The organism is Pseudomonas sp. m6p (assembly GCF_055760375.1).
Map to the genome: position 1 here is coordinate 3,483,959 of NZ_CM147084.1, position 57,671 is coordinate 3,541,629.

Below are 57,671 nucleotides of genomic sequence, written 5' to 3' on the forward strand. Positions count from 1 at the left end.
TGTCCTAGGCCACTAGACGAAGGGGACACAAACCCTTCTATACAGCTGATCAGTGCTGAGATCTGATCTGATTCAAGGCCGGTGTGGCCAGACCTTGAACTGTAAAATTGGTGGAGCTAAGCGGGATCGAACCGCTGACCTCCTGCATGCCATGCAGGCGCTCTCCCAGCTGAGCTATAGCCCCGGATTTTTCGCCTCGCGGCGGAGCGACATCTTGCAACATCGCTTCTGTAAAACTGGCGTCCCCTAGGGGACTCGAACCCCTGTTACCGCCGTGAAAGGGCGGTGTCCTAGGCCACTAGACGAAGGGGACGCAAACCCTTCCATACAACTGATCAACGCTGAGTGTTGATCGCTTCGGAGCCGGTGTGGCCAGGCTTCGAAGTGTAAATTGGTGGAGCTAGACGGGATCGAACCGTCGACCTCTTGCATGCCATGCAAGCGCTCTCCCAGCTGAGCTATAGCCCCTCATCGTTGATGTCATCGCTGAGGACGGGGCGAATCTTAAGGGCGTATCGAAAGCCTGTCAAACTTATTTTTGAAAAATTTCAAAGTTTTTTGTCGGCATAACAATCACTTACCACCCTCCCCCCGAAAATCCGGGAGGTTTACGCACACCGCCGACCTTCAGGAGCTGGCGCAGACTGCGGTCTTTTGCCGTTGGTCTTTAGAAGCAAGAGCAAAAGATCGCAGCCTTCGGCAGCTCCTACACAAGCCGCAAGCGCTTAGGCGATAGCGCCCAGCAGCTTTTCCCACTCTTTGTTTTCTTTCTTCGACACGCCACCCAGCAGGTCGATAGCCTGGCGCAGACGGAAACGGGTCAGGTCCGGGCCGAGGATTTCCATCGCATCGAGTACCGATACCGAGCTTGCCTGCCCGGTGATCGCGGCAAACATCAGCGGCATTGCGTCACGCAGCTTCAGCTCAAGGGATTCGACCACCGCCTGAATCGTTGCGGTGATGCTGTCCTTCTCCCACTGACGCAGGCTTTCCAGCTTCCACAGGATCAACTGCATCAACTGACGCACCTGATCACCGGAAAGCTTTTTCGATTCGAACAGCTTGGCATCCGGGTTCACGCCACCGGCAAAGAAGAACCCGGCCAGCGGTGCAACCTGGCTGAAGGTTTCCACGCGGCCCTGAACCAGCGGCGCGATCTTCATCATGTACTCGGAATTGAACGCCCACTTCTGCACGCGCGCGGCGAATTCTTCCACCGGCAGGTCACGCAGCCACTGGCCGTTGAGCCACGACAGCTTCTCAATGTCGAAGATCGGCCCGCCGAGGGACACACGCTTGAGGTCGAAGTTGTCGACCATTTCCTGCAGCGAGAACTTCTCGCGCTCGTCGGGCATCGACCAGCCCATGCGACCGAGGTAGTTGAGCATCGCTTCGGGCATGAAGCCCATGCGCTCATAGAACGTCACCGAGGTCGGGTTCTTGCGCTTGGACAGTTTGCTCTTGTCCGGGTTACGCAGCAGCGGCATGTAGCACAGCTCCGGTTGCTCCCAGCCGAAGTATTCGTACAGCAGAATCAGTTTCGGTGCCGATGGCAGCCATTCTTCGCCGCGCAGCACATGAGTGATGCCCATCAGGTGGTCGTCGACCACGTTGGCGAGGAAGTACGTCGGCAGGCCGTCGGTCTTCATCAGCACTTGCATGTCCATGCGATCCCACGGGATCTCGACATCGCCACGCAGCATGTCCGGCACTACGCAAACGCCTTCGGTCGGCACTTTCATGCGGATCACGTGCGGCTCGCCAGCGGCCAGACGCGCCGCGACCTCTTCCTTGGACAGCAGCAGCGCGCGGCCGTCGTAACGCGGGGTTTCGCCGCGCGCCATTTGCTCGGCGCGCATCTGGTCCAGTTCTTCAGCGGTGCAGAAGCATGGGAATGCATGGCCCATGTCCACCAGTTGCTGGCAATACTTCTGATAGATATCGCCACGCTCGCTCTGCCGGTACGGGCCGTGCGGGCCGCCGACGTCCGGGCCTTCGCTCCAGTCGATCCCCAGCCAGCGCAGGGCGTCGAAGATCTGCTGCTCGGACTCGCGGGTCGAGCGCAACTGGTCGGTGTCTTCGATGCGCAGGATGAACTCACCGCCATGCTGCTTGGCAAAGCAGTAGTTGAACAATGCGATGTAAGCGGTACCTACGTGGGGGTCCCCGGTAGGCGATGGCGCGATGCGAGTGCGGACGGTGGTCATGGCATGTCTCGAAAAGAATGAAAAGCAAAACAATCAAGCGGCGAATGGTAACAGGCGACACCCGCCCCGCTCCAGCGGGCAGGGCATTTAAGCCAAGTTTGCGGCTGGAACGCCCATAGAGCGTGGCGAATGGCCGAATATCGGTCGACGGCATTTACCGTTTATCGGCTTCGTGCCAGATTCACCCCCTGATAACTTTCCTTACAATTCCTCGACTACAGTTTGCCCATGCCTGCCCAACTCAAGCGTCGCCTGTTCGTTTTCCTGCTGCTGGTTCTGTTGATTGCCGGGGGCTTCTTCGCCCATTGGTTTTTCAAGGGACGCTTTTATGAAAGCACCGACAATGCCTATGTCCAGGGCGAGATCACCCGCGTCTCCAGCCAGTTGAGCGCGCGCATCGACGAAGTGCTGGTGCAGGACAACCAGCACGTGGAAAAAGGCCAGTTGCTGGTGCGCCTCGAACCCAATGATTTCCGCCTGGCGGTCGATCGCGCCAATGCCGCCCTCGCCACCCGCGAAGCCGAGCGCTTGCAGGCGCAAAGCAAACTGACTCAGCAATCGAGCCTGATCGCCGCCAGCGACGCGCAAGTGGCCGCCTCCCAGGCATCGCTGGGTCGCTCGCAGATAGATCTGTCTCGCGCTGAAGCCTTGCGCAAGCCTGGTTTTGTGTCCGAGGAACGGGTCACCACCCTCTCCGCCGACAATCACATTGCCCGCTCGCAAGTGGCCAAGGCTCAGGCCGATGCGCAGAGCCAGCGCCAGCAGGTCAACGCACTGACCGCCGAGATCAAACGCCTCGACGCGCAGATCGCCAACGCCCGCGCCGATCTGGCGCAAGCCGAACTCAACCTGACTCGCAGCGACATTCACGCGCCGATCAGCGGCATGGTCGGCCAGCGTGCCGCGCGCAACGGCCAAGTGGTGCAGGCCGGCGCGTACCTGCTGTCGATCGTCCCGGACGAAGACATCTGGGTGCAGGCCAACTTCAAGGAAACGCAGATCGGCCACATGGTCCCCGGCCAAAAAGCCGAACTGACTTTCGACGCCTACAGCGACACGCCGATCGAGGCGCGTGTCGACAGTCTGTTCGCCGCCTCGGGTGCACAGTTCAGCCTGTTGCCGCCGGATAACGCCACCGGCAACTTCACCAAAGTCGTGCAGCGGATTCCGGTGAAATTGACGTTCAAGGCTGACAATCCGTTGCATGGCAAGATCCGTCCGGGCATGTCGGTCACCGCCACCGTGAACATCAAAGACGCCCCAGACAATGGCCGGTGATCAACTGATCCGCCCGGTCGGCGAACCGACCCGGCGGGACTGGATCGCGGTGATGAGCGTGATGCTTGGCGCCTTCATGGCAGTGCTCGACATTCAGATCACCAACTCCTCGCTCAAGGACATTCAGGGCGCGCTGTCGGCGACACTGGAAGAAGGCTCGTGGATTTCCACCTCCTATCTGGTGGCGGAAATCATCATGATTCCGCTGACCGCGTGGCTGGTGCAGTTGCTCTCGGCACGACGGCTGGCGGTGTGGGTGTCGCTGGGGTTTCTGGTGTCATCGTTGCTGTGCTCGATGGCCTGGAGCCTTGAAAGCATGATCGTCTTTCGCGCCATGCAGGGCTTCACCGGTGGTGCACTGATCCCGCTGGCATTCACCCTGACCCTGATCAAACTCCCCGAACACCATCGCGCCAAAGGCATGGCGATGTTCGCCATGACCGCGACCTTCGCCCCGTCCATCGGACCGACCCTCGGCGGCTGGCTCACGGAAAACTGGGGCTGGGAATACATCTTCTACATCAACATCCCGCCGGGGCTGATCATGATCGCCGGACTGATGTACGGGCTGGAGAAGAAAGAAGCGCACTGGGAGCTGCTGAAAAGCACCGACTACACCGGGATTCTCACGCTGGGTGTCGGCCTCGGCTGCCTGCAAGTCTTTCTCGAAGAAGGCCACCGCAAGGACTGGCTGGAATCGAACCTGATCGTGACCCTCGGCAGCATCGCCCTCCTCAGCCTGATCACCTTCGTCATCGTGCAGATCTCCAAACCCAGCCCGCTGATCAACCTCGGCATCCTGCGCAATCGCAACTTCGGCCTATCGAGCATTTCCAGCCTGGGCATGGGTGTCGGCTTGTATGGCTCGATTTATCTGCTGCCGCTGTACCTGGCGCAGATCCAGAACTACAACGCCCTGCAAATCGGCGAAGTGATCATGTGGATGGGCGTGCCGCAGCTGTTCCTGATTCCGCTGGTGCCGAAACTGATGAAGTTCGTTTCACCGAAGTGGCTGTGCACCCTGGGCTTCGGACTGTTCGGGCTGGCGAGTTTTTCGTCGGGGGTGCTCAACCCGGATTTCGCCGGGCCGCAGTTCAATCAGATCCAGATCATCCGCGCGCTGGGTCAACCGCTGATCATGGTCACCATTTCGCTGATCGCTACGGCGTACATCCTGCCGCAGGACGCGGGGTCGGCATCGAGCCTGTTCAACATCCTGCGCAACCTCGGCGGCGCGATCGGCATCGCCCTGCTCGCCACGCTATTGGATGCACGCACCAAAACCTACTTCGATTATTTGCGTGAAGCGGTGGTGCCGACCAATCCGCAAGTGGCCGAGCGGCTGGCGTCGATGACCGACCGTTTTGGCAGTGACACGGCGGCGTTGGGCAAGTTGAGCGAGATCGTGCATCAGCAGGCGCTGATCATGGCTTACAACGATGCGTTTCACTTTGTCGGGATTGCGCTGGGAGTCAGCATGTTGGCGATTTTGTTGACCAAAAAATTGCCAGAGGGGCTGAAGGCTGGGGAAGCGCATTAAACTGAACACAACCCTGTAGGAGCTGCCGAAGGCTGCGATCTTTTGCTTTTGATTGTAAAAAACAAGATAAAAAGATCGCAGCCTCCGGCAGCTCCTACAGGTTTAGCATCAGGCTTCAAACCGCCAAAAGCCGCTCACGCAGTTTGGCAATCTCATCGCGCATCTGCGCCGCCGCCTCAAATTCCAGATCCCGCGCCAGCTGATACATCTTCTCTTCCAGCGCGCGAATGCGTTTGGTGATTTCGCTCGGCGAGCGCAGTTCGGCTTCGTACTTGGCGTTTTCTTCGGCAGCCTTGGCCATACCCTTGCGCTTCTTGCTGCGCGAGCCGGGCACGGTGGCGCCTTCCATGATGTCGGCGACGTCCTTGAACACCCCTTTGGGCGTGATGCCGTTGGCGAGGTTGAAGGCAATCTGCTTGTCGCGACGACGCTCGGTCTCGCCAATCGCCCGCTCCATCGAGCCGGTGATGCGGTCGGCGTAGAGAATCGCCCGGCCATTGAGGTTGCGCGCAGCCCGGCCGATGGTCTGGATCAGCGAGCGCTCGGAACGCAGGAAGCCTTCCTTGTCGGCGTCAAGAATCGCTACCAGCGACACTTCCGGCATGTCCAGACCTTCACGCAGCAGGTTGATCCCCACCAGCACATCGAAGGTGCCCAAGCGCAGATCGCGGATGATCTCGACCCGCTCGACGGTGTCGATGTCCGAGTGCAGATAACGCACGCGCACGCCGTGGTCGGCGAGATAATCAGTGAGGTCTTCGGCCATGCGTTTGGTCAGCGTGGTGACCAGCACCCGCTCCTCGACCGCCACGCGCTTGGTGATTTCCGAGAGCAAGTCGTCAACCTGGGTCAGCGCCGGGCGCACTTCAACCTGCGGGTCGACCAGACCGGTCGGACGCACCACTTGCTCGACCACGCGCCCGGCATGCTCGGCCTCGTAGTTGCCCGGCGTTGCCGAGACAAAAATCGTCTGCGGGCTGACCCCTTCCCACTCGTCAAAACGCATTGGCCGGTTGTCCAGCGCCGACGGCAAGCGGAAGCCATATTCCACCAGGGTTTCTTTACGCGAACGGTCGCCCTTATACATCGCGCCGACTTGCGGCACGCTGACGTGGGATTCGTCGATCACCAGCAAGGCGTCGGCCGGCAGGTAGTCATAGAGCGTTGGCGGCGCGGCACCGGCAGGACGCCCGGACAGGTAGCGCGAGTAGTTTTCGATGCCGTTGCAGTAACCCAGTTCGAGGATCATTTCCAGGTCGAATCGGGTGCGCTGCTCCAGGCGCTGGGCTTCCACCAGTTTGTTACTGCTGCGCAGGTATTCGAGACGTTCCTGCAGCTCGACCTTGATCCCCTCGATGGCGTCGAGCAGGGTTTCGCGCGGCGTCACGTAGTGACTCTTCGGATAGAAGGTGAAGCGCGGCATCTTGCGGATGACTTCGCCGGTCAGCGGGTCGAACGCGGAGATGCTCTCGACCTCGTCATCGAACAGCTCGATGCGGATCGCTTCCAGATCGGATTCAGCCGGGTAAATGTCGATCACGTCGCCACGCACGCGGAATGTCGCGCGGGCAAAATCCATGTCGTTGCGGGTGTATTGCAGGTCGGCCAGACGTCGCAGCAACGCGCGCTGATCCAGTTTGTCGCCGCGATCGACGTGCAGCACCATCTTCAGATAGGTTTCCGGACTACCGAGACCGTAGATGCACGAGACCGTGGTGACGATGATCGCGTCCTTGCGCTCGAGCAACGCCTTGGTCGCGGACAGACGCATCTGCTCGATGTGGTCGTTGATCGACGCGTCCTTCTCGATGAAGGTGTCGGACGACGGCACATAGGCTTCGGGCTGGTAGTAGTCGTAGTAGGAAACGAAGTATTCGACGGCGTTGTTCGGGAAGAACGCCTTGAACTCGCCATACAGTTGCGCGGCGAGGGTTTTGTTCGGTGCCAGCACCAGCGTCGGGCGCTGTACCTGCGAGATGACATTGGCGATGCTGAAGGTCTTGCCCGAGCCGGTCACACCGAGCAGCGTCTGGTGCGCCAGCCCGGCTTCGATGCCCTCGACCAATTGGCGAATCGCTTCTGGCTGATCGCCGGCAGGCTCGAAGCGGGTGACTAGCTGGAATTCGGACATACACACCTCTGGGATCGCGGCTCGCGCAGAAAACAGCCGAGCCGCGGGGATGACCGCAAACGACCGTTGTCGCCCAAGGAAAAACGAAGATTGTGCTCAATGTGGAGCCGATTGCCTCGCCTTTCAAGGCAAACGTCCTACATCCGGTAAAGTCTCTGACAGAGCCAATCGACTAACGGTCAAGAAATAATCGGAAAAACTTGCCGGAAAAGCTGAATCGCCTGTCGCCATTGCTCAGTAATGGCCTCTATACTAGCTCCCCGTTTGTGCACCGCTCTAGTGCATTCGGCTGGAGCGCGACACGTCCCTCCACTCTCCATTCAGAGCCGCCGTAATAATGAGCCTGTTCTCCGCTGTCGAAATGGCACCCCGCGATCCAATCCTGGGCCTCAACGAAGCATTCAACGCCGATACCCGGACCACCAAGGTCAACCTGGGTGTAGGTGTTTACTGCAACGAAGAGGGGCGAATTCCCCTGCTGCGCGCGGTGATCGAAGCCGAAACCATTCGCGCTGCTCAGCACGCCTCTCGTGGCTACCTGCCGATCGACGGCATCGCCGCCTACGACCAGGCGGTGCAAAAGCTGCTGTTCGGTAACGATTCGCCGCTGATCGCTGCCGGTCGCATTGTCACCACTCAGGCTGTCGGCGGTACCGGCGCGCTGAAAATCGGTGCCGACTTCCTCAAGCAACTGCTGCCGAACGCCGTCGTGGCCATCAGCGACCCGAGCTGGGAAAACCACCGTGCGCTGTTCGAAACCGCTGGCTTCCCGGTGCAGAACTACCGTTACTACGACGCCGCCACCCACGACGTGAACCGTGCCGGCATGCTCGACGACCTCAATGCCCTGCCGAACGGCTCGATCGTTGTGCTGCACGCCTGCTGCCACAACCCGACCGGCGTCGACCTGACCCCGGCCGACTGGAAGAATGTGCTGGACGTGGTCAAGGCCAAAGGTCACGTGCCGTTCCTCGACATGGCTTACCAGGGTTTCGGCGACGGCATCGACGAGGACGCCGCAGCGGTGCGTCTGTTCGCTGAATCGGGCCTGACTTTCTTCGTTTCGAGCTCGTTCTCCAAGTCGTTCTCGCTGTACGGCGAGCGCGTGGGCGCCCTGTCGATCGTCAGCGAATCGAAAGAAGAAAGCGCGCGCGTGCTGTCGCAGGTCAAGCGCGTGATCCGCACCAACTACTCCAACCCGCCGACTCACGGTGCCAGCGTTGTCGCCGCCGTGTTGAACAGCCCGGAACTGCGCGCCCAGTGGGAAGCCGAACTGGCAGAAATGCGCCTGCGCATTCGCGGCATGCGCGAGCAGATGGTCGCCCTGCTGGCCGAGAAAGCCCCGCAGCGTGACTTCAGCTTCGTCGGCCGTCAGCGCGGCATGTTCTCCTACTCCGGCCTGACCACCGAACAGGTGCATCGCCTGCGTAACGAGTTCGGCATCTACGCCCTGGACACCGGCCGCATCTGCGTCGCGGCACTGAACCAGAGCAACATCAAAGCGGTCACGGATGCGATCGTTCAGGTCATCTGATTCGCCTGGCAATGAAAAACGGGAAGCCTTGGGGCTTCCCGTTTTTTATTTGTCCGAAGGAATGCAACATTCCCTCTAAACTGCATACAAATCTGAGCTGTGGGAGCGAGCCTGCTCGCGAAATCGGTGTATCAGCCAAAGATCATGGCGACTGATCCGATGCTTTCGCGAGCAGGCTCGCTCCCACAGGTTTCGTATATATCCAGGAATAACCCACATGAAAAACGACAACCTGCGCGCCGACCGAGACGACCTGGATGACTTCATCCCCCGCGCCCCGGCCAAACGCGACAAAAACCTAGTGCTGCAAGTGGCGGCCGGGGTATTCCTTGGCGGCCTGGCGCTGTGGCTGGTGCAACTGGCGGCCACGGCGTTGTACGCAAAGCTGCTGATGGGCACCCTTACATTCGGCGGCTGACAGCCGTTCGGCAAAAAAAGAATCGGCAAAGCTTGACTAGTCTTTTTAAATCAGTAACATACGCACCAATTCCGCAATAGCTCAGTTGGTAGAGCAAATGACTGTTAATCATTGGGTCCCTGGTTCGAGTCCAGGTCGTGGAGCCATACAAGGTTCCAGAGAAGGCTTCTAAAATCTCTGAAACCCCCGAAAAACCCGCCTTATGGCGGGTTTTTTCGTTTTGGCGTTCCGTCGGACTCGGGTGAATTCTGGTGGATTCCAACTGTTTTAAGGGTAGAGTTTGGGGTAAAGGTCAATTCGATAAAAGGGAGTACCCTTATGTCGCGCACCACTGCTCCACTCTCCGATTCCGCTTGCCGTTCGGCCAAGCCCACAGACCGCGCCTACAAGCTTTTCGACGGCGACGGCCTTTACCTTCTAGTCCAACCCAATGGCCGCAAAGGCTGGCGGCTCAGATACGTCAAACCTGATGGACGCGAAGGACTGACCTCATTCGGTAACTACCCTGTCGTTGGCCTTGCCGATGTGCGCCGCAAGCGCTTGGAGGTCAAGCGAATGCTGGCGGATGGCATTGATCCCATAGGAGCCAAGAACCAAGCCAAGACGGAAGCCCTGATCAAAGGCCGCACCTTTGAAAGCGTTGCGCTGGACTGGCACACGGAAATGTCAGCCAAGTGGGCACCAGACTATTCCAAGACAGTGATGAGTCGCCTCAAAACCCACCTCTTCCCGCTGATCGGTGCCCGCGCCATTGTCGACCTAGACACCCACGACCTTATGCAGCCCTTGGAAGCGATCAAGAAGCGAGGAACGATAGACGTTGCTTTAAGGGTACAAAACTACCTGCAGAGCATCATGCGCAAGGCAAAGCGCCTCCGGCTTATCACCGTAAACCCTGCTTACGACCTCGAAGGCTCGATCAAAGCCCCGCGGGTCGTCCACCGCCCCGCTTTACCCTTATCGCGCTTGCCTGAATTGCAAGAACGGATCGACACCTATAACGGCCGCGCACTTACCCGGCTGACGGTCATGCTATCTCTGCATGTGTTTGTACGCTCCAGCGAACTGCGCTTCGCCCGCTGGAGCGAGTTCGACCTCAAGCGTGGCGCCTGGGAAATACCCGACACGCGGCCAGCGCTGGAAGGCGTACCCTTTTCCACAAGGGGTACGAAGATGGCAGGTGATATCCATCTTGTACCCTTATCGCCGCAAGCCGCAGCCCTGCTCGAACAGATCCATGTCCTCACAGGCAAATTTGACTTGGTCTTCGCAGGCGACACCAATTCTTGGAAACCGATGTCCGAAAACACTGTGAACAGCGCGCTTCGGAAGATGGGGTACGACACCAAAACAGAGATCTGCGGGCATGGCTTTCGTTCGATGGCCTGCAGCGCACTGATTGAGTCGGGCTTGTGGACGGATGCAGCCATCGAGCGGCAGATGAGCCACAAGGAACGCAACAACGTCCGAGCGGCCTACATCCACAAGGCCGAGTTCATCGAGGAGCGCAGGCTGATCATGAACTGGTGGAGTCGGTACCTTGAGGCTAATCAGCAGGAGCATGTCAGCCCACGCGAATTCGCCAATCAGACGGGTGCGAACGTCACTCGACTAAAAGCAAAACATGGCGCAACTGAGTAAGCGCTCGGTCTTCATATCTCGGTGATCCGCTTGTCCACGCGGGTCCCTCCAAGCAGGGCTGCAACGCCGCCCTGCTTGGAGGGACCTCACTTAAAAAATCTGAAAGCCCACGCAACCGTCTGCAGAAAACCACGGACTTCCAGAGGTGGATAATTTCATCCGCAGCCGCAGAGCTCTCGAAAATTCGAGCCTTGACCCTACCTATCCGCAGGCGTAGAAAAGATCGTGCAAGCGCTGTCGTTGACAGCAACCCAGGTAGCCAGAACCTTTAAGGCTACGCCACACCGTGGTGGTTCTCCCCCAAGTGCGATTAGCGTCCGGCAGCTCGCACGGTCACTACCCATGTGATGGATGCCTACTTCTTCGCTTTGCCTACCTGCGGAAAAACCCACCCTACCCAGCTGTCTTGCAGCAACCTATACGCTTGGCCATTTCACTGCGCCAACCTGCGCCCGTCTCTTTCCCCGGAAAGAGACGGGCGCTCTTACCGCTGCTGCAGCCCACCTCGTACAAGGCTTTGCGGCATTCCCCCTCGTGACAATCGGCGTGACAAACCGAAGTCACCAGCAACAGCGATGCAGATGATGGTGCCGCAGCCCACGGAATGGACTGCACCTGACTGACAGTCAGGCATGCCCCGGTCATCGCTTCACTGCCTTCACCCGACTCAGGATCTCGCGGCATTGGTCTCGTCAGCCAATGCGGCCTCCACCCGCCCACTTCTTCGGAAGTGTTCAGGAGGCCAGATCATGAGATGCCCAAGCTCCCGGTCGTAAGGAGTCGTCAGTCCCGCGTTAGTGGACACCCCTCACAGGTCGCAGGGGCCTTGATCCCTGATAACACTCAGCATTCTTGGCGGGATGACGTGAGGAAGGTTTTAAAAGTTTTGGCTTCGAGAGGAGTTCGATCATGGCATTGGTCGGTAGACGGGATGGGCGCAATTTTGGCTATGGCCGGCAATTGAGCTATGCCGGGCCGCAAGCGCTGAAAGATCTGTTTGGCGGAGGGCATTACGGGACGGTCATAGCGCACAGTGATCGCTGGCAGGCGTTTGTTCAGTGGTGTCGGTCGGAGGATGGACCAGGATTTAACGATGCGCGGAAGATTAATTGGCAGACCTTGCTGGACTACGCCGGACATCTGCGCCAACAAGTTGAACGAGGTGAGCTGGCCATCGCGACTGCGCAAAACCGGTTGTCCAGTGTAAATCGGACCATGGCCGCGCTTCGCGGTGATCAGTATGTGAAAGCGCCGAGCCCGAGTAAGGCGCTGGGACTGCAGCGCACCAGTGTTCGTCGCTCGATGCCGCAAGGCCAAGACCGCGAACACGTGAAGCGGGTCGTAGACGTGCTCACCGGACATCAGCAGTCGCGTGCGGCGGCCATCGCGCAGTTGGCACGCGCCTGCGCGAGGCGATCCTGGCTGACCTGCCACGCCTAAAACGCGAAGCTCAACACCAAGAACTGGCTGTGTAATGGACTGAAAAACAAAACCCCGGAGGTTGGCCCTGCCGGGGTTTTTATAGATGCCTGACATTGGATAAAGGTAAGAAAGCTCCCCCTAGTGCTGGCTATGAAAGGCCGAATCCGACTGCGTAAGACGATAAAGTCCAGACTTATTTCTGGCCAGCGGTGGCAAGGTAGTCGAGGCACGTGTCTACCGTTTCCACATCGGCAAACTTGGCGTCGATGTCAAACAGGTTCCAGGCCACGGCACCCGGTACACGGTCACCAATGCATTCTTTTACCGCGATGGTGCGGAACCCTTCCGCCAGGCCGTCGCACAATGTTGTCCGAACACAAGCCGAAGCGGTCACACCGGTGACCAGGATAGTGTCGACACCGGCCGAACGCAGATAGCCAGCCAGCGAGGTACCGCTGAAAGAGCTGGCGCGCTTTTTCAGCAGGACGAATTCGCCATCGATCGGCGCGATGCGCGAGTCGATGGCCCAGAGATTCTCATCACTCTGATTAACCACATCCACCGGGATCTTGTTGTGCCATTGGCCCATGTCGGTGTTGGGGTCATTGCGATCGGTATTCTGGTAGCAGGTGGTCACATGCACGATTGGAAACTTGTTGGCGCGGAACGCTTTCATCAGGCGCTGCACGCCAGGGATGATTTCGTCGTCGATTTTGTCACAGGTGAACGGGTTACCCGGACGGGTCCATGCGTTTGCCAGATCGACGTTGATCAGTGCCGGGCGTTTGCCAAAACCGATACGGCGCTGAAAGCCTCTCTCCTTGTACAGCTTGGTGGATTCTTCAAAAGCGCGCTCAAGCATGGCCATCAGTTCTTGCGACATAGTAAGTCTCTCCGCTGCTCTGGGAAAAGGTCGGCATCTAAGGTTTGCCTTGACCTGGGACTCACGATAATCTGCGGTATAAATTACATCCAATTCATTATCTGGCATTATTGATACCAATATGAGCATTAATGTCCGTTTCGATCTTAAGCAGATGAAAGCCTTCGTAGCGGTCGCGGAACACCTGCATTTCAAACGTGCGGCGGACGTGTTGTTCATCACTCAACCGGCGTTGAGCCGCCTGATCAAAGGGCTGGAAGAAGAGTTGGGCGCGGAGTTGTTCAAACGCACCACCCGGCAGGTAGCGCTGACAGAAGCGGGTCGTCTGTTCCTGCAGGAATGCAATCAGGCGTTCCGGCATATCGAGCGTGGTGTCGATTTAGCACGCAGCGCAGCGGCCGGTGACATTGGCCATCTGACAGTCGCCTACAACGATTTTGCAATCAATGGCGCTTTACCCGGCATTCTTGAGCGCTTCAAGGAGCTGCATCCGGACGTCACCGTAGAGTTGCTCTACATGCCGTCCCACGAGCAGTACAAAGCCATAAATGACTTACTGATCGACGTCGGTTTCCTGTTGGGCCCGGTGTCCGTGGCAGGGATTGACTCGCTGCCCGTGGCCGAAGAAAGAATGGTGGTCATTCTTCCTGCACGGCACCCGTTGGCCGGACACGCCAGCCTGCGGGTCGAACAACTCAAGGACGAGCGTTTTATTTTCGGTGCGCAAAGCGGCTGGAGCCTGTTCCGCGAACAGTCATTCCAACTGTGCCAGCGCTTTGGATTTACGCCGAACATCATCCAGGAAGCGACCACCAGCATCGGCATCTTTGGCCTGGTCGCCGCCAACATGGGAGTGTCCATTTACTCGGAATGCGCCTACAAGATCCAGCGCGAAGGCGTGATCATCGTCCCGTTGGCGAATGACCACCCGCGGGTGCAAACCATCGCAGCCTGGAACGAGGATTACGAAACCCCGACGGCACGACGGTTCAAGGCATTACTGCGAGACTTGACCGCCTAGGCGGCTGGACTTTGCGATGCCGGCACGCCGGTCTCAGTCGGGGTTGTTGACCGCCGTGCGGTGAAAGCTGTCGGTGTGCCGATCATAGTTCCAGTTCATTCCGACGCTGGTCGCCAGCAGTTCATCACTGTCGGGGCTGAGCAATTCGAGTTGCGGATAGCGCTTGACCACCCAGTACTTCATTAACACGGCGTAAGTCACCAAGCCGCCGATAAAGCCAGTCACAAACGCCCAATCCCCGGAAAAAAACGCCAATGCGCTGGAAATGCTCCATGCCAGCAACCCTGCCGGATTGAAGCCGCGCCAGTAGAAAAACTGCCCCTGCACTTCATAGAGTGCAGGAACGTTCAGGCGCCTGCGTCTCAGCAAATAGTAGTCAGCGATCATGATGCCACCGATCGCCGACAGAAATGATCCATAGGAAAACAGGAAGGCAAACAGATTATCTAGGATGGCCCAAGGCATGGACAGCGTGCCAATGATGCCGGCGATCACCACGGCCACGGGGTATTTTACATACGGCGCGCCCGCGTTGACGAAGGTCAGTGCCGCCGGAATCAGATTGGCCGCCGTGTTGGTTGACCACTGTGCCAAAACGACCAGCAGCATCAGTACGATCAGACTGATACCCGTGCTTTGCGCCTGGATAACATTGATCGGGTTCCAGTCGCCAGCCGCGATGAACGATACCGCGCCGATCAGGGCAATCCAGGTCTGGGTCAATGGCAACGCGAGCAACTGGGCGAGCAGCACATGTTTATTGCGCTTGAAAAAACGCCGGGAATCCAGGGGTGTCTTGAGATAGCGCGTGATGTTCGGAATATCGATGGCCAGGGTTGACCAGAACGCCACGTTAGCCAGAAACAGCGTGGTCAATGTCAGTTGCCTGTCACCGACAAAGGTCCAGATATTCAAACCCTTGGTGGACGCGAGTACATCAAGGGTCAGGTACATCCATACCGAGATGGCGATGATCGCAGGCGCCGCAATCGAGGAAAGAAACTCCACTGCCTTGATACCCATCGCCGTGTTGATGATCTGCACCGTGGCAAAGATCACATACCAGAGAGGCCAATTGTCGAACCCCGTCAGGTATTCGATGATGCCGCTCAAGGCCAGCGCGCCGAGATAGGTCTGGATCCCGAACCAGATCGCCGCAATCACCCCTCTAAACAGCGAAGGGATATGCGTGCCATAGATGCCGAAGGGTGCGCGCAGGTAAACCGCAAAGGACAGGCCATGCTCGGTGCCGATATCTGCCGTCAGCGTCATGAGCAAGGCCAGCATGAAGTTGGCCAGCAGAATGACCAGCACCACCTGGATCAGCGAGAGGCCGGAAACTCCAGTGGCGCCTAACTGAAAGGTCGCGATCATGAATGCGATGCCGATCCATATCCAGGTAAACCCCAGCGTTCCGATCGAGCGTTGTTGCCGTTTGATCGGCAGAATCGCCGGCTCCAACAGATTTTTGCGGGACACAGCAGCATGGCTGATCGGTGATGCCAAACCAGCCGCGGTTTCAGTTGCATTGGCGGTCATTGAAACTACCTCTCCGTGAGTTCTAGGCGCACAGCGGTGCTGGCCTCGTCGAAAGAGGCCAGGCCGTGCAGGGGGTCTTCAGGGAAAACAGCGCTGGGTCAGTTCGACCTCGCCCGGGCCAACCGGTTACCGGGCGAGTCGGGCTCTAGCGCCTCAAGCCGTGCGAGCCATCAGCTGTGCGCGTCGCTGTAGCGTGGCGTCGAGATCCAGTTGCACGTGCTGGTCGAGCACCACTCCGTAGACTTCATAGGCCTGTTCCAAGCTGCAGAAGTCGTCCAGCACGTCTTCCACCACTTGGTGTGCGCTGCGCTCGAGCGGGTTGCCATAGCCGCCGCCGCAGGGCGAGTAGTACGCCATGACGTCACCCGCCCGTGAGGTATGGCCGGAAAATTTCGAGGGCATCGAGACAATGTGGTCCGGGGTCGCGACATTATAAATTTCGGTCTTCCCGACCACCCCATCGCAGCCGCCAAAAATCCCCCAGGGCACGTCGAAATGGCGTTCGCTTTCGTGGGTGATAAAGCCGTCGGTCAGCACCCGCTGAGCTTTCACCACGCCGATGCCACCACGGTATTTACCGGCGCCGGGCATGACGTCATCGCGCAACTCGTAGCGGTCGCAGATCATCGGCAAGTGCATACCCAAGTCTTCAATCGGATTGTTGCGCGTGTTGGCCATCAGGTTGTCGATGGCATCCGGGCCATCGGATTTCGGCCGCCCCCCATAAGCCCCTTCGTTAACCTCCAGAAACACCCAGTAATCGCCTCCGGGCTTGATACCGGAGTACGCGGCAAACGATATCGACGCCGAACTGCCCGCGATAATTCGTTCTGGCAGTACCGGTGCCAATGCCTTGATGATCAGGTCGATCATGCGGTTGCACTGGGTAAAACGCGCCTCTGCCGCCGCCGGAAAAATCGGGTTGAATATGCTGCCTAGCGGTGCGACGACGCTAATCGGGCGGAATGAACCTTCGTTAGACGGAACCGGACTTTGCGTCGTGTAGGCATCAAGCAGAATCTTGCGAAACGCGGCAAACGCCGCCACTTTGCACGAGCCTTCGAACGGTACGTTGTAGGCGGTCAGCGTCTGCGGCGCCGAGCCCGTCAGGTCAACGATGACCGAGTCGCCTTGCACCTTGACCGTCACCACCACTGGCAAGCGTTGATCACGATGGCGACCGTCGTCATCGAGAAAACCCTCGGCGCTATATTCGCCGTCCGGAATCTCCTGGATCTTCTGACGCATGATCGTTTCGGAGTAATCAATCAACTGGTTGATCGCGTCAAAGCTGAAATCCTTGCCATAACGCTGGAGCAATTCCTTGAACCGTTTTACCCCCAGTTGCGCCGACGCGACCTGGGCTTCGATATCACGAATCAACTGCGTGGAGGCGCGGCTGTTGTACTTGAACATCTGCACCAGCGCTTCGTTGCGAACGCCCTTCTCGTACAGTTTCAGGCCCGCCATCAGCATGCCCTCGGCGTAGACATCGCCGACATCGATGATCAGGCCCGGCGTCGCTGCGCCAATATCGATGTGGTGCGCGGTATTACCGGAAAAGCCCACCAGTTCACCGTCATGGAAGATCGGAATGATGATGGCCAGGTCAGGGCTGTGGCTGGAGCCGTGATAGGGATGGTTGTGCACGACCACATCGCCTTCATGCCAGGCGCTGCCCTGCAGCGTGGCTTCGATACCGCGCAAGTACGCGGGGATCGAGCCGATGTGCATCGGCGTCGACTCGGATTCGCAGATGGTCTGGTAACGGGTATCGAACAAACCAGCCCCCATGTCCTGGGACTCGCGAATGATCGATGAAAAGGACATGCGGTACAGCACGTGACCCATCTCTTCGGCGATGGTTTTCAACGCACCATTGATAACTTGCAGGGTAATGGGGTCAACCTTTTGCTGGCTCATGGCTTGCTCCTCAATGATTACGAACGGGAAATGATCAGGTTGCCGTATGCACTCACTTTGGCGATCCAGCCGGGGGGCACCAAGGACGTAGAGTCGTGCTGCATCAGCATCGCCGGACCTTCGATGTATTGCCCCGCGCGCAACTTGCTGCGGTCATAGCGTGGCGTCGGCAGACGCTGGCCGTCATCGAAACACGTCGTGCGCTCATAGAGGAAAGCCTGCCGGGTGTCGCTGTCCTGCGCCTGCGGCAACGGTTGCCACTCCAGTTTTCGCGAATGCGAATGGCCTATCACCCGCAAGCTGACGACCTCGACCGTGGCGTCTTTAAAGCAGTAGCCGTAGTCTTTTTCGTGCTCGCGATGGAACTGCGCCATGACCTCCTCGATCGCCCCACGGTCGACAGCGCCGCTGGGTACCCGCGAGCGCAACTCGAAGCCTTGCCCGTCATAACGGCACTCGGCGATGCGTATCAGCTGCATGTCGGACTCGTTGACGCCATCGTTTTCCAGCTGCTTGCGAATGTCGGTTTCAAGCCCCTGAAACGCCTTATCGATGTGGCCCATGTTCAGCTCGCTGATGTCGTTCAGGTTGCACAGCAGCGACCTTAGCGCCTCGTATTGCAGATCGGTGGTCAGCAGCCCCGCGGCGGCGGTGATGCCTGGCGCCGGAGGAATCAGTACCGACTTGGCATTGACCTCGTCGGCCAGCGCCGGGCCATGCACGGGACCGGCGCCACCGAAAGGCATCAACACGAAATCACGCGGGTCGATCCCTTTGGCTACCGAGTTGGAACGTATTGCCAGGGCCATGTTGTTGTTAACTATCTTGAGGATCCCCAGCGCGGCCTGGTACACGTCCATCCCCAGCGGCTTGGCGATTTTTTCTTCAATGGCCTTGTAGGAAAGCGCGGAATCGACCTGCAGGTCGCCGCCGAGCATCTGGTCGGAATCAAGCCGTCCGAGGACGATGTTAGCGTCGGTGACCGTCGGCTCCACGCCGCCACGGTTGTAACACGCAGGCCCCGGATTGGAGCCCGCCGAGCGCGGGCCGACCTGAAAGCCGCCGGCGGCATCGATGAACGCCACCGATCCGCCGCCGGCACCGATGGTGATGAGGTCGATCATCGGCACCAGCACCGGGTGCCCGGAGACGTAGGAGTCGCGGGGGTTCATGATTTTGATCTGGCCATCGACCAGCGTCGAAATGTCCGCCGAGGTTCCGCCGATGTCGACGGTGATGATATTGCGTTCGCCATCGAGGCTGGCGAAGTAGTGACCGCCCATGACCCCGCCGGCAGGGCCGGACATCAGGATATTGACCGGCCGTTCGCAACAGCTTTCCACGGTGGCCACGCCGCCATTGGATTGCATGATGCGCAGATCCGCGTGGATACCGTTTTCGCGCAACTGAGTCGACAAGTGGGTCAGGTAACTCGACGTCCGGGGTCCCACGTAAGCGTTCATCGCCGTGGTGGAAAAGCGCTCGTACTCGCGCATGACATCCACCACTTCGCTGGAGCAGCTGACGAACGCTCCTGGCATGACCTCCTGAACGATGGCCTTGGCCCGTAGCTCGTGGCTACGGTCGAGAAACGAGTACATGAAACCGATGATCACCGCTTCGACACCACGGACCTTGAGCGTCAATGCTGCGTTGCGCACTTCCTCGTCGTCCAGTGGGGTCTGGATCTCGCCATGGGGTGGAAGCACCCGTTCATTGATCGCGATGCGGTTGCGCCGACGCACCAGCGGTGCACTCTGCCAAGGAACATCGAAGTGCAGGGAAAAGTTGAACGGTCGCTTGTGCCGTCCAATGTGCAGAATGTCGCGAAATCCCTTGGTCGTCAGCATCCCGACATTCGCACCATTGTGCTCGATGGAAATATTGGTCGCGACCGTGGTGCCATGAACGATTTGCTTGATCTCATCAGTACCAATATTTGCCTTGGCGCACAGTTCCAGGATTCCGCGCATCACGGCGATCGATTGATCCTCGACCGTCGTCGGGACTTTATGGGAGAAAATTTTCCGGCCGATCGAGTCTTGCTCGGTGGTCTCCAGAATCAAGTCTGTGTTGGTGCCGCCGACATCTACGCCAATGCGTGCCATACCCTGCTGCTCCTGCCTTATCGCGAGTGCTTCGAGCGTAGCGCCCGTTGCTGGTTCGCCAGTTGGTTTTTTTATGTCGCAAGTTCTTCGATGAGGTGCCGTTCAGTGCGCTGGCTTGAATCGGGCCCGTTGCTGCGTGGCATTCTCTTGCAGTGAACACCCGCAGGTTTCCGGCAGGGCAAGACCACCGGCCAAGGCGAAGATCGCAATACCGGCCAGGTAAAAAGCCGGTGCCATGGGGTTGCCGGACAGTTCGATCAGCCAGGTCGCCATGAACGGTGCCGTACCGCCAAACAGCGTGTAAGCCATGTTGTACGTGACGGCCGAGGCCGTGTAGCGGGCGTGCGTCGGGAACACTTCGGACAACAGCACGGCCGTGACGACACCGCACAACACCGCGCCTACCGCCAACAGCAATGCACCCGCCAGCGCCGACACAAAGAACCTTGAACCGGCGAGCAGGAAGGCTGGATAGATCGTCACCAGCAGCCATACGGCGGCAGTCAGCATGGTGCGGCGGCGGCCGACGCGATCAGAATAGGCACCGGCGAACGGACACAGCGCAGCGGCGAATATCAGCGTGAGCACCGAAATCAACAGCGCTGTCGGCCGTGGCAGGCCGCCTTGCAGTTGCAGATAAGTGACGAAGTACGTGGTGCAAATATAGAAGGACAGCGCCGTCAGCGAGATGAACGCCCCCAGGCAGCCCATGGCGCCCGCCTGCTGGCGCAGCGTTTCTTTCAACGGTGCATGAGCGCCGCGCTCGGTGGCGGCAATGGCCTTGAAGGCAGGGGTTTCGTCGAGTTGCCAGCGCAGGTACAGGCCCACCAGACCCAGTGGTGCAGCGATCAGAAAAGGAAGCCGCCAGCCCCAGCTCGCCATTTCTTCAGCGCTTAACAAGGTATTGAGCGCATAGGTGACGATAGCGGCCGCCGCAAAAGAGGCAAAGGTCGACACTAGCGCCGCGCTGCCGTATTTAGCACGTTTGTCGGCGGGTGCGTGTTCGATCAGGTAAATGCATGCACCGGCATACTCTCCCCCGGCAGAAAAACCCTGTACGCAACGAATCAGGGTCAACAGCACCGGCGCCAATAAGCCAATGCTGGCGTAGGTAGGCAACAGGCCGATCAGGGTCGTCGCGCCCGCCATCAGCAAGATCGTCAATGACAACACTCGCCGCCGCCCAAGCCGGTCGCCCAGCATGCCGAAGACCAGGCCACCCAATGGCCGGAAGGCGAAGGCCACGGCGAACACCGCGAAGGTCTTTAACAGCGCGGTTGTGCTATCGCCACTGGGGAAAAACACTTGCGCAATCGTGGTGGCGAGAAAGCCGTAGATTGCGAAGTCAAACCATTCGACAAAGTTGCCGATCGACGCGGCCCACACCACTTTTTTCAATGCCACCGGCGGCTGCGGCGCACAGGTATTAGTTGTCATATCCACCTCACTGTCAGTTGTCTAAACAAGCGATCGGCAGTTGCTAACTAAACAAAAAAGAGCTGGGCAAAGTCGGCCTCTGGCGGGCCGTAGTTGCCTTCAATCGGTGACGTAAAGCAACTGCACGCGACGCTTTTCGTCCGGACCGGGTACGAACCAGGTCAAACCGGTGACGTGTCGAGCGCACGCTTGCTGAAAATCAGGCTGGCGTTTGCTCCGCCAAAGCCAAAACTGTTACTCATGACGCAGTTCACTGGCTGGTTCAAGCGCGTGTGGCGGATGATCGGCAATGCCTCGACTTCAGGGTCGAGGTGCTCAATGTTATGAGAGGCCGCCATAAACCCGTGCTGTATCATCAACAGCGAGTAAATGGCCTCATGCACACCCGCCGCACCGAGCGCATGCCCGGTCAACGACTTGGTCGAACTGAACGCAGGCAAGTGTCCATGGAAAGCAAGCGCAGCGGCACGCAGTTCGACCAGGTCTCCCGCCTGGGTGCTTGTCCCGTGGGTGTTGAGGTAATCGACCGACTCCGCGCAGGTGCTCAGCGCCGCCTGCATTGCCCTGAGCGCGCCGTCACCGCTGGGGGAAACCATGTCCTGACCATCGGATGCCGTGCCATAGCCAATCACTTCGGCGTAGATCGTCGCCCCTCGTTCGAGCGCATGCTCGAATTCTTCGAGGACCAGCACGCCGCCACCGCCGCTGATAACAAAGCCATCGCGCGCGACATCGTAAGGGCGGCTGGCCTGGGTCGGTACATTGTTGTAGCTCGTGGAAAAAGCCCCCATCGCATCGAACATGCAACTCTGGCTGACATGCTCGGCCTCGGCCCCGCCGGCAAACACGACGTCCTGTTTGCCAAACTGAATCTGCTCAAACGCATGGCCGATGCAATGGGCGCTGGTTGCGCAGGCCGATGCGATGGAATAGTTGAGACCCTTGATCGCAAAGAAACTGGCCATGCACGCCGAGACGGTACTGGTCATGGTGCGAGGCACCCGGTAAGGGCCGACTTTGCGAATGCTTTGGCCAAGCAGTTGGTTGGCTTCGACGATGTCCTGGCTGGACCCTCCTCCCGATCCCATCACACAACCCGTCCGAGGATTTGACACCTGCGAGGCGTCCAGCCCTGCGTCGGCAATGGCATCGCGCATCGCCAGGTAGGCGTAAGCAGCGGCATCACCCATGAAGCGGCGCTGGCGACGGTCTATCTGCTCCAAATCCACGTCCAATCGGCCACTGACATGGCTGCGCAGACCCGCTTGCGCATAGTCTGGATTGAAGCCGATCCCGGAGCGTCCTTCGCGCAACGCTTGCAAAACGTCCACCTGAGAGTTTCCCAGGCAGGAAACGATACCCATCCCGGTCACTACGACCCGACGTAACCCTGTGGTGTGCCTGGAGGCTTTATCAATCTGCAAGGCGTATCTCCCTTCTCTTTTCACCGCGTGAACAACGCTGTGATGTGCCCGAGTCTAATCGTGATGTTTAATTCTGATAATTCGTATGTCTGACAGCTTTATTACCAAAATAAGTATCAATATAACTTCGCTACCGCCCCGCTGCTGACAGCCTTGAACATCAGCGCTCGGGCATTGCCGATAGCAGTGCACGGGCATGGAAAGGGGGCCGCATGGCCCCCTCGAAAAACTTAATGTGGCCTGTTGCGCGTTGGCTTAACCGACAAACCGCTCCACACGCGCAGGACTGCGCTGCATCAGCACTTTGCCGTCTCGGATCGACATTAATACCTGGCCCTGGCTACGAATCATCTCGTAGTCGTCCGGCGCTGAAAGAATCAGCAAGTTGGCCGGGCGCCCTACTTCCAGACCGTAGCGCTCGCCCAGGTGCAAGGTTCGGGCGCTGTTGTCCGTAATCAGGTCGAGGGAACGCTTGAGGTCGTCGTAGCCGAGCATGTGACAAATGTGCAGGCCGGCCTCGAGGATGCGCAGGATATTGCCATTACCCAGTGGATACCAAGGGTCGACGATGGAATCCTGACCGAAGCAGATGTTCATCCCCGCCCGGTCGATTTCAGCGACTCGGGTCAAGCCCCGGCGCTTGGGATAGCCGTCGAAACGACCTTGCAAATGAATGCTTTCAGTCGGGCACGAAATGAAATTGATCCGCGACCGTTTGAGTAGGCGGAACAGCTTGTAGCAATAGGCGTTGTCGTACGAACCCATGGCCACGGTATGGCTGGCGGTGACCCGTTCGCCCATGTCGCGCACCCGCGCTTCTTCGGCAAGCACTTCGAGAAAGCGCGACTGCGGGTCATCGGTTTCGTCGCAATGCACGTCCACCAGGCAGCCCGTTCGTTCGGCCAGGTCCATCAGAAACTTCACCGAGGACTCGCCCTGCTCCCGGGTGTTCTCAAAGTGCGGAATGCCGCCCACGACGTCGGCACCCATGGCCACCGCCTCGGTCATCAAGGCGCGGCCGTCCTTGAAGGATTCAATGCCCTCCTGGGGAAAGGCGACAATCTGCAAGTCGATCAGGTGCCGGGTTTCCTCGCGAACCTCCAACATGGACTTGAGCGCCGCCAGGGTCGGGTCGGTGATGTCGACATGGGTACGCACGTGCTGAATACCGTTATCGACCAGCATGTCGATGGTTTTGCGCGCACGAACCTTGGTGTCTTCGTGGGTGACCAACGCCTTGCGCTCGGCCCAGCGCTCAATGCCTTCGAACAGCGTGCCGCTCAGGTTCCAGTTCGGCTCGCCGGCCGTGAGCGCGGCATCCAGGTGAATGTGCGGTTCAACGAAGGGCGCCGTCACCAGATTCTGCCCCGCGTCCAGATCCGTCGCATGGGTGGCTTGCACCACCTGCGTCTGGGCGACGATTGCCGCAATCTTCGGGCCATTGAGTTCGATGTGATACAAGCCGGTTTTACCGCGCAGACGCGCGTTGATGATGTTCATGTTGACTCCTTGCTGTGGACTTCGGTCATGCGCCATACCAGCAGCGCAACCGATGCATTCATTCGAAAAAGGGGATCGTCCAGCGACTGTCCGCTCTGCTGCTCGATACGCTGGATACGTTGATTGATGGTGTTGCGATGGATGGCCAGGCGATTGGCTGCCCTGAGGGCATTGCCGTTTTCCTGGAGCAGCGCGTCGAGGGTTTCCAGCAGCGTGAAGGGCTGCTTGCGGGACGGCTCGATCAAGGAGCCGAGCGTTTGCGTCACAAAGTGATCGATCACCGAACGGTCGCCGATGCCTTGCAACAGGAGCAACACCCCCAGCTCGCTGAAATCGCAAAAACCGCTCGCCGGGTGCAGGCTTTCCGCGACGTCCAAGGCCTGCCGTGCTTCATTCAAGGCCTGGCGGTAGTGCCCGCAATGCTCCACGCGGTTTGCCATACCCATGTACAACGTCATGTCGCCGATCATTGCGGTGAGTTCCCGGTACAGCCCCTGGAGATCGGCACGCAGGGTTTCCTGATCAGGCAACAGCATGATGAACAGGTCGCCCTGAAGGATCACCGGTAGCCTTTCTGACCTGATACGGCTCCATGCCTCCAGGTGGTCCTGACAGGCTTGGCGAGTGTGCTGTAACAGACGCTCAGCTTCGATCGGCGGATGGCGCTCGAACAACACGCTCACCGAAGACAGGCGCAGGGCTACTAGACGCCGCGGTCCATCGATCGGCAGTTGAACATGCTCGGCGCGCTGCTGCGCGATGGCCAGGCTGGGGTAGTCGCCGGTGAGCAACTGGCTGAGGATATCGTGACGTGTACGCCTGGCCTGCGCTATATGCACCAGCGCCGTACCGATGGCATGGGTGACGATGACCATCTTCAGCAGGTAAGGCTGCTCGATCAACGGCAAGCCGTGGTGCTCTGCCCGTTCGATAACGGTCTGGGGGATGCGCTGGATGAACGCCCCCCCGGTAAGGATCACCAGACCGGCAATCCCCATGGCAATACCGTCCTCAATGACGCTCAGCAAGTTGGCCTCATCTCGCGCGTGATTGACGCCAGTGACAAACACCAGTTCGCCGCCCATGACCCACTCGGCGATACCCTCGTTCTCCGCCACGTATGGCCAGCGCACGGTGCGTTGCAGGTGCAGGTGACCGGCACGCACAATCAGTCCTTCCAGGCCCGGCAGCTTGAGGACTTCTCCGACCGTCAGACTCACAGTTCCCCCGGCGTGGTGCTGACCGCAGCGCGGCGACCGCTGAATTGAAGCAAACCGACATAGCAAACGGCGGACACGACGATTCCCACCAGTGGGGCAACCCAGGGCGAGCAATAGGCAACCACCGCGCCGATGGCATAGGCCGAAAGACCGACGAAGTTGTAGCGCGGCAACCTGGCGCTGGCGAGCAGCGGGTATTGGCCACGATGGCGATACCAGAAATCGGCCATGATCACGCCGCCGACGGGAGGGATGATAGAGCCCAGCAGCACCAGAAATGGGATCAGCATCTCGTACATGCCACCGATGGCAAGCAGCACCCCGACGCCGGCAGCAGCCAGCGTCATCGTCCGGCGGCGCTCACTGCGCAGTAAGTGACACGTGGCAGCGGAGACGTTGTAGATCGTCGGCCCCTGAATCGTCCAGAGGTTCAGGCAGAGCATGATCACCGCTGCGAACGACAGGCCTTGCAGGATCATCACTTCGACGATATCGGCCTGTTGATAGACGATCGCACACCAGGCGCCCGCAACCACCATCAAGCCGTTGCCGAGCAAAAAGCTGACCACGCTCGCGATAATTGCCACACGGCCGGTACGCGATAGTCGTGTCCAGTTGGTGGCCTGAGTGGCACCGCTGGCGAAGGTACCAAACACCATCGTCACCGCCGCCGAAAACGTCATGGTTTCATGGGGGATGACGGCCGCGAGCGCCTGAAACCCGCCCACATCATGGGTGGCGATGTACATGGAGATCACCAGCAGGACGAACATCAACGGCACGGAAATCCGCGAGAGCAGGTCCAGGCCTTTGAAGCCGATGATGGCGGTGAGGCTGAATCCAAAGCCGAACAGGATCATCAGCGGAATCGTCAGTCCGCCTGCCAGACCGAGCATCTTCACCAGCACGATCGCCACTGTTGCCGTCCCCCAGGCATACCAGCCCAGTTCGGCGAACCCCAATAGAAAATCGGAAAGTCGGCTGCCCACTTCGCCAAAGCAGAACCGTCCCATTAGCACGGTATTGAGGCCGCTACGGGAGGCGATAAAGGCAAGCGCCGCGGCGTAGAGTGCCAGCAAGCTGTTGCCGATGGCGGCGATCGATAACATGTCGACGAAGTTGAAAGCCAGCCCCAGCTTGCCACCGGCAAACATGGTGCCGGTGAAAAAAGTAAAACTGAACAGCACCATGGAAATGGACAATAACCCCTTGCGCGCTTCGCGCGGGGCTTCGGTCAACGGATAGTCGCCAGTTGCACTCATATGTTTTTCTCCAAATCGATAGCGGGTTGGCTAGGCTCACTTGTGTCAGAGCAATTACCAGGCCCGTTTTGGCGCCGCTTTGAAATGAAGAAAAAAGGGTGCGCGAACGACATAGGAGTATGTGCAGTAAGCACATTTTTATAGAGCATCTGGAGGATTTTGTGTGCCAATCGCCCTATTCTGTGGCGCCTGTGCACTATTCAGGTACGTAGATTAGGGGGACGTTGGGCGCTCGCTTGGACGTCAATGGCTGTCGTGCCGGAAGGGATACAGTCTGTTGCTGTCAACTGCCTATGCCCGCCTTCGTTAGAATTGGGTCTGGCAGCATTCGGCTGCTGTAGTGCTCATAGGGTATCGAAAGAATTTGCATAAAATACGGGCTTTATTAGGGATAATCGTAGGGATATAAATTTTAGACATCAGCATGATTTCATTATAAAACAGGCGCTTACTTTTCTATTCGAGTCCAGGTTGTGGAGCCAAATAGCAAAGCCCCTGAATCGAAAGATTCAGGGGCTTTTTTGAGGGCGCTCGAAAGTCCAAAAGATCAAAGGATCGCAGCCTTCGGCAGGTCCTACATTTGGAATGCGCTCCCCCTGTAGGAGCTGCCGCAGGCTGCGATCTTTTGCTCTTCAAACCAAAAAGGCCGATCTGTCTCACAACAGATCGGCCTTTTTCATCCAGTCAGCGATCAGACATGCTCGCCGCTCTTCATCTGGGTCTTCGGCGCCCCATGCCCATGATCGTGGTCATCAGGCTCGACTACCGGCACTTCTTTGCCATCGCAATCGTGCAGCTTGCCGTCGCTGAAGTAGTCACCCTCACGCAGCGCCGCCAGGTCGCGATAACGCAGAGTGCGCTCTTCCGCAGCCGCAAACACCGACTGCTGGTCCGAGTTGCCGGCAGTGAAGTGGTTGAAGGTCAGGTTCAGCACGATCGCCATGATCGCCGACGAGCTGATGCCCGAGTGGAAAATGGTCGCGAACCAGCTCGGGAAATGATCGTAGAAGTTCGGTGCGGCAATCGGGATCATGCCGAAGCCGATCGAGGTCGCGACGATGATCAGGTTGACGTTATTGCGGTAATCGACCTTCGACAGCGTACGGATGCCGCTCGCCGCCACCGTACCGAACAGCACGATACCGGCGCCGCCCAGCACCGACGTCGGCACCGCAGCGATCACCCGCCCCATGAACGGCAGCAGGCCGAGGATCACCAGGAAGATACCGCCGGTGGCCACCACATAACGACTCTTGATCCCGGTCACCGCCACCAGCCCGACGTTCTGCGCGAAGGCGCTTTGGGTGAACGATCCGAAGATTGGCGCAAACATGCTCGACAGCATGTCCGCCCGCAAGCCGTTGCCCAGGCGTTTGGAGTCGACCTTGGTGCCGATGATCTCACCGACCGCCAGAATGTCCGCCGAGGTTTCCACCAGGGTCACCATGACCACGATGCACATCGACAGGATCGCGGCGAAGTGGAAAGTCGGCATGCCGAAGTGGAACGGTGTCGGGAAGCCGAACATCGGCCCTTGAGCGACACCGGAAAAATCCGCCATGCCGAGGAACACCGCCAGCACCGTGCCGATCACCATGGCCAACAGGATCGACAGACGCGAGATGGTCGAACTGCCGACCTTGCTCAGCAACAACACCAGCACCAGCGTGACCGCCGCCAGCCCGATGTTCTGCATGCTGCCGAAGTCCAGCGCATGGCTGTTGCCACCCATGGCCCAGCGCGCCGCCACCGGCATCAGCGTCAGACCAATGGTAGTGATCACGATACCGGTGACCAGCGGGGGGAAAAACTTGGTGATTCGCGAGAACACCGGGGTGATCAGCAAGCCGATCAATGACGCGGCAATCACCGCGCCCAGCACCGACTGGAAGCCGCCCTCCCCGCCACTGCTGACGATCGCGACCATGGTCGCCACACCGGAGAACGACACGCCCTGCACCAACGGCAACTGACAGCCAAAAAACGGTAGACCCAGGGTTTGCAGCAGTGTCGCCAGCCCCCCCGCAAACAATGAAGCAGCAATCAACAAACCAATGTCCGCCGGCGACAGCCCGGCCGCCTGGCCAATGATCAGTGGCACCGCAACGATACCGCCGTACATGGTCAGAACATGTTGCAGGCCGTAAGCCATATTCGCGCCGACCCCGAGATTTTCGTCCTCGGGCCGTTGGTGTGAAACATGGGGCGTTTTCATGTGGGGGGGGTTCCCTGGTTTTTGTTATGCGCACACTGTATTCAATACTCGGGACAAATGTCCATAGAGTTGTATACAACTTATCGGTCACATAATGGATAGGTAGCCACCCAAGCTTCTATCCCGCCACCTCTAGCTCCCACAAATCCGGCAACACATCCCCTCCTGCCCCCCGGTTTTATCGCACTAGGCTGAAGTGTTCATGGCGACCAGCGGTGCATTGGCGCCTTTTTTATACATATAAAGTATGCATAATGAAGTCATTCGAAATTCAGTACGACAAAAGCAAGAACGCAGCCAACAAACTCAAGCACAGGGGTGTCAGCCTTGCCGAGACCGAGCCGGTCTTTCACGACGAGCGCGCGCTGACGATCGAGGACAACGACCATGACGAACAGCGCTGGATCACCCTCGGCCTTGATGGCAAAGGGCGTTTGCTGGTGGTTGCGTACAGTTATCGCGAAGCCAACGTCGTACGAATCATTTCTGCACGCGTCGCCACACCGAGCGAGCGTTGCGCTTACTTTCTGGAGGCTTGAACAATGAAAGACGAATACGACTTCTCGCAGGGCAAACGCGGTGCCTTGGCGCCCGCCAAGGGCAAGACCCGCATCACCATCATGCTCGATGACGCGGTCATCGAAGCCGCCCGCAACGTGGCGGAAAACGAAGGCTTCGGTTATCAGACGGTGATCAACAACACCCTGCGCCATGCCCTGCTGGAGGCTGGCAGCAAAACGCAGGAGGCCGAGCCGCCCCACTCCGGGCAATTAAAGAAAGGCATCACCGCCGCCGACCTCAAGAGCCTGGAAAAAAAGCTCTCGGCGGCGGTCGGTGAAATCCGCCGGGTACTGGAACCGGAGGCCAAGCCTTGAGATCAGGCCGGTACGAGCATCCGCGCCAGCGACTGACGCACATGCGGCTGGTCAGGCAGGCGCAGGCCGAACTCCTGTTCCAGCAGCTCGATCAACTCATCGACATCCGCCACCTCGCGCCGCTCGCTGTCGGCGCCCATGTGATGAACCGCGAAGCTGCCGTTGTTCAGAGTCCGTCGCCAGCCATCGCCGGTACGCGCAACCATCAGCCGTTTGGCGAACGGTGACTCGGGATGGGTCGAGACGTACCAGTTGCCGAGGGTGTAATCGATGTCTTCCTGGCGTTGCAGATCAAACAGGTACATCGCACGCCACTCGCCTGCGACACTGGCGCGCAGCATGTAGCCGTCGGCCTGTTTCTCGACGCGATAGGACTCGTGCGGCGTCGGCTGTTCAGCCTCGGTATCGAGCAACAGCGGCGCAGTCGGCACCATGCCGCCAAAGCCGACATCGGTGATGTAGCGCTCGCCATCGATGATCACCAGGCTCAAGCGATGGGTGCGCGCCGTCCATGTGCCCTCGGGTTGCGCCAGTACCACGCGCCCGGAGATGCCACGGGCCTCGAAGCCCAATTCCTGCAGCAACGCCAGAAACAGATTGTTCAATTCGTAGCAGTAACCACCCCGGCCACCGTGGAGAACTTTCTGCTCGACCGACGGCAGATCGATCAGCACCGGTGCGCCCGTGATCGTCGACAGGTTCTCGAAGGGGAAGACCCCGGTATGGCGTAACTGCAACTGCCGCAGAGTTTCCAGGGTCGGCGCCGGTGGGGCATCGAACCCCAGGCGTTGCAGGTACAACGTCGGATTCGCCAGACGTGGCTCGCTCATTGCTCAGTCCTTTTGCATGTGGCCGCGGCTCACTGTGCCGCTGGCCGACAGGTATACGGGATTGGGCCCCGACTCCGACAATTGATTTCGCCAATCAGCGCTACCGCCGCTTGCGCGAACCGATGCGAATCCAGGTCGGCGCATGGTCGCTGGCGTGCGGTTCGTTGCGCACCCAGGCATCGACCCCGGCCTCGTGCAGGTACGGACTGAGTGCCGGATTGAGCAGCAGATGATCAATGCGCAGACCGGAGTTGGTTTGCCAATGCTGGCGGAAGTAATCCCAGAACGTGTAGAGGCGATCCTCGGGATACAGATGACGCAGCGAATCCGTCCAGCCCTGATCGAGCAGCCGTTGATAACACTCGCGGCTTTCGGGCTGCAGCAGCGCATCCTTGAGCCAGGAACGCGTGTTATAGATGTCCATATCGGTGGGCACCACGTTGTAATCGCCGGCCAGCACCACCGGATGATCGCTGCTTTGCAGATCCTTGGCGTAGCGGATCAGGCGTTCGAACCAGGCCAGTTTGTAATCGAACTTCGGCCCCGGCTGCGGATTGCCGTTGGGCAAGTACAGGCAACCGACCAGCACGCCGTGCACCGCCGCCTCCAGATAACGACTGTGCTTGTCGTCGGGATCGCCCGGCAGACCACGACGGCTTTCCAACGGCTGCGCATCGCGAGCGAGGATCGCCACGCCGTTCCATGACGCCTGACCGTGCCAGATCGCGCCGTAACCCGCCGCTTCGAGTTCGGCAGCCGGAAATGCACTGTCCACCGACTTGAGTTCCTGCAGGCAGGCAATGTCCGGCTGCTCGCGCTTGAGCCATTGCAGCAGGTTCGGTAACCGCGCACGCAAACCGTTGACGTTGAAGGTGGCGATCCGCAGGTTTTTCATCGTCCAGGCTCCGGCGAACAAGGTATGACCATTGTGACCCGGTGGCGGCGCCGCTGGTTGCATTGAATCAACCGGCTGCCGCGCAACAGGCGCTCACCTCTGGGCTGATTGCCGCGACCTGGCGCATGCTCAGTAAAGCTCAAGGTCGCAACCGCTCGTCAGCCAGGTGGCACCAACGTTCAGGGCCGTCAGACCAAAGTCAGGTAACCGACCCTCTCTGGAGACGTACCATGACATCGCGCAAACTGACTTCCCTGTTGCTCGCCGGTCTGTTGACATCCGCGTCGCTCGGCGCCTTTGCCGCCAATGACGGGGCAGATGCCTCAGGTACCCAATCCGGTGCGACAAGTGGCACCAACATGCCACCCAACACCAATCCCGGAGCACCGAAAAACGGCGACAGGACCGATGGCGCCGGCAAGGGCACGGGGACTAACAGTGGCACCATGGGTTCTGGTTCGGGGGCGGGTGGCGGCACCGGTTCGGCCGGCGGTGGCACCGGCAGCTGAACGAACAAGCGTGACCGCTGGTGATCCGGCATAAAGCCAACAATCTGTGGCGCGGGAACCGGGTTCCTCGCCACAGATCCGGGGCGGGCCTTTAGCGATCCGAACGCATCAACTCGGCAACCTCCGACTCCAGCGACAACACCGCCGCGCGATTACGCCCGGCGTTTTTCGCCTGATACAACGCCGCGTCGGCACGCTGGATAAATTCTTCCAGGCTGTCGTTTCCGCTGGGCACAAACGCGTAGCAACCCAGGCTCACTGTCAGGTAGCCGGTCGGCGAACCGCTGTGGGTGATGCGCTTGTCCATCACGCTGCGGCGGATCTGCCCGGCAATCGCCAGCGTGCCGTTGATGTCAGTGTCCGGCAGCAGCACCGCGAACTCTTCGCCGCCGTAACGTACTGCCAGGTCAGCCTTGCGCTGGCAACTGTTCTTCAGCACTTGGGCCACCTGGGTCAGGCAATGATCCCCCGCCACATGGCCGTAGGCATCGTTGTAGCGTTTGAAGAAATCGATATCGAGCATGATCAGGCCGACCGGACTCGACTGCCGTGCACCGCGGGCGAATTCGATGTCCAGCGATTGCTCGAACAGCCGCCGGTTCGCCAGCCCGGTCAGGCTGTCATGAGTCGCAATCTGCTCCAGTGCGCGCTGCGCCCTGCGCAAGTTTTTCTCGATACGCTCACCGTCACGCACCTGATGAATGAACACCCAGCCGAACAGGCCGACGCCGAGAATCACCAGCGCCACAATCACGCTTGACTGAAAGGCCCGCTCGGACCAACCCTTGAGAATCGTGTCGCGCGAAGAGGCGGACGCGACCACCAGCGGGTAAGCCGTCAGCTGCCGGTAGCCGTATAAACGCACCACGCCGTCGACCACCGATCTGATCATCGCCGTACCGGCCGGCGCTTCAGGCAGCAGCTTCTGATAGATCTTGCCCCGCGCCAGCGACGAGCCGATCAGGCTCTCGTCGAACGGCCGCCGCGCCAGCAAGGTGCCGTCCTTGAGGCCGAGAAACATGATGCCGCTATCATCGAGGCTGAAGCTTTTGAAGAAGCGGTCGAAGTACGCCATCTTGATCCCGGCCATCAGCACGCCCTGAAAGTTGCCGGCGCGGTCATTAATGCGCTTCGAGATCGGAATGATCCACTCTCCATTTTCCCGACTGCGGATCGCCGGGCCGATGTGCGCCACGGTAGAAACATTCTGTTGGTGAAACTTGAAGTACTCGCGGTCGGCCACCCCGTTGCCACGAGGCAAGTCCGGGAACGAGGTGATCACCCACTGCCCCTCGCGGTCGAACAGGAACATGCCGTGCAGCTGTTCCAGTTGCTGCACCCGACGGGCGAAGGTCTGCTGCAGGCGTGGTCGTTGCGCGGCGCCATATCCGTCGTCCTCGACCCAGTCGGCGAGACTGGTGAGCACCAGATCGGCAGCCAGAAACGTGTCTTCGGCCTGCTGCGCCATGGCTCGGGTCAAGTTGGTGGAGGCGATCTGCGCGTTCGCCAGATCCTGACGCCGCGTCTGCTCCAGCTGCAAATAAAGCAAGCCGGACAGGCACAGGCACACCGCAACGATGAACAGCGCTGCCGCCTTGCGCAACGGCAGGCGTTTAAGCGTGCCGGGAGTTTGATGCGGTTCGTGAATGGGGATTGGCAAAAACGTGTCCTGGGCAGGTACGACAGGGGCCGCAGCCCGAAACCCTTACTTTTTGTGAGCGTAGCCCACCGGGATGCGCACGGCAAACCCGCCGCGCCAACACACGCCCGCCCCGTTGTATCGGCGCGCGAGGGATTTGGATGAACGCCGCGCCGCGATTTATTTTCAGAGGTCGTTTTGCAGGTGATCGCCCTCGCGTATCTGCGCAGGGCACCGATGACGGCTATCGGGGTTTGTTGATTTCCCGCAGCAGATCCGCGACCGGCAGGTTCATGGTGTTTGAATAGTAGGGTTTATAGCCGTACGCGGTGACGACGACTTTGCAGGGGATTTGTTGTTTGTTGGCGAGGAGTTGATTCAGCTCTGCCACCGAGAGATTTCTTTCAGAACTCCGGTTGCTTGAAGTTTCACTCAAGAATGCGCGAGTGAGATAGGAAAACTTGGCCTTGTTGTTTTCATTTTTCTCCGAGCGTATCAAACCGGTGGCGGAAAACTGTATGGCTTTGCCTACTGAGAAATCATGATCATCCGCCAATGCGCAATGAAGCATACCCGAAATCACCCCAACTCGCTCTCCGCGATCAAAAAGATCCAACACATCAACGTCCGACTGATACCGGATGACGTATAGCAGCGACTTTTCTCTTTCCACAGACTCGAAGCTCAGGTTTGCCGGAGGCTTTGTGTGATCCTTCGCACAACCAGAGCAGAAAGCGAGCAAGCCGCAAAGTAGTAACCTGTACATCATGGAAAATCCTTCATGATTGAGTCAAAAAGCATATCGGCTGCTGATTTGCTCCCTGCGATATGGGCAGTAAACAACCCCCATGCATTTGCATGATTAGTGTCTACATTGACGTTCAATGAAGGGCCACATGAGATAAGCCACTTTTCACCAAAATCAGCGACTCCATCTGACGAATCTCTTTTAGTTGGCATTGCTTTGATATTGATCCAATCGGCAGCAATTGGATCAGGACGCTCGCGATAAATATCAGAACCCAACCAGACCAGGGCCCCTTCACCCACGGGATCAAGGGTAATCAGCATCTGAATCCGGTAACCCCATTCCGACATGATCTTTGTCAGATGCGCACCATTCCAACCGCCGAGGCTATGACCCACGATATAGACAGGACAGCTCTTGTAGGGAATCAGACTCAGGACATGACGCTGAATATCCTGTTTTCCTCTGACTTCGTTGTAGCCCAGCCACTCAGACTTGTATTTACCCTCCTTAGCCAAGCTTGTCGTGCGCTCATCAAAATCCTTCCGTGCCTCTTGGATGTTTCCATAAGGCCCCGAAAAATAATAACGTTCCTTATCCCCGGCGCCTCCGACGAAAACAACAATCGCCTTGGTACTCTCCACCGGCACAGGCTTGTCACTGACATCCTTCTTGTCCGTCAGCGCATGTTCCTTGTGCAGCTTGTAATTAATGCCTTTCGCGCACGTTACTGTTTCAGCCGCCATGCCTCACTCCTCCAGAAACAGCTTGATGGTTTCAGGCAGGTGCGAGCTGACCTCGTGGGTGAACCCATTAGCGTCAGACACCCCGTGTTCCAGTCGCCCATCTGCGCGCTGAATCACGTAGGGATGATTGATCATGGGCTCACCGGTCACGTCATTGACGAGTTTCAACTTGTCCGTGAAATGCACCGGCATCGGCAGCAAACCACTGAAAGGTGCCGCTGTTACCGTGTCACCAATGATGACCGTGCCGGATCCACCAATGACCACATTGCCGTGCCCTCCGGTGCTGTCCAGGGTCGCGGCGTTCAAGCCATTGATAAACACCGTCGAAGAAACGCCGCCAGTAATCGGGCTACCGCACGCTGATTTATCAGTCATTCGTGCAGCCGCCAAGCCGTCGAAATTCACGTTCGGCGAGCCACTGGCAATCGGATTGGTGCCATGTCCCGGGAGTGGGCAGGCGGTCGGATCGGTGACGCGGGCGGCGGGTTTTCCGCTCATGAACAGCTCCTTGCAGTGTTGCGGGTCATCCTTTTGGGGGCGCAAGCATGCGTGAATTTCCAGGTTGCTTCAAACCTCCAGGCAAAAAAAGGCGCCCGATCGAGGCGCCTTTTTAATTCGTGCAAACCACTCACATCAACGCGACGGCGGCACCCGAATATCCCCCGCCCGGCACTGGGTCTTCACGCCCTTGCCGCAAGCACCGAACTGCAGATCCTTGCCCATGCATACCCGCACTTCCGAGAGTTCCGGGCCGCTGCAGATCACCGCGATGCCATCGGCCGGGATCCCCGGGTTGGCCTTGCGGAACAGGTCGGCGATTTCCTGGGCTTCGAAATAATACGAGGAACTGAACGGCTGCAGCTCTTGCGGGATCTTCACCGCGCCCACCGCTTTGTCCGCCTCATCCAGATAACCCATCGCGCCCAGACCGCTGCAAGTGCCGTGCTTGGACCATTCGTGATCAAGCAGTTTTTTGGTCGGGAACAGCGTCAGACCTTTGGTCGTCTCCGCCGCCGACAGCGTGGTCAAGGGTGGGCAGGATTCCGGCCAGCCGCCATTGGCGTATTGCGGCCACAAACCGTGCAGCACGAAGCCATAACCCTTGCCGGAACATTGCACGTCATCTTTGTGAGTGAGGCAAAAGGTCGGCGACCAGGACAGCGTCAGCAGGTAGTAATCGAACTGCCCCGCCACCGCTTCCGTTTGCACCTTGCTGGCGTGCGACTGACGCGCCGAACTCAGGCCGATGCTACCGGCCGTCAGCGCGATCAGCGCCAGAATTGTAAACAGCTTTTTCATGTACCCGCTCCTTGGGACGCCTGCGTCCGTGGTTTTTGATGCTGGCCAGACTTGACCAGCGCTGATTTCGCCATGCTTGTGTTGCAAGCGCATGACGCAAGGCAAAGCCGTACACCGTTGAAAGGTCTACGATTAACAGGCAGACATCAAACCAAGGGATCCGAAATGAGTAAAGCAGACGAACTCGCCGCCAAACTCAAGCAAACCCGGCACACCCACGCGGATGCCGCGCTGGAGATCGATTGCTGGCCGGCGCAGGTCTACGATCTGTACCACCGCATTGAGGTCTGGCTGCAGCCAGTCACTGAAGTCGGCCTGAAAATCCGCCGCAATCCAACCCACGTTTGCGAGAGCTCACCCGATGGCGAAAGCCACGATTACGCGATCGACCAACTGGTGATCGAAGCTAACCAGCAAACCCTGACCTTTGATCCCATCGCCCGGTTTACCGAGGACGGCGCCGGCCGCGTGCAGATCACCCTGCCGGATCGCAACACCTACCTGCTGCGCACCGTCGATGAACATCATGAAAGCCATTGGTGGTTGCAGACAGTGGAAACCGGGCAGGAGCTGGATGCGATTGCGCTGACCGAGAACAATCTGTTGCAGGTGGTGCAGGAAGGTCTGGGCCTGTAACAGGGACGGGCAAACTGTCAAAACTGTAATCCCGCCCTCAGCCAACTGAAAGCCAGCGCTGGTTAGCCTCCCCGTCATGTTTCAAACGGGGACTTCCAGCGCATGCCTTCCAACACTTCAAGACGCACCTTCGTCAAAGGCCTGGCCGCCAGTGGCCTGCTCGGCGGCCTCGGTCTGTGGCGCGCGCCGGTCTGGGCGCTGAGCGGGCCAGGGCAGATCAATGAGCTGAGCGGCAGCGAGTTCGAGCTGTTCATCGGCGAAACCCCGGTCAACTTCACCGGCAGCCCGCGCACTGCGCTGACCATCAATGGCAGCCTGCCCGGTCCGCTGTTGCGCTGGCGCGAAGGCGACACGGTGACGCTGCGGGTGCGTAATCGGCTCAAGGACAGCACTTCGATTCACTGGCACGGCATCCTGCTGCCGGCCAACATGGACGGCGTGCCGGGTCTGAGTTTTCACGGCATCGAACCGGGCGGCGTGTATGTCTACCAGTTCAAGGTGCGGCAGCACGGCACTTACTGGTATCACAGCCACTCCGGCTTGCAGGAACAGGCCGGGGTCTACGGGCCGTTGGTGATCGATGCGAAAGAACCGGAGCCGTTCCACTACGACCGCGACTACGTGGTGATGCTCAGCGACTGGACCGACGAGGACCCGGCCAGCCTGCTGAAAACCCTGAAAAAGCAGTCCGACTACTACAACTACCACAAGCGCACGGTTGGCGATTTCATCGACGACGTCAGCGACAAAGGCTGGAGTGCCACCGTCGCCGACCGCACGATGTGGGCGCAAATGAAGATGAACCCCACCGACATCGCCGACGTCAGTGGCGCCACCTACACTTTCCTGATCAACGGCCACGCCCCTGAATCGAATTGGACCGGCCTGTTTCGCCTCGGCGAAAAACTGCGCCTGCGCCTGATCAACGGCTCGGCCATGACCTACTTCGACGTACGCATACCCGGGCTGAAAATGACCGTGGTGGCGGCGGACGGTTTGCACGTCAAACCGGTCAGCGTCGATGAACTGCGCATCGCGGTGGCGGAAACCTACGATGTGATCGTCGAACCCGCCGCCGACGCTTATACCCTGTTCGCCCAGGCCATGGACCGCAGCGGTTACGCCCGCGCCACCCTCGCGTCCCGCGCCGGTCTGACGGCCCCAGTGCCAGCGCTGGATTCGCGCCCATTGGTGACCATGGACGACATGGGCATGGGTGGCATGGACCACGGCTCGATGGACATGAGCGACATGGCGGGCATGGACCACTCGGCGATGGGCCCGATGCAATCGCACCCCGCCAGCGAAAAAGACAATCCGCTGGTGGACATGCAAGCCATGACCCCCACACCGAAACTCGACGACCCCGGCCTCGGGCTGCGCAACAACGGTCGTCGCGTGCTGACTTACGCCGACCTGCGCAGCACCTTCGACGACCCGGACGGCCGCGATCCCGGGCGCACGATCGAGCTGCACCTGACCGGGCACATGGAGAAGTTCGCCTGGTCGTTCAACGGCATCAAGTTCTCCGATGCCGAACCGCTGCGCCTCAAGTACGGCGAGCGCATCCGTCTGGTGCTGGTCAACGACACGATGATGACCCACCCCATCCACCTGCACGGCATGTGGAGCGATCTGGAAGACGAAAACGGCAACTTCCAGGTGCGCAAACACACCATCGACATGCCTCCCGGTACCCGTCGCAGTTATCGGGTCACGGCCGATGCATTGGGCCGCTGGGCCTATCACTGCCATCTGCTTTATCACATGGAAACGGGCATGTTCCGCGAAGTGCGGGTGGAAGAATGAAGGGGCTGATGATGACTCGACTTGCAGCGTTCTCCGTGCTGTTCATCAGCGCCTCTGTCATGGCCGCCAATGACATGCAAGGCATGGATCACAGCCAGATGCCCGGCATGGATCACTCGATGCAAAGCATGGACGACGGCATGATGCAGCCTGCCGCACCCACTGAAAGCCGCACGCCGATCCCGGTGCTGACCGACGCCGACCGCGCCGCCGTGTTCGCCAGCCCCGGCGGCCATCAGGTGCATGACAGCGCGATCAACAGTTACTTCCTCGCCGACAAACTCGAATGGCAAAACGCCGATGACGGCAGCGCTTTGGCCTGGGATCTGTCCGGCTGGATCGGCGGCGACATCGATCGCCTGTGGCTGCGGTCCGAAGGCGAACGCAGCAACGGCAAGACCGAGGACGCCGAACTCCAGGCATTGTGGGGCCATGCGATTTCGCCGTGGTGGGACGTGGTCAGCGGCGTGCGTCAGGACTTCAAACCCGGCGCCGCACAAACCTGGGCCGCGTTCGGTCTGCAGGGCATGGCGCTGTACAACTTCGAAGCCGAGGCCACGGCGTTTCTCGGTGAGGGCGGACAAAGCGCGCTGCGGCTGGAAGGCGACTACGACATTCTGCTGACCAACCGGCTGATCCTGCAGCCCACGGCCGAACTCAACGTCTATGGCAAAAACGACCCGCAACGAGGCCTTGGTTCCGGCCTGTCGAACACTGAAGCCGGCCTGCGCCTGCGCTACGAAATCCGCCGCGAATTTGCGCCGTACCTCGGCGTGACGTGGAACCGCACCTACGGCAACACCGCCGATTACGCCCGCGAAGAAGGCGAAAGTCGCAGCGAAGCACGCCTCGTACTCGGTGTGCGGCTGTGGTTTTGAATCCCATTAAAAAACAACCCGGAGTCTTGCATGCGCACATTGAATATCACCTTGGCACTCGCCAGCGGATTGCTCTTGAGCAGCCTCGCCCAGGCCCACCCGAAACTGCTGTCATCAACCCCGGCCGAAGGTGCTGACGGCGCAGCGCCGGACACGATCGAGCTGCACTTTTCCGAAAACCTGTTGACCCGGTTCTCCGGCGCCAAACTGGTGATGACCGAGATGCCCGGCATGGCCCATTCGCCGATGCCGATGAAGGCCAGAGTCAGCGCTGGCAGCGACCCGAAATCCATGCTCGTCACCCCGCTCGCGCCGTTGCCCGCCGGCACCTACCAGGTCGAGTGGCGCGCGGTGTCGTCCGACACGCACCCGATCACCGGCAACGTCACGTTCAAAGTGAAGTGAGCGATGGCTGAACTGATCAACATCATTTTGCGCCTGGCGTTGTATGTGGATTTGCTGCTGTTGTTCGGGGTAGGGTTGTTTACGCTGTACAGCGCTGACGCCGACCTGCGGTCTGGCCCGATGCTGCGTGGATTGGCGTTGATCGGGGCACTGCTATCAGTGGCTGGACTGGTGCTGATGACGAGCACCATGAGTGGCGAAACCGAACTCGCCGCACTCTGGCCGCATCTGCAGGTGATGCTGCTGGAAACGGACGTCGGGCTGGCGTGGGCGCTGCGCATGATTGCGCTGATCGTGGTGCTGATTCAGCCGGGGATGTGGCTCGCGTCGACGGCCGGCGCGGTTGTCCTCAGCTCCCTTGCGTGGAGTGGGCACGGGGCCATGGACGAGGGCTCGCTGCGGTTCTGGCATTTCCTCAGCGACATCCTGCATCTGCTGGCGGCGGGTGCGTGGTTGGGCGGGATGCTGGCGCTGGTGTTGCTGGCGCGGGGTCGTGTGGATGAAGCGCGGATTCGCCTGCTGGCTGAGGCGGTGAAACGCTTCGAATGGGTTGGCGCGACGATTGTGCTGACGCTGTCGGTGAGCGGCGTGGTGAATTACCTGTTCATCGTCGGCCCGAGGCTGGATGACGTGCTGCTCGGCACTTACGGTGTGTTGCTGGCGATCAAGGTTGTGCTGTTTGCCGGGATGCTGGTATTGGCCGCGCTGAACCGCTTCCACCTCGGGCCGGCGCTGGCGCGATCACTACGCGATGGACAGCACGTCATCGCGGCGAACGCACTCAGGCGCAGTGTGCTGCTGGAACTGGGCATGGCCCTGCTGATCGTGGCGCTGGTGGCGTGGCTTGGCACGTTGAGTCCGGACGCGGGATGACACCCGCGAAGGCCTTTCACTACACTGGTTCACCGTCCTCTGCAGAAGCCCGATGTTCATGACTATTCTAAAAAGCACGATGATCCTTTGCGGCACGCTGGCCCTGGCCGCGGGTGTTCAGGCTCAGGAAGCCACTTCGCACCTCGACAGCATCCAGCAACAAGGCCAACTGCGCGTCTGCACCACCGGCGACTACAAGCCCTACACCTTCAAGCGCGCCGACGGCGAATTTGAAGGCATCGACATCGCCATGGCGCGCTCGCTGGCCGACAGCCTCGGGGTCAAAGTCGAGTGGGTGCAGACCACCTGGAAAACCCTGATGCCGGACATGCAGGCCGGCAAGTGCGACATCGGCATGGGCGGGATTTCGGTGACGCTGGAACGGCAGAAAAAAGCCTTCTTCAGCAACACCCTCGACAGCGACGGCAAGATCCCGCTGGTACGCTGCGCCGAGCAGGCCAAATACCAGACCATCGAGCAGATCAACCAGCCAGACGTGCGCCTGGTGGAACCGGCCGGCGGTACCAACGAAGCCTTCGTCCACGCCTTCCTGCCCAAGGCGCAACTGGCCCTGCACGACAACGTGACGATCTTCCAGCAACTGCTCGACAACAAGGCCGACGTGATGATCACCGACGCCTCGGAAGCGCTGTATCAGCAGAAACTCAAACCGGGGTTGTGCGCGGTGAATCCGCACCAATACATGCAGTACGGGGAAAAGGCTTATCTGCTGCCGCGTGATGACATCAGTTGGAAACTGTACGTTGATCAGTGGCTGCATCTGAGCAAAGTCACTGGCAGTTATCAGAAGGTCATTGGTGAGTGGCTGGCAGTGCCGCAGTAACCCACCAGACATAAACAGTTGTGGCGAGGGAGCTTGCTCCCGCTGGACTGCGCAGCAGGCCTTCTTTTGAGGAGCCGCTTCGCGACCCAGCGGGAGCAAGCTCCCTCGCCACAGGTTCAGCCTCGATTTTGATCAATCATCATGCAACATCCCGGAGCTGTACTGATTCAAGCTGCTGCCAATGCTGTTGCCGCCAAACTTCAGGGTCGTGGCATGACTGCGCCCTTCGGGCGACTGACAATCCGCAGAAAAACAACTGGTGGTGGTCAAGCCACCGGCGCCCGAACAGGCACTCAATACCGAAACAGTTGCAGCGATCAACAGCACTTTGACGACGGCGGCGCGCATGGTACGGCTCCCCTTGGGATGATCTTGTGCAAGCATCCTAGGCGTTCACCGCCCCCGGCAAGATGAAACCTGGCTGATCGACAGCACGGGTTCAGCTTCGCATCAAATCGTCCGCCACGCCCCGGCAGGAATCTGCGCCATCGCCTCGAACGCCGGTTTGGCGAACCAGAATCCCTGCATCAGATAAATCCCGCAATCGGCCAGGAAATCCCGCTCCTCCGGGTGCTCGATGCCCTCGGCAATCACCTCGATCCCCAGTTCGGTACACATGCCCACCACGCCCCGCACAATCGCCTGACGTACGCGGTCGCGGTGAATACCGCGTATCAGCGCCATGTCCAGTTTGATCAGATCCGGTTGAAAGTCCGCCAGCAGATTCAACCCGGAATACCCCGCACCGAAGTCATCGATGGCGGTCTTGAAGCCAAACTCGCGGTACTCGCGCAAGATGTTCATCAAGTGCTTGTTGCTTTCAACGTGCTCACCCTCGACCGCTTCGAAGATCAGCCGCTCAAGCGGAAACGCATGCGCCCGCGCCGCCTCCAGCGTGCTGCGAATGCACAGGTCCGGGCGATAAACCGCGTTGGGCAGGAAGTTGATCGAAAGAAAACCTGTGAGGCCCAACTGCGCGGCGGTGGAGATCGCCCGCACGCGGCACAGTTGATCGAAGCGATAGCGGTTCTGGTCATCGACCTGCTGCAGCACCGACAGCGCCCCTTCGCCCTGCACGCCACGAACCAACGCCTCGTGGGCGAAGGTCGATTGATCGCGCACATCGACAATTGGCTGGAACGCGAAGGAGAACGCCATGTCGGCTTCGCCTTTTTGCCGGCAGCCCTGGCACCCCCCGCTGGGCTGGGGGAAAACTGGAGTTTTGGTCATGACGCCCCCTGAGAGCGGGTTGCAACCATCCATGGCCCAGAAAAAATAACTGCACGGACCGGGTGGCGCCGCATGGCGGCCACCGCTTATACAGGCTGACCGGTCAATTCCGGCCAAGTTCATTGCGAAATGCCATCAGGTACGGAAATGCGCCGTCATGCGTTGCAAGTCCTGCCCCAGCGACGCCAGCTCAAGGGTCGCAGCAGCACTTTCTTCGCTGGCGACGGCCGACTGATCAGCCACATCGCGCACACTGACGATGCTGCGATTGATCTCATCGGCCACCGCACTTTGCTGCTCGGCGGCGGCGGAAATCTGCAGGCTCATTTGCTGGATCGTGCCGATCGACTGGTTGATCTCGGTGATCGCCTGTTCGGCCTTCTGCGCCAGCACCACGGTATCCAGCGTGCGTTCGCGGCTGGATGTCATCAGTGTAGAGGCCGCCTGCGTGCCCTGCTGCAAGGTGACAATCAGCGCTTCGATTTCCTTGGTTGAATCCTGGGTGCGCTGCGCCAGCGAGCGCACTTCATCGGCAACCACCGCAAAACCACGGCCCTGCTCCCCCGCCCGCGCCGCTTCAATCGCCGCGTTCAGCGCCAACAGGTTGGTCTGCTCGGCGACAGCCTTGATCACATCGATGACCTTGCCGATCTGCTCACTGTCCTGGGACAGCACGTTCATTGCCGCGCCCAGGTCCTCGATCGCCACCGACAGCTCGCTGATCTGCACAGTCGCCTGCTTGACCACCGCACTGCCGTGACGCGCCTGCTGATCGGCCAGGGTCGCGGCGGCGGACGCGTCGGTGGTGTTGCGCGCGACCTCCTGCACCGTCGAGGCCATTTCGTGCACCGCCGTGGCGACCTGATCGACCTCGACTTTCTGCTGACGCACACCGGCGCTGGTCTGCTCGCTCATCGCCGAAAGCTTCTCGGCCGACGTCGAAATATGGGTCACGCCGTTACCGATCCCCTGCACCAGCGTGTTCAGACTTTGCGCCATGTCCTGCATCGCGTTTTGCAGATCGCCCAACTCATCCTTGCGGCTGGATTTGGCTTGCACCGTCAGATCACCTTTGGCAATCCGCCGCGCTAGCTCCACCGTCAACGCCAGCGGCCCGGTGATCTGCCGCGAAATCAGCACTGCAGCCAACAGACCGACCACCAGCGCCAGCACCGTCAGCACGGCAATCTGGATAAACGCACGATGTTGATCGTCCCGCGCCAGACGCTGCTGGGTGTCCATCAGGCCGGTCATGATGCTGTCCATCGCCTGGCTTTGTTGATCCACCTGCTGGCGCAAGCTCTGCTTCTGCTCGAACAGCGCGGCAACCTCCAGCAGCACCTCGCGATAACGCCGGATCCCGGCCTGCGCCTCTTCAAGCTGACTCGACAGGGCCGCCGGCAACCCGCTGCGCGCCTTGCTCATGTCCGTCAGGAACGCATCGGTGGTGTCCAGCAGCACCTTCTTGTTGGCCTCGCTCGGCACCGCGATATAACGTCGCAGCATCAGACGAAACATCGTCATGCCATTGCGCAGATCCGCCACCGTGCGCAAGTCCGCCACCCGCGCGCTGTCGGCTGACGCCAACGCACTGGCCGTGGCGCTCTCGAACAGCCTGTTGAAGGTCTCGGCGTACTTGTCCGACATCGCTCCCAACGGTTTCAGCGCATCGCTGGTCGCTTTGTCCGCCTCGACCAAGCGCTTGACCTGTTGATCGTAGGCTAGCGTGGTGTCCTGCAAACGCTTCAAGGCCTGCTGGTTTTCCGCCCGCGTCAGGGTCTGCAAGGCCTTCGCGATCAGCCCTTGCAACACCGTCAGCCGCGACTGATAAGCCTCGGCAAACGCCGCATCCGCTGCCGCTTCGTACTGCTTCTCCGACAACCGCATGTCCTGCGACGCATCGTTGAGCGTGCCGATCAGACGCGTGGTGTCCAGGCGATCCACCAGCACATTGCTGCTGCTATAGCCAATGAAAGCCACCGCCCCCACCGCCAGCAACAGAACGCCAAACCCGGCCCCCAACTTTCGGGAAACCTTGATGTTGCCCAGGAAACTCGATGCTTCTGCCATGTTCAGCCTCTAACGCCCTGACGCGATTCAACGTCAGGCACAAAAAATTGATCTCAGGCAACCGCAATTGCCGCTCATATTCGGGGGCGTCATCCTGAGCAAATGGCGGACAGCTCCAACTGTCCCGGCTGCAACAGACTGACGCGAAAAACCGTACCGACGGCGCACGCACCAGCGGACAAATCCAGGGTTCGTGCTGGATTTATCGTTTCAGCAAAGGTGTTGGGAACGGATGCTATAAACTTTGGGAAATGTTGTACAACTTTATATTTTTGTATAAGCGTTGAACTTTTTTGAGCCAATGATGACGCATTGCCATCATTTTTTGTGGCACATCGCTATTGCTGTGGAAACAGGCTGAAACCCGCCATTTTCGGCGGTTGTTTTGCGCATCGACTGAGCGCCCTCCGCGACCCCGCCGCTCGCCACGGAGGGCAGCGATCTACGCTTTGAGCTCGACGTTATCCAACGCCTGATTCACCGCCAACTCCCCCAACATCACCACCTGCGCAATGCCCAGCAGCGTCTTGCGGTGCGAGACATCCAGCAACGCGGCGAAATCGTTGAGCATGGTCGTGGCGGAACCCAGGGATTCACTGGCGTTGGCGAGCAGGGATTCAGTGTCGTAGGCCGGGTTGGCGAGGAACATCGGTTTGGATTGATCGCCGCTGGCCATGATCTGGCTGGCCGGGGTGAGGTAGTGATCGAGGGCGCGCTCGGCGGCTTCGTGGAGTTTGCGGGAATCGAGGGATTCGTAGGGGGATGCGGGGTTGGATTCGGGTGGGTTGGGTGTTGGTTTGAACATGGATGAAACTCCTAACACTTTTAGTGAGGGCTTCACCCTTTCGCTACCAAACGAAGGGTGGCGGCCATGAACAGGTTGGTAGACCGGGTGTTAGGAGCCGGCGCGCCCGAAGACGCCCTGTACATGACCACCATAGACCCCGACCGACAGCACGATCGGTGATGGTGACGCTGTACATCTAACACGCGGGCTACCAAACCCGGTCACTGGTTTTCAGTGACCCGAGAACGATAGAACCCAAGGTCTAGACGTACAAGCCGGCGAATTCTGTCTTAGGTGTAGGGGGAGGCGCAAGGCGTTGTAGGGCTAAGGTAGTACAGATAACCACACTTTAAACAAGACGCATCTAAACCGTTTAAAATTTGGGAGCTTTGTCCCAAAGCGCGGTTCCAGGCAAGTCTGATAACGTCAGCACCGGTTCATTTGTTGACAGGTCTGGATGAAGAGCTTTCAGAAAGTGCTAAAGCACTTCAGCACGACTAGAAACGCAACCTCACCATGAAGTGACTTTATTTTGAAAACATAGAAATTACCGATCCACTACCGTCACGAACGAGAGCTTGGCACTCAATTGCATCTCCTATCTACTCAACCGTAGCAACCTATCCGTTATCATTAAGCGCCCGCGCCCTACACTACTTCGAATATTTCATAATATCGTCGACAGATCGTGTCGAAACCAAACTACCTGCCCTTCCTACTAGATCATAGAATTGCTGATCCGGGGTCGGACTGTCCCATGTGATCGCAACATTCGGTAGGCCAGTGGCGCAGCTAATAGACAAAGTTATGTATCCCCATAACGAAAGTGGGTTGTCTTTTTGCCTTCGGGTTGCCTATCCAGTGTCAAGTAACGCTCAGCCTGGAGTTTTGAAGGATTGACTCGCACTCTGCAAGTAGGCCGTTGAAAAGCGTAAAAAACAGCGTTTGTACCAACGCTGATCCAAAATTTACCGTTCATAAACGTACTTCCGTGATGATTTTAATAGCGCCCTAATAACTCAAAAAAACGTATATATCGCAAAAAAATATAAAAACCTGTCATTTCTGGCAGTTCAAACCTCAACAAAAATGGTGCCAACTACCTTCTCCGACAACAAAACATATAACTACAGCAGCGAAACAAACAAAGCCTGGAGAACCAACATGACATACGTAGTGACTGACAACTGTATAAACTGCAAATACACTGAGTGCGTCGAAGTTTGCCCTGTAAATTGTTTTCATGAGGGACCAAATTTCTCGGTGATAGATCCCGAAAAGTGCATAGACTGCGGTGTGTGTGTGCCAGTATGTCCCAGCGACGCCATTTACGCCGAGGAAGACATACCTTCAAATATGGGAAATTTCATAGCAATCAACGCGGATCTCTCGCACAAATGGCCACAAATACTGAAAAAAAAAGCACCACTTCCTATGGCGGATGACTGGGTTCTCAAAGCAAATAAAATCGTTCTTCTGGAGCGCTGACAACACCTAGAGTTCTAACTAGTTCTCCGCTAAGTTTATCTTTCATAACGGGGACAGCCCGAGGAGAGCAATGCCGTGCTCCTCGAAATGCCCAAAAAAGGGTGGAAAAAGGGGTCAGATTTATTTACTACCAAGCATTCCCCGATGCTGATCCAGTTTTTTCAAGCACAGACCTCCACCAGACTCCAAACCCGTCCGTCCCCCATTCCTGATAAACTCCCCCACCTCCCAGCCCCACCCAATCCAGAACCGCCAATGTCCCCTATCTCCGCCACACCCGCCCCACTCTCCCGCCGCTTCTCCGTCGCCCCGATGATGGATTGGACTGATAGGCATTGCAGATACTTCCTACGCCTCCTGTCGAAGAACGCCCTGCTCTACACCGAAATGGTCACCACCGGCGCTCTCCTCAACGGCGATCACGAACGTTTCCTCCGTCACAACGAAGCCGAGCACCCGCTGGCGCTGCAGTTGGGTGGTAGCGTCCCGCTCGATCTGGCCGCTTGCGCGCGCATGGCCCAGGAGCATGGTTACGACGAAGTGAATCTGAATGTGGGCTGCCCGAGTGATCGAGTGCAGAACAATATGATTGGTGCGTGCCTGATGGGGCATCCGCAGTTGGTGGCGGATTGTGTGAAGGCGATGCGCGATGCGGTGTCGATTCCGGTGACGGTGAAGCATCGGATCGGGATCAATGGGCGGGACAGTTACGCCGAGTTGTGTGATTTCGTCGGGACGGTGCGGGACGCCGGATGTACCAGTTTTACCGTGCATGCGCGGATTGCGATTCTGGAGGGCTTGTCGCCGAAGGAGAATCGCGACATTCCGCCGTTGCGGTATGACGTGGCGGCGCAGTTGAAGGCGGATTTTCCGGAGCTGGAGATTGTGCTGAACGGCGGGATCAAGACGATGGAGGCCTGCCATGAGCATTTGCAGACCTTTGACGGTGTGATGCTTGGGCGTGAGGCTTATCACAATCCGTATTTGCTGGCGGAGGTCGATCAGCAGTTGTTCGGCAGCAGCGCGCCGGTGATCAGCCGGGCCGAGGCGCTGGCGCAGCTGCGACCTTATATTGCCGAGCATTTGCAGGCGGGCGGTGCGATGCATCACATCACCCGGCATGTGCTGGGGTTGGGCACCGGGTTCCCGGGGGCGCGTAAATTCCGTCAGTTGTTGTCGGTGGATATTCACAAGGCCAAGGATCCGCTGGCGTTGCTGGATCAGGCTGGCGAGTTGCTGCAAGGGCGTTGATGCCCTGCCTTCGTAAAACACGCCAGGCGGGTTGGTCCGCCTGGCGTGCGCATCACCCCGCCGTCGCTTCCGTCCAGTTCACCCAGCCAAACACCCACGTCGCCAGAATCAACAAGCCAAACGCGATCCGATACCAAGCGAACGCCGCATAACTGTGGTTGGCAATGAATTTGAGCAGGCCGCGCACGGCGATCATGGCGAAGATGAAGGCGATGACGAAACCCAAAGCGAACACTGGGAGGTCGCTGACCTGGAACAGGTCACGGTATTTGTAGCCGGAGTACACCGCGGCGCCGACCATGGTCGGCATGGCGAGGAAGAACGAGAACTCTGTGGCGGCTTTCCGGGACAAGCCGAACAATAATCCGCCGATGATGGTCGAGCCCGAGCGCGACGTGCCGGGAATCATTGCCAGGCATTGCACGAAACCGATTTTCAACGCGTCTGACCAGCGCATGTCGTCGACGTGATCGACGCTCACCACATGGCGGCGCTGTTCGGCCCACAACATGACGATGCCGCCCACCACCAAGGCTATGGCCACGGTGATCGGGTTAAACAGGTATTGATGGATTTTGTCAGCGAACAGTACGCCGAGGATCACCGCCGGCAGAAAGGCAATCAACAAATTAAGGGTGAAACGTTGCGCATTGCGCTGGGTGGGCAGGCCTTTGACGATGTCGAAGATCTTCGGGCGAAACTCCCAGACCACGGCCAGGATCGCCCCCAGCTGAATGATGATATTGAACGCCATCGCGCGTTCACCGCCGAAGTCCAGCAGATCGGCGACGATGATCTGGTGGCCGGTACTGGAGATCGGCAAGAACTCGGTCAGGCCTTCTACCGCGCCCAAAATCAACACCTGGATAAAGGTCCAGAAATCCATTAATCCTCCGTCAGAGCGCTCTTGCTGAGCGACCGGTCAACTGTATTCAGGAATTGAGTATCTGAAGTTAAACAATCGGTATAACGCGACACCCATTGCCTGATCAGGCGACGGAGAATATGTCTTATCAAAAGACACACTCAAGCCATGTTAATAAACGTCCGCCTACGAACTACCCGAAAAATATTTAGGCCTATGGTAGAAAAAAGTTCGATTCGCCAATAAAGTGTGATCCAGCTCACACTGTCTCAGGATCGTGAACAGTGGCAATTGGACATGAATAAAGCCATCGCCATAGATTCAAAATAGTGGCACAATTCCACAATGCCACCATGTAACGACTAGTTCACAACCCCGAGAAAATCAACTAAAAGCTTGAAATGCTTAATTATTGTTAGAAAACTCGGGAGCCACGTCTAAAAATCGCGTGAATGTTACCAATTGTCAGTCACAGACGAGAACCGGTGCTTTAACATCCCGATGTCAGCACCTAATTCGAGTCAATGCATGATGCTCTCAGGGAACTTGGCGACGAGAAGTCCGCGCCCGACAAACGACGTACCCGGTGTTCTTACTCTGGGTCGTACCCGTGGCGTGGCCGAACATTTCAGGGCGCTGATCGCGAAGCACGTAAACACTGATATGGCACTTGAGGCCGGTTCGTACACTAGTTCCTTCAACAATGAACTTTCTGGTCCGTATCGCGCCATCTTCATCGTTATCGACACTCCGCAAGCGCTGGAAGACAATCTTGCGCTGATTGAAAGCCTGCGCAGCGACAACTTGAAGCCGATCATCTGCGCGGTCATTACCGGTCGCGGCGCATTCAACAAGATCAAGTATTTTCTGGCCGGCGCCGACGCGTGTATCAAATTCAATACACTTGCCGACGAGGGCGACGAGTTGCTCGGTGAGTTCTTCAACAGTGAAGAGTGGCAGCGGGATATCAATCTGACGCTCGACCCTACGCGTATCTGCCTGCTGGGCAGCCCCCGTCAGAAACTCGACATCTCGTTCGCCGAGATGAAGATCCTGGAAGCCTTTGCGCAGACCAGCAATCACATTCTCAGCCATGATGAAATCGCCAGCATCATGGGGCTCAACACCCATTTCTACGACCCGAGAGCGCTGGAAAAATCCATCAGCCGCTTGCGTGGAAAAATCAAGGACATGTATGGTACGAACGCGATTCAGAGCATCCGCGGCTACGGCTATCGCCTGATGCGGGGTCTGATATCGACTGCCTGACTCTCGGGCAGCCATCCTCTTTGCATCATTACGAAGGATCGTCATATGCAACCATACCGCTCTAGTTGTACTTCACATCTAATTATAATCAAGCCATTGAATGAGCACGGCTACACCGAACCATAACAATAAACTTCACAACATAGCAGCAGAACGAGTGGAACTTATCGAGGGCCATTTTAAGCCCAGACCCTGCCTGTCGATTACTTCCGAGGAAGTCATTGCTCGCCTGCCGATTTATCTTTTCGCCCATTTTGGTGCACATTTTAGGAGAGAGACATGGAAACGAGTACAACCCTCCCGAGAAAATATTTTGTCGTCGTGACTCACAGTACAACGTCGCAGCGTGAACTTGAGAGCATTCTGTCCAGCGAGCGCTTCAATTCGTTTGGCACGTCTCAGGCACAAATGTTTATTGAAGGTGCTACTTCGCCCTCTTCCGCGCCCATGCTGATGGAGTTCTCTTACCCAAGCGGCACCCGCAAACACGTGGCCCGCACGATTGAACACGACACCCAGCGCATCCTCGCCACCCTCGAATCGGAATGGCTGTCCGCACAATCGGCGAAGCCGTTTCAGAGTGCAGAGAGCGACAACCGCACTGCCGCCATTGAAGACGCTGCCACTGGCAACACGACCTGGCATCTGGACGATGATCAAGGTGCCCTGATCAAGGAAGGCGTCGAAATCAGCCTGACCGGACTGGAAACCGCGCTGGTGCGCAAAATGCTCCATCACGAAGAGCGCGTTGTCAGCCGCGACGATCTGATCCTCAGCATCGGCCGTGAACCGGAGCAATATCGTGGCCTGGAGATGTGCCTGAGTCGCCTGCAGGACAAGTTCAAAAGCGCCAGTAATGGGGAGCGATTGTTCCGTGCCGTAAGAAACCGCGGTTATTGCCTCATCCAGGAAATCGTTGCGTAAACACGCACGATCTCCGCGAACAAAACAAACAGAAAACAGTGCGATTACAAAAACAACAAGAGCACTCTGTTTGACTTCACCTCCCTGGTAAATAAAAGCTCCCTGCCTCCACCCCTCCTACAGTAACAAACACAACATCATTTATTCACCCCTTGCTCCACGACCTTTTCTAACAGCCTTGTATTTGATTATTCGAAATTTGGCACAGTGCCATCTTGTTAGAACTCGTCAGACACCCTCTCCGGCAATAACTTAGTCTATTGATTGACGACAGTTCGGCCTATCGACGTTGTTACCTCAGGACACTCGTCCAATAACAACAACAAGCCTATCTAGCAACTCGGACTTTAACTGTCGAAACCTGAATGGACGTATTTCTGGGGATATCTCATGGAACTCTCTCTACGGATCAATCGAAATAACGGCCTCAAGGGACTTACCTTCTGGGGCCAATGGGCGCTGGCGCAAGGTTTTATTGTCGCGCTGTTGTTCGTACTTGCAGAACGCCATACCGGCACCGTCGAGTTCTATTACCGCCTGTGCGCAACACTGGCGGTACTGGCCTCGGTACCGGCGTACACGTTCAGCGGCGTCTATCGCAAACAGGACAATTACCTGACGGGTCTGGGACGTCTGCTCATGGGCTGGTCGATGACCATGCTCGCGCTGGCCGGCATCGCGTTCGTGTGCAAGGCCGACGAGGTGTTTTCCCGTGAAGTGACGCTGAGCTGGGCGGTGTACGGCTTCCTCGGTCAGGCGCTGCTGTACGCGCCGCTGCATGCGTTTTCCAAGTACTACCAGCGTTCGCGCACCAGTGCGCAGAAAACCCTGATTGTCGGCACGGGTGAGTTGGCGCTGGGCCTGGCGCAGAAGATCAGTCTGGTGGAAAACCTGCCACTGGTAGGTTTGGTCAGCAATGGCACGAAACCGGTTCTGGATTCGGATGCACCGCGGGTGGTGGGCGATCAGGAGGATCTGCTGCAACTGATCAAGGATCATGACATCCGCCGTCTGTACATCACCTTGCCGCTGGCGGAAGCGGCGAAAATCGAAGCGATGTACGTCGATTTGCTCGGGGCCAACGTTGATGTGGTCTGGGTGCCGGACTTGAACAGTCTGACCCTGCTCAACCACTCGGTGAAGGTCGTGGATGGTCTGCCGGCAATCTGCCTCAACGAAAGCCCGCTGACCAGCCGCCCTACTGCTGCGTTGAGCAAAAGTCTGGTGGAAAAAGGCGTGGCGCTGCTGGCGATCATTCTGTTGAGCCCGGTGTTGCTGTTCATCGCGCTGGCGGTGAAGATCAATTCGCCGGGGCCGGTATTTTTCAAGCAGGATCGTCACGGCTGGAACGGCAAGGTGATTCAGGTGTGGAAATTCCGCTCGATGCGCGTGCACGATGATCGCGAGGTGATCCAGGCCAGCCGCAATGATTCGCGTATTACCGCCGTCGGGCGCTTCATCCGCCGCACCTCTCTGGATGAGCTGCCGCAGTTGTTCAACGTGCTGCAAGGGCAGATGGCCCTGGTCGGCCCGCGTCCTCACGCTGTCGCGCACAACCACTACTACTCGGGGAAAATCCTCGCGTACATGGCTCGTCACCGAATCAAACCGGGCATCACCGGCCTGGCGCAAATCAGCGGCTGCCGTGGCGAGACTGACACCCTCGACAAGATGCAGCGTCGGGTGGAGATGGACCTGCATTACATCAACAACTGGTCATTGTGGCTGGATCTGAAGATCCTGGTGAAGACGCCATTTACGCTGTTGTCGAAAGATATTTATTGATGGACTGGTGACAAGCCAGGCGATACCGCAAGGGGACGAAAGTCCCCTTTTTTGTGGGCGGGATTTGGGTAGTGGGTCAGGCTGTTGCGAAGGTGGCAGTGCCGACGCCTTCGCGGGCAAGCCCGCTCCCACAGGGTCCGGCGGTGTTCACTCAAATCGGGCACACCACAAAATCACTGTGGGAGCTTGCCTGCAAGCGATAGCGGTGGGTCAGGCAACATAGATTTTGAATGGACTGACGCCTTCGCGAGCAGGCTCGCTCCCACAGGGATCGGGGGTGGATCGGGATATCCAGTTCATCCCGCTCCCACAGGTCCCGAGAAGGCTCCGGGTTTACTCGGTAATCTTCGAGAAGTTGCGATAGAACATGTCACCCTCGCGGCTATCGGTCATCGAGTGCAGCTGGAAGCTGCGATTGAGCCTGGCGCCGCCGTCACGGGTCAGCGGGGCCCAGACCAGATTGGCGCGGCGCATGGTTGACATGCTCATCATTTCGTCGAACGGGATCGACAGGTAGATGCCCTTGTCGAAACTACCCTCCCCGTACTCGGCACTGCCAGCCGTGGTGATCGTCGCCCAGGCACCGAAGCGCACGCCGTTGAAGAACTCGCGGGAGATGTCCAGCGTACCGCCCCAGTCGCCGGCCAGGTAACGACCGACGCTGACTGCAGCCAGCGTATCGTAGGGCAAGTCGGTGTAGCCAGTGATGTGCCCGGTCCAGATCGAGTAGTCGCGCAGGCCGAAACCCTGGTCGAACTCGCGCTGACGCACATAGTTCAGATCCGCCCCCACCGACCAGCGCTCACCGGTCGGCCGGAACAGCACCTCACCGCCGACACCGGCAAACATCGACTCCAGATAACCGCCGTAGACCATGCCATACAGGTCCTTGTCCAACTGCTCGGCATGGCTGACCTGAAATAACGGCATGGTCACTTCCGAGGTGGTCAGGTACTGACGCAAATCGGTACGCACCCGCGGCAGGCCGCTCGGCGCATCGTAGGTGAACTTGTCGAAGTTGTTTATCAGGTTGGCACTGAGCAAGCCGTTCCACCAGGTATTGCGGTTGAAGCGGTACTCCGCGTCCGCATCGGCGCTGAATTGATAGAGCAAGCCATCCGGGCCGCCGACGTTCTGCTTGAAGCCCAGGCCGACGCCATAACTGAAGTGCTGCGGCGCTTCGCTGTAGAGGGTTTTCTCGTTGTGCGGCATCGCCGGGTTGATCTCGGTGGTGCGGTGCAACGACTCCAGCGGTTCCTCGTTGTTGATCACTTCGCGGAAAGTCTGGCGCGGCACGCTGGTCTCTTCCAGCGGCAGGTCGTAACGCTTGTTGACCACGGTGAACCAGTTGATGTCGTCGTTCACACTGTTATCGAGAATCCGGCTCGCGCGACCAACAGCCTTCGACGAATGGAAGTAGCGCTGCTGCTCGCCGTAGACGATCAGCTCGGAATCACGCTGACTGATGCGCTCGACCTTGTACCCGGCATTCTGCTGCAGGCGCTGCGACACGTCGGCCCAGTTGACCTGTTCCATTGGCGTGGTCGGCATCTTCGCCGGCAGCGGTTCAGGCGTCGGGTCGTAGGTCTTGGCCGGCGCCTTGCGGCTGACGAAATTGGTGTGAAACGTGATGCCGAACATCGCCGTATTGCCGCGCTCCCACGCCGCGCTGACGTCCACCGAATCAGCCACCTTGAACACCGCACCGAAGTTGATCGGCGAGTCTTGCTTGATCACGTTGTCCTTCGGCTCGTGCTTGTAGTCGTTGCCTTCGTATTCGAGCTTCAGGCTGAGTCGATCCCACGGCGTCTGATAGCTCACGCCACCAAAGAACGACGGCCGACCGCGAAAGTACGAGCCGGAGTTGACGTCACCGGTCCCTTCAAGAGCCGGTCGGGTATCGAAGCGATCACTGACGTAGCCCAGCGGGTTGTCGAGGTCGCCGCGATTACCCAGGTAACCCCAGGCAATGCCGGCGCTGAAATCGAAATTGTCGAAGCGTTTGTTGGCGACGAAGAACTCACTGGAGAACAAGCCCGTACCACCGATGTCTCGGAAGCCCAGCGCGACTTCCGGCGCCCAGTGGCTTTCCTGCCACAGCCGGACTTTGGCGTCGACCGCCTTGTCCTTGTAGCTCTGGCTGCCGCTCAGCGCCTCGGAGCCGTACGGCCGGTTGGTGATCGCGGTGTAGCGGAACGAACCTTCGAGCCAGTCCAGCGGTTGCAACGACACGCTGTAGCGGCTGTACGGCTCGGTGCGGTTGGCATTGACGCTCAGTTCGCCGGCCGGCGCCATGCGCGCGGTCGGGGTCTGCAACAGACCGGTGCCACCGAAATCATTTTGAGTAATACGCGGCTCGGCATGCACCAGACCGCACGGCAATAACAACACAGCTGCAACACGTAACTTCAACGAACCACCTCAGCCAGCTGCGTGGCAATCAATTCGGCCAACTGCTGATTCAGTTCAGGAACAGGCGGATCCAGATCATCATTTTTCACCGGCACCAGAATCTTGCTGCCGGCCACGGGGAACTGCCCGCTCTCGCGATTCCAGTGGGCGATACCCACCCGACGCACCGCACCATTGGGCTGGATCAGCCACAGGTAATCGGCCTCGGCATCGTCCAGCGGTGTGCAGCTTTCCAGGTACTCGCGCGCCTCCAGCAGAGGCTGATAAGGCAGGTGACAGGTTTCGGCGACCGCGCCCAACACTTGCACCTCGTCGACCCGTTTCGGGTAGATCAGCCGATCGCCGTCGTCCAAACGAATGTTGCGCGCGAAACCGACTTCCACCGCGACCGGATCGAGGTCCGCTACCTGGCGCCCGGTGACCGGCATCTGCCGCACCTGCTCGGCCAGGCGCAGCGCCAGCGCCGCGCGGCTCGGTCGGTCAAACAACGAAGCCATACGCTGCAACACATCGAGATCGAACAACACGCCGGCCTTGAGCCGCGCCTGCTGTTCCAGCAACGACTGACGCAGCAACACGCCAGCCAGCCAGTAACCCTCGGCATTCGGCACCGCCACGCTGATCACGTCGAGCAAGCGCCCGCCCGGTGGCAATTCCACCGGCCCCGGATTGGCCACATCGCCGCTGACCATGACCGCTGCCTGACTGGCGCCGCTGAGCAACAGCAAACCTGCCGATAACATCCGTAAGCGCTTCACGGCAGATGCCTGCGATCAGGGGTCAGTTGCACGATGCGCACGCGCAGTTGCGTGGTCAGTTGCTGCTCGCTTTGCAGGATGAAACCGTCCAGCGGATCGACCCAGTAATGGTTGGTCGCGCGCAGGCCGATGGCCGGGACGTCGATGCGTTCGTCGACACGCAGCACGGTGTATTCCTTGTCGAGAATGTGCAGGGTTTGCGTGGCTCGGCGAGAGAACCGGCTGTTGACGATCAAACCGACTTCCTGGCCCTTGTACAGGTCGATCCAGCGCTGACTGGTGAAGCCATCGGCGACTTGATGCAGGCCGCGCTTGAACGGCGCGTCGTCGGCCAGCCGCGTACCGTCCAGGTCGCCCTCGACGCCGAGGCCGATGGTGCGCACAGCGAGGCCGTCACGCAGCAGCAACACCTGTTTGCCGGAAGCCACCCAGAACTGCAGGTCTTCACGCTCACGCACCAGCGCCAGCACCCCGGAGCCAGACGGCGTGGTCAGTTTGACTTGCGGATACTTGACCTCGGCCACCTGGGCCGCGCTCACGTCCAGCTCGTCCGGCCCGATCACCGCCGACTTGAGGTTGCGCACCGAGGCGGTCATCAGCGGGTTACAGCCACACAACATCAAGGCCGCCATCAGGCAGACGCCCACTTTCAAGGTTTTCACGGTCGGCCTTATTTGCTGTTGTTACTGAATTCGCTCCAGTTCTTCGCAGCGGAAGCCCCGGTCCCGACAATCGATGCCGACGGCACCAGTTGGCTGATGAAGCGGTTCCAGCGCGTGACGTTGGCCGGGCCGACGTACACCACATCCTGCGGACGCACCTCAAAGTGCGAAGCGAGTGCCATTGAGGTCGGCGACTGAGCTTCCAGTTGATAGATTTTCGCCGGCTCGACATCGAGGTTTTCCACCCCGCGAATCACGTACACCGCGTTGCCATTGGAGGTGGTCTGGCTCAAGCCGCCGACCGAACCGAGCACGTCGGAGAGGTTCATCGTTGCGGTCTTGAAGCTCAGCGCACGGGGCTGGTTGACTTCACCCATGACATAGATGCGCTTGTTGTCGTTGTACGGCAGATACAACTGATCGCCGCCCTTGAGGAAGACGTGCTGCAACTCGGAGTCCTGCTGGTTCAGCGAGTCGA

The 57,671-nt window shown here is 58.7% G+C and carries 48 protein-coding genes, 5 tRNA genes and 2 pseudogenes (2 of these 55 running past the window's edge); 22 read left to right on the top strand and 33 right to left on the bottom strand.

Going from position 1 to position 57,671, the window contains the following annotated elements; translation table 11 throughout:
• The 5 genes from ACYZUM_RS15760 to gltX all read right to left on the bottom strand — a co-directional run.
• Window positions 1–27: transfer RNA gene (locus ACYZUM_RS15760), tRNA-Glu, on the bottom strand; it reaches 49 nt to the left of the window's first position.
• 81 nt (window positions 28–108) lie between these two features.
• Window positions 109–184 (bottom strand) — tRNA-Ala (locus tag ACYZUM_RS15765).
• Between the two features lie 53 nt (window positions 185–237).
• Window positions 238–313 (bottom strand) — tRNA-Glu (locus tag ACYZUM_RS15770).
• 79 nt (window positions 314–392) lie between these two features.
• A tRNA-Ala gene (locus ACYZUM_RS15775) sits at window positions 393–468 on the bottom strand.
• Window positions 469–725: 257 nt separating this feature from the next.
• Window positions 726–2,207 (bottom strand): glutamate--tRNA ligase, encoded by a 1,482-nt coding sequence (gene gltX, locus ACYZUM_RS15780; protein WP_108183249.1) that lies wholly within the window; start codon window positions 2,205–2,207, stop codon window positions 726–728.
• Window positions 2,208–2,435: 228 nt separating this feature from the next.
• Here gltX and ACYZUM_RS15785 point away from each other — a divergent pair, with 228 nt between their 5' ends.
• Window positions 2,436–3,485: an HlyD family secretion protein gene (locus ACYZUM_RS15785; protein WP_041066008.1), complete on the top strand. Its 1,050-nt coding sequence runs from the start codon at window positions 2,436–2,438 to the stop codon at window positions 3,483–3,485.
• The gene (locus tag ACYZUM_RS15790; RefSeq protein WP_108183250.1) at window positions 3,475–5,025 is read left to right on the top strand and encodes an MDR family MFS transporter; all 1,551 of its coding nucleotides are present in this window, start codon (window positions 3,475–3,477) and stop codon (window positions 5,023–5,025) included. Before ACYZUM_RS15785 ends, ACYZUM_RS15790 begins: the two co-directional genes overlap by 11 nt.
• Before the next feature lie 115 nt (window positions 5,026–5,140).
• Here the strand turns inward: ACYZUM_RS15790 and uvrB are convergent, their stop codons facing one another.
• Window positions 5,141–7,156: an excinuclease ABC subunit UvrB gene (uvrB, locus tag ACYZUM_RS15795; RefSeq protein ID WP_108183251.1), complete on the bottom strand. Its 2,016-nt coding sequence runs from the start codon at window positions 7,154–7,156 to the stop codon at window positions 5,141–5,143.
• A 337-nt stretch (window positions 7,157–7,493) separates the two neighbouring features.
• Here uvrB and ACYZUM_RS15800 point away from each other — a divergent pair, with 337 nt between their 5' ends.
• The 5 genes and pseudogenes from ACYZUM_RS15800 to ACYZUM_RS15820 all read left to right on the top strand — a co-directional run.
• Window positions 7,494–8,690 carry an amino acid aminotransferase gene (locus tag ACYZUM_RS15800; protein WP_025111170.1) on the top strand — a complete coding sequence of 399 codons (1,197 nt, stop codon included), beginning with the start codon at window positions 7,494–7,496 and terminating at the stop codon, window positions 8,688–8,690.
• 217 nt (window positions 8,691–8,907) lie between these two features.
• Window positions 8,908–9,108 carry a hypothetical protein gene (locus tag ACYZUM_RS15805; protein WP_108183252.1) on the top strand — a complete coding sequence of 67 codons (201 nt, stop codon included), beginning with the start codon at window positions 8,908–8,910 and terminating at the stop codon, window positions 9,106–9,108.
• 70 nt (window positions 9,109–9,178) lie between these two features.
• Window positions 9,179–9,254, top strand: a tRNA-Asn gene (locus ACYZUM_RS15810).
• Window positions 9,255–9,426: 172 nt separating this feature from the next.
• Window positions 9,427–10,749: a tyrosine-type recombinase/integrase gene (locus ACYZUM_RS15815; protein ID WP_032903730.1), complete on the top strand. Its 1,323-nt coding sequence runs from the start codon at window positions 9,427–9,429 to the stop codon at window positions 10,747–10,749.
• A 909-nt stretch (window positions 10,750–11,658) separates the two neighbouring features.
• Window positions 11,659–12,203, top strand: a pseudogene (locus ACYZUM_RS15820) (integrase domain-containing protein); the annotation flags it as partial.
• Window positions 12,204–12,364: 161 nt separating this feature from the next.
• Here ACYZUM_RS15820 and ACYZUM_RS15825 read toward each other — a convergent pair.
• The gene (locus ACYZUM_RS15825) at window positions 12,365–13,033 is read right to left on the bottom strand and encodes an isochorismatase family protein (protein WP_473060847.1); all 669 of its coding nucleotides are present in this window, start codon (window positions 13,031–13,033) and stop codon (window positions 12,365–12,367) included.
• Window positions 13,034–13,175: 142 nt separating this feature from the next.
• Here ACYZUM_RS15825 and ACYZUM_RS15830 point away from each other — a divergent pair, with 142 nt between their 5' ends.
• Window positions 13,176–14,075 (top strand): LysR family transcriptional regulator, encoded by a 900-nt coding sequence (locus tag ACYZUM_RS15830; RefSeq protein ID WP_032903728.1) that lies wholly within the window; start codon window positions 13,176–13,178, stop codon window positions 14,073–14,075.
• Between the two features lie 33 nt (window positions 14,076–14,108).
• Here the strand turns inward: ACYZUM_RS15830 and ACYZUM_RS15835 are convergent, their stop codons facing one another.
• From ACYZUM_RS15835 to ACYZUM_RS15875, 9 genes are all read right to left on the bottom strand, one after another.
• Entirely contained in the window at window positions 14,109–15,614 is a 1,506-nt protein-coding gene (locus ACYZUM_RS15835; protein ID WP_032903727.1) for an NCS1 family transporter, read from the bottom strand.
• Between the two features lie 153 nt (window positions 15,615–15,767).
• Window positions 15,768–17,537: a hydantoinase B/oxoprolinase family protein gene (locus ACYZUM_RS15840; RefSeq protein ID WP_473060848.1), complete on the bottom strand. Its 1,770-nt coding sequence runs from the start codon at window positions 17,535–17,537 to the stop codon at window positions 15,768–15,770.
• A 17-nt stretch (window positions 17,538–17,554) separates the two neighbouring features.
• Window positions 17,555–19,645 carry a hydantoinase/oxoprolinase family protein gene (locus ACYZUM_RS15845; RefSeq protein ID WP_032903725.1) on the bottom strand — a complete coding sequence of 697 codons (2,091 nt, stop codon included), beginning with the start codon at window positions 19,643–19,645 and terminating at the stop codon, window positions 17,555–17,557.
• 102 nt (window positions 19,646–19,747) lie between these two features.
• On the bottom strand, window positions 19,748–21,082 hold the full coding sequence (locus ACYZUM_RS15850; protein WP_032903724.1) for an MFS transporter: 1,335 nt from the start codon (window positions 21,080–21,082) through the stop codon (window positions 19,748–19,750).
• 161 nt (window positions 21,083–21,243) lie between these two features.
• Complete coding sequence (locus ACYZUM_RS15855) at window positions 21,244–22,506, bottom strand: beta-ketoacyl synthase N-terminal-like domain-containing protein (protein ID WP_081036845.1); 1,263 nt, start codon at window positions 22,504–22,506, stop codon at window positions 21,244–21,246.
• A 255-nt stretch (window positions 22,507–22,761) separates the two neighbouring features.
• Window positions 22,762–24,006 (bottom strand): cytosine deaminase, encoded by a 1,245-nt coding sequence (codA, locus tag ACYZUM_RS15860; RefSeq protein WP_032903721.1) that lies wholly within the window; start codon window positions 24,004–24,006, stop codon window positions 22,762–22,764.
• Window positions 24,003–25,226, bottom strand: coding sequence for a PucR family transcriptional regulator (locus tag ACYZUM_RS15865; RefSeq protein ID WP_032903720.1), 1,224 nt, complete (start codon window positions 25,224–25,226; stop codon window positions 24,003–24,005). The genes codA and ACYZUM_RS15865 overlap by 4 nt, the downstream gene beginning before the upstream one ends.
• Window positions 25,223–26,488: a cytosine permease gene (codB, locus tag ACYZUM_RS15870; protein ID WP_032903719.1), complete on the bottom strand. Its 1,266-nt coding sequence runs from the start codon at window positions 26,486–26,488 to the stop codon at window positions 25,223–25,225. Before codB ends, ACYZUM_RS15865 begins: the two co-directional genes overlap by 4 nt.
• Before the next feature lie 691 nt (window positions 26,489–27,179).
• Window positions 27,180–28,703, bottom strand: a complete 1,524-nt coding sequence (locus tag ACYZUM_RS15875) for a nucleobase:cation symporter-2 family protein (protein WP_108183253.1) — start codon at window positions 28,701–28,703, stop codon at window positions 27,180–27,182.
• A 254-nt stretch (window positions 28,704–28,957) separates the two neighbouring features.
• On the opposite strand from ACYZUM_RS15875, the gene ACYZUM_RS15880 reads away from it, so the two are divergent.
• Window positions 28,958–29,242, top strand: a complete 285-nt coding sequence (locus ACYZUM_RS15880) for a BrnT family toxin (protein ID WP_095668807.1) — start codon at window positions 28,958–28,960, stop codon at window positions 29,240–29,242.
• Window positions 29,243–29,245: 3 nt separating this feature from the next.
• Window positions 29,246–29,578 carry a BrnA antitoxin family protein gene (locus ACYZUM_RS15885; protein WP_108183254.1) on the top strand — a complete coding sequence of 111 codons (333 nt, stop codon included), beginning with the start codon at window positions 29,246–29,248 and terminating at the stop codon, window positions 29,576–29,578.
• A gap of 2 nt (window positions 29,579–29,580) precedes the next feature.
• Here ACYZUM_RS15885 and ACYZUM_RS15890 read toward each other — a convergent pair whose 3' ends face one another.
• The gene (locus tag ACYZUM_RS15890; protein ID WP_108183255.1) at window positions 29,581–30,408 is read right to left on the bottom strand and encodes an arylamine N-acetyltransferase family protein; all 828 of its coding nucleotides are present in this window, start codon (window positions 30,406–30,408) and stop codon (window positions 29,581–29,583) included.
• Window positions 30,409–30,508: 100 nt separating this feature from the next.
• Complete coding sequence (locus tag ACYZUM_RS15895) at window positions 30,509–31,303, bottom strand: exodeoxyribonuclease III (protein ID WP_041065979.1); 795 nt, start codon at window positions 31,301–31,303, stop codon at window positions 30,509–30,511.
• A 230-nt stretch (window positions 31,304–31,533) separates the two neighbouring features.
• Here ACYZUM_RS15895 and ACYZUM_RS15900 point away from each other — a divergent pair, with 230 nt between their 5' ends.
• The gene (locus tag ACYZUM_RS15900; protein WP_108183256.1) at window positions 31,534–31,812 is read left to right on the top strand and encodes a hypothetical protein; all 279 of its coding nucleotides are present in this window, start codon (window positions 31,534–31,536) and stop codon (window positions 31,810–31,812) included.
• Window positions 31,813–31,903: 91 nt separating this feature from the next.
• Here the strand turns inward: ACYZUM_RS15900 and ACYZUM_RS15905 are convergent, their stop codons facing one another.
• The 5 genes from ACYZUM_RS15905 to ACYZUM_RS15925 form a co-directional block, all read right to left on the bottom strand.
• Window positions 31,904–33,472, bottom strand: a complete 1,569-nt coding sequence (locus tag ACYZUM_RS15905) for a sensor domain-containing diguanylate cyclase (protein ID WP_041065973.1) — start codon at window positions 33,470–33,472, stop codon at window positions 31,904–31,906.
• A 223-nt stretch (window positions 33,473–33,695) separates the two neighbouring features.
• Window positions 33,696–34,220: a hypothetical protein gene (locus ACYZUM_RS15910; RefSeq protein ID WP_086793230.1), complete on the bottom strand. Its 525-nt coding sequence runs from the start codon at window positions 34,218–34,220 to the stop codon at window positions 33,696–33,698.
• Window positions 34,217–34,945, bottom strand: a complete 729-nt coding sequence (locus ACYZUM_RS15915; protein ID WP_108183257.1) for an alpha/beta hydrolase — start codon at window positions 34,943–34,945, stop codon at window positions 34,217–34,219. Before ACYZUM_RS15915 ends, ACYZUM_RS15910 begins: the two co-directional genes overlap by 4 nt.
• Window positions 34,946–34,948: 3 nt before the next feature.
• Complete coding sequence (locus ACYZUM_RS15920) at window positions 34,949–35,446, bottom strand: PAAR domain-containing protein (protein ID WP_003226482.1); 498 nt, start codon at window positions 35,444–35,446, stop codon at window positions 34,949–34,951.
• A 135-nt stretch (window positions 35,447–35,581) separates the two neighbouring features.
• Window positions 35,582–36,247, bottom strand: a complete 666-nt coding sequence (locus tag ACYZUM_RS15925) for a ribonuclease T2 (protein ID WP_108183258.1) — start codon at window positions 36,245–36,247, stop codon at window positions 35,582–35,584.
• Window positions 36,248–36,412: 165 nt separating this feature from the next.
• Here ACYZUM_RS15925 and ACYZUM_RS15930 point away from each other — a divergent pair, with 165 nt between their 5' ends.
• The 6 genes from ACYZUM_RS15930 to ACYZUM_RS15955 all read left to right on the top strand — a co-directional run bounded on the left by ACYZUM_RS15930 (window position 36,413) and on the right by ACYZUM_RS15955 (window position 41,692).
• Window positions 36,413–36,883 (top strand): hypothetical protein, encoded by a 471-nt coding sequence (locus tag ACYZUM_RS15930; protein WP_041065962.1) that lies wholly within the window; start codon window positions 36,413–36,415, stop codon window positions 36,881–36,883.
• A gap of 102 nt (window positions 36,884–36,985) precedes the next feature.
• On the top strand, window positions 36,986–38,692 hold the full coding sequence (locus tag ACYZUM_RS15935; RefSeq protein ID WP_108183259.1) for a copper resistance system multicopper oxidase: 1,707 nt from the start codon (window positions 36,986–36,988) through the stop codon (window positions 38,690–38,692).
• Window positions 38,693–38,703: 11 nt separating this feature from the next.
• Entirely contained in the window at window positions 38,704–39,570 is an 867-nt protein-coding gene (locus ACYZUM_RS15940; RefSeq protein ID WP_041066328.1) for a copper resistance protein B, read from the top strand.
• Window positions 39,571–39,600: 30 nt separating this feature from the next.
• Window positions 39,601–39,975: a copper homeostasis periplasmic binding protein CopC gene (gene copC / locus ACYZUM_RS15945; RefSeq protein WP_108183260.1), complete on the top strand. Its 375-nt coding sequence runs from the start codon at window positions 39,601–39,603 to the stop codon at window positions 39,973–39,975.
• Window positions 39,976–39,978: 3 nt separating this feature from the next.
• On the top strand, window positions 39,979–40,848 hold the full coding sequence (copD, locus tag ACYZUM_RS15950; protein WP_108183261.1) for a copper homeostasis membrane protein CopD: 870 nt from the start codon (window positions 39,979–39,981) through the stop codon (window positions 40,846–40,848).
• Window positions 40,849–40,906: 58 nt separating this feature from the next.
• Complete coding sequence (locus ACYZUM_RS15955; RefSeq protein ID WP_041066325.1) at window positions 40,907–41,692, top strand: transporter substrate-binding domain-containing protein; 786 nt, start codon at window positions 40,907–40,909, stop codon at window positions 41,690–41,692.
• 132 nt (window positions 41,693–41,824) lie between these two features.
• Here the strand turns inward: ACYZUM_RS15955 and ACYZUM_RS15960 are convergent, their stop codons facing one another.
• The 5 genes and pseudogenes from ACYZUM_RS15960 to ACYZUM_RS15980 form a co-directional block, all read right to left on the bottom strand.
• Entirely contained in the window at window positions 41,825–42,040 is a 216-nt protein-coding gene (locus ACYZUM_RS15960; protein WP_047293172.1) for a hypothetical protein, read from the bottom strand.
• 102 nt (window positions 42,041–42,142) lie between these two features.
• Complete coding sequence (rimA, locus tag ACYZUM_RS15965) at window positions 42,143–42,922, bottom strand: S6 modification regulatory phosphodiesterase RimA (protein ID WP_108183262.1); 780 nt, start codon at window positions 42,920–42,922, stop codon at window positions 42,143–42,145.
• A gap of 135 nt (window positions 42,923–43,057) precedes the next feature.
• Window positions 43,058–43,930 (bottom strand): methyl-accepting chemotaxis protein, encoded by an 873-nt coding sequence (locus ACYZUM_RS15970; RefSeq protein WP_411157868.1) that lies wholly within the window; start codon window positions 43,928–43,930, stop codon window positions 43,058–43,060.
• A pseudogene (locus ACYZUM_RS15975) lies at window positions 43,916–44,992 on the bottom strand (methyl-accepting chemotaxis protein); the annotation flags it as partial. The gene ACYZUM_RS15970 and the pseudogene ACYZUM_RS15975, both read right to left, overlap by 15 nt.
• Window positions 44,993–45,434: 442 nt before the next feature.
• Entirely contained in the window at window positions 45,435–45,797 is a 363-nt protein-coding gene (locus ACYZUM_RS15980) for a DUF6124 family protein (protein WP_103520375.1), read from the bottom strand.
• Between the two features lie 1,146 nt (window positions 45,798–46,943).
• Between ACYZUM_RS15980 and fdxA the strand changes: the two genes are divergently transcribed.
• On the top strand, window positions 46,944–47,267 hold the full coding sequence (gene fdxA, locus ACYZUM_RS15985) for a ferredoxin FdxA (protein ID WP_108183264.1): 324 nt from the start codon (window positions 46,944–46,946) through the stop codon (window positions 47,265–47,267).
• A 255-nt stretch (window positions 47,268–47,522) separates the two neighbouring features.
• On the top strand, window positions 47,523–48,518 hold the full coding sequence (gene dusA / locus ACYZUM_RS15990; protein WP_123588481.1) for a tRNA dihydrouridine(20/20a) synthase DusA: 996 nt from the start codon (window positions 47,523–47,525) through the stop codon (window positions 48,516–48,518).
• Window positions 48,519–48,570: 52 nt separating this feature from the next.
• On the opposite strand, the gene ACYZUM_RS15995 is transcribed toward dusA, so the two are convergent.
• The gene (locus ACYZUM_RS15995) at window positions 48,571–49,404 is read right to left on the bottom strand and encodes an undecaprenyl-diphosphate phosphatase (RefSeq protein WP_108183310.1); all 834 of its coding nucleotides are present in this window, start codon (window positions 49,402–49,404) and stop codon (window positions 48,571–48,573) included.
• 507 nt (window positions 49,405–49,911) lie between these two features.
• On the opposite strand from ACYZUM_RS15995, the gene ACYZUM_RS16000 reads away from it, so the two are divergent.
• The 3 genes from ACYZUM_RS16000 (at window position 49,912) to ACYZUM_RS16010 (ending at window position 53,361) form a co-directional block, all read left to right on the top strand.
• Complete coding sequence (locus ACYZUM_RS16000; protein WP_108183311.1) at window positions 49,912–50,652, top strand: winged helix-turn-helix domain-containing protein; 741 nt, start codon at window positions 49,912–49,914, stop codon at window positions 50,650–50,652.
• 279 nt (window positions 50,653–50,931) lie between these two features.
• Window positions 50,932–51,576: a winged helix-turn-helix domain-containing protein gene (locus tag ACYZUM_RS16005; RefSeq protein WP_041074648.1), complete on the top strand. Its 645-nt coding sequence runs from the start codon at window positions 50,932–50,934 to the stop codon at window positions 51,574–51,576.
• A 390-nt stretch (window positions 51,577–51,966) separates the two neighbouring features.
• On the top strand, window positions 51,967–53,361 hold the full coding sequence (locus ACYZUM_RS16010) for an undecaprenyl-phosphate glucose phosphotransferase (RefSeq protein ID WP_108183312.1): 1,395 nt from the start codon (window positions 51,967–51,969) through the stop codon (window positions 53,359–53,361).
• Between the two features lie 333 nt (window positions 53,362–53,694).
• Here the strand turns inward: ACYZUM_RS16010 and ACYZUM_RS16015 are convergent, their stop codons facing one another.
• The 4 genes in view from ACYZUM_RS16015 to ACYZUM_RS16030 are tightly spaced (at most 8 nt apart) and all read right to left on the bottom strand, a layout consistent with a single transcriptional unit that may run on beyond the window.
• The gene (locus tag ACYZUM_RS16015; protein WP_108183313.1) at window positions 53,695–55,773 is read right to left on the bottom strand and encodes a YjbH domain-containing protein; all 2,079 of its coding nucleotides are present in this window, start codon (window positions 55,771–55,773) and stop codon (window positions 53,695–53,697) included.
• Complete coding sequence (locus ACYZUM_RS16020; RefSeq protein WP_317453251.1) at window positions 55,770–56,531, bottom strand: capsule biosynthesis GfcC family protein; 762 nt, start codon at window positions 56,529–56,531, stop codon at window positions 55,770–55,772. Before ACYZUM_RS16020 ends, ACYZUM_RS16015 begins: the two co-directional genes overlap by 4 nt.
• A complete protein-coding gene (locus tag ACYZUM_RS16025) occupies window positions 56,528–57,193 on the bottom strand; it encodes a YjbF family lipoprotein (protein ID WP_108183315.1) in 666 nt (221 codons plus the stop codon). Before ACYZUM_RS16025 ends, ACYZUM_RS16020 begins: the two co-directional genes overlap by 4 nt.
• Before the next feature lie 8 nt (window positions 57,194–57,201).
• Window positions 57,202–57,671, bottom strand: the 3' portion of a protein-coding gene (locus ACYZUM_RS16030; RefSeq protein WP_473060849.1) for a polysaccharide biosynthesis/export family protein. Its footprint extends 646 nt past the window's final position; the window shows 470 of its 1,116 coding nt (coding positions 647–1,116); the start codon falls outside the window, past its right edge; its stop codon occupies window positions 57,202–57,204.

Excerpts from the sequence above, each read along its gene's own strand:
- codB (WP_032903719.1), bottom strand. The coding sequence starts at position 26,488 with ATGAGTGCAACTGGCGACTATCCGTTGACCGAAGCCCCGCGCGAAGCG.
- ACYZUM_RS15910 (WP_086793230.1), bottom strand. The coding sequence starts at position 34,220 with ATGATGTACAGGTTACTACTTTGCGGCTTGCTCGCTTTCTGCTCTGGT.
- ACYZUM_RS15970 (WP_411157868.1), bottom strand. The coding sequence starts at position 43,930 with ATGCAGGACATGGCGCAAAGTCTGAACACGCTGGTGCAGGGGATCGGT.
- ACYZUM_RS15805 (WP_108183252.1), top strand. The coding sequence starts at position 8,908 with ATGAAAAACGACAACCTGCGCGCCGACCGAGACGACCTGGATGACTTC.
- ACYZUM_RS15930 (WP_041065962.1), top strand. The coding sequence starts at position 36,413 with ATGAGTAAAGCAGACGAACTCGCCGCCAAACTCAAGCAAACCCGGCAC.
- ACYZUM_RS16000 (WP_108183311.1), top strand. The coding sequence starts at position 49,912 with ATGATGCTCTCAGGGAACTTGGCGACGAGAAGTCCGCGCCCGACAAAC.
- gltX (WP_108183249.1), bottom strand. The coding sequence starts at position 2,207 with ATGACCACCGTCCGCACTCGCATCGCGCCATCGCCTACCGGGGACCCC.
- fdxA (WP_108183264.1), top strand. The coding sequence starts at position 46,944 with ATGACATACGTAGTGACTGACAACTGTATAAACTGCAAATACACTGAG.
- ACYZUM_RS15925 (WP_108183258.1), bottom strand. The coding sequence starts at position 36,247 with ATGAAAAAGCTGTTTACAATTCTGGCGCTGATCGCGCTGACGGCCGGT.
- rimA (WP_108183262.1), bottom strand. The coding sequence starts at position 42,922 with ATGACCAAAACTCCAGTTTTCCCCCAGCCCAGCGGGGGGTGCCAGGGC.
- ACYZUM_RS15830 (WP_032903728.1), top strand. The coding sequence starts at position 13,176 with ATGAGCATTAATGTCCGTTTCGATCTTAAGCAGATGAAAGCCTTCGTA.
- ACYZUM_RS15955 (WP_041066325.1), top strand. The coding sequence starts at position 40,907 with ATGACTATTCTAAAAAGCACGATGATCCTTTGCGGCACGCTGGCCCTG.
- ACYZUM_RS15815 (WP_032903730.1), top strand. The coding sequence starts at position 9,427 with ATGTCGCGCACCACTGCTCCACTCTCCGATTCCGCTTGCCGTTCGGCC.
- ACYZUM_RS15835 (WP_032903727.1), bottom strand. The coding sequence starts at position 15,614 with ATGACCGCCAATGCAACTGAAACCGCGGCTGGTTTGGCATCACCGATC.
- ACYZUM_RS15895 (WP_041065979.1), bottom strand. The coding sequence starts at position 31,303 with ATGAAAAACCTGCGGATCGCCACCTTCAACGTCAACGGTTTGCGTGCG.
- ACYZUM_RS15840 (WP_473060848.1), bottom strand. The coding sequence starts at position 17,537 with ATGAGCCAGCAAAAGGTTGACCCCATTACCCTGCAAGTTATCAATGGT.
- ACYZUM_RS16005 (WP_041074648.1), top strand. The coding sequence starts at position 50,932 with ATGGAAACGAGTACAACCCTCCCGAGAAAATATTTTGTCGTCGTGACT.
- ACYZUM_RS15880 (WP_095668807.1), top strand. The coding sequence starts at position 28,958 with ATGAAGTCATTCGAAATTCAGTACGACAAAAGCAAGAACGCAGCCAAC.
- ACYZUM_RS15920 (WP_003226482.1), bottom strand. The coding sequence starts at position 35,446 with ATGAGCGGAAAACCCGCCGCCCGCGTCACCGATCCGACCGCCTGCCCA.
- ACYZUM_RS16010 (WP_108183312.1), top strand. The coding sequence starts at position 51,967 with ATGGAACTCTCTCTACGGATCAATCGAAATAACGGCCTCAAGGGACTT.
- ACYZUM_RS15790 (WP_108183250.1), top strand. The coding sequence starts at position 3,475 with ATGGCCGGTGATCAACTGATCCGCCCGGTCGGCGAACCGACCCGGCGG.
- ACYZUM_RS15980 (WP_103520375.1), bottom strand. The coding sequence starts at position 45,797 with ATGTTCAAACCAACACCCAACCCACCCGAATCCAACCCCGCATCCCCC.
- ACYZUM_RS15875 (WP_108183253.1), bottom strand. The coding sequence starts at position 28,703 with ATGAAAACGCCCCATGTTTCACACCAACGGCCCGAGGACGAAAATCTC.
- ACYZUM_RS15915 (WP_108183257.1), bottom strand. The coding sequence starts at position 34,945 with ATGGCGGCTGAAACAGTAACGTGCGCGAAAGGCATTAATTACAAGCTG.
- ACYZUM_RS15935 (WP_108183259.1), top strand. The coding sequence starts at position 36,986 with ATGCCTTCCAACACTTCAAGACGCACCTTCGTCAAAGGCCTGGCCGCC.
- ACYZUM_RS15825 (WP_473060847.1), bottom strand. The coding sequence starts at position 13,033 with ATGCTTGAGCGCGCTTTTGAAGAATCCACCAAGCTGTACAAGGAGAGA.
- ACYZUM_RS15850 (WP_032903724.1), bottom strand. The coding sequence starts at position 21,082 with ATGACAACTAATACCTGTGCGCCGCAGCCGCCGGTGGCATTGAAAAAA.
- copD (WP_108183261.1), top strand. The coding sequence starts at position 39,979 with ATGGCTGAACTGATCAACATCATTTTGCGCCTGGCGTTGTATGTGGAT.
- ACYZUM_RS15940 (WP_041066328.1), top strand. The coding sequence starts at position 38,704 with ATGACTCGACTTGCAGCGTTCTCCGTGCTGTTCATCAGCGCCTCTGTC.
- ACYZUM_RS15785 (WP_041066008.1), top strand. The coding sequence starts at position 2,436 with ATGCCTGCCCAACTCAAGCGTCGCCTGTTCGTTTTCCTGCTGCTGGTT.
- ACYZUM_RS15900 (WP_108183256.1), top strand. The coding sequence starts at position 31,534 with ATGACATCGCGCAAACTGACTTCCCTGTTGCTCGCCGGTCTGTTGACA.
- ACYZUM_RS15995 (WP_108183310.1), bottom strand. The coding sequence starts at position 49,404 with ATGGATTTCTGGACCTTTATCCAGGTGTTGATTTTGGGCGCGGTAGAA.
- ACYZUM_RS15885 (WP_108183254.1), top strand. The coding sequence starts at position 29,246 with ATGAAAGACGAATACGACTTCTCGCAGGGCAAACGCGGTGCCTTGGCG.
- ACYZUM_RS15845 (WP_032903725.1), bottom strand. The coding sequence starts at position 19,645 with ATGGCACGCATTGGCGTAGATGTCGGCGGCACCAACACAGACTTGATT.
- ACYZUM_RS15960 (WP_047293172.1), bottom strand. The coding sequence starts at position 42,040 with ATGCGCGCCGCCGTCGTCAAAGTGCTGTTGATCGCTGCAACTGTTTCG.
- codA (WP_032903721.1), bottom strand. The coding sequence starts at position 24,006 with ATGAACATCATCAACGCGCGTCTGCGCGGTAAAACCGGCTTGTATCAC.
- uvrB (WP_108183251.1), bottom strand. The coding sequence starts at position 7,156 with ATGTCCGAATTCCAGCTAGTCACCCGCTTCGAGCCTGCCGGCGATCAG.
- ACYZUM_RS15890 (WP_108183255.1), bottom strand. The coding sequence starts at position 30,408 with ATGAGCGAGCCACGTCTGGCGAATCCGACGTTGTACCTGCAACGCCTG.
- ACYZUM_RS15800 (WP_025111170.1), top strand. The coding sequence starts at position 7,494 with ATGAGCCTGTTCTCCGCTGTCGAAATGGCACCCCGCGATCCAATCCTG.
- dusA (WP_123588481.1), top strand. The coding sequence starts at position 47,523 with ATGTCCCCTATCTCCGCCACACCCGCCCCACTCTCCCGCCGCTTCTCC.
- copC (WP_108183260.1), top strand. The coding sequence starts at position 39,601 with ATGCGCACATTGAATATCACCTTGGCACTCGCCAGCGGATTGCTCTTG.